The sequence below is a fragment of the Microbacterium sp. genome (assembly GCF_036823965.1).
GTDB lineage: Bacteria > Actinomycetota > Actinomycetes > Actinomycetales > Microbacteriaceae > Microbacterium.
Genome location: NZ_DAITBE010000003.1, coordinates 283,987 through 333,785, shown reverse-complemented (window position 1 = coordinate 333,785; position 49,799 = coordinate 283,987). Strand labels below are relative to the sequence as shown.

54 protein-coding genes are annotated in these 49,799 nt (G+C 68.4%); 34 read left to right on the top strand and 20 right to left on the bottom strand.

Annotated elements, in window-relative coordinates:
- Positions 1–209: 209 nt before the first annotated feature.
- Positions 210–1,451, bottom strand: coding sequence for an MFS transporter (locus tag V7Z82_RS07805; protein WP_334149797.1), 1,242 nt, complete (start codon positions 1,449–1,451; stop codon positions 210–212).
- A gap of 81 nt (positions 1,452–1,532) precedes the next feature.
- On the opposite strand from V7Z82_RS07805, the gene V7Z82_RS07800 reads away from it, so the two are divergent.
- From V7Z82_RS07800 to V7Z82_RS07790, 3 genes are all read left to right on the top strand, one after another.
- The gene (locus V7Z82_RS07800; RefSeq protein ID WP_334149796.1) at positions 1,533–1,838 is read left to right on the top strand and encodes an ArsR/SmtB family transcription factor; all 306 of its coding nucleotides are present in this window, start codon (positions 1,533–1,535) and stop codon (positions 1,836–1,838) included.
- A gap of 77 nt (positions 1,839–1,915) precedes the next feature.
- Positions 1,916–3,004 (top strand): type I restriction endonuclease, encoded by a 1,089-nt coding sequence (locus tag V7Z82_RS07795; RefSeq protein WP_334149795.1) that lies wholly within the window; start codon positions 1,916–1,918, stop codon positions 3,002–3,004.
- Between the two features lie 141 nt (positions 3,005–3,145).
- Entirely contained in the window at positions 3,146–4,711 is a 1,566-nt protein-coding gene (locus V7Z82_RS07790) for a DUF726 domain-containing protein (protein ID WP_334149794.1), read from the top strand.
- 105 nt (positions 4,712–4,816) lie between these two features.
- Here the strand turns inward: V7Z82_RS07790 and V7Z82_RS07785 are convergent, their stop codons facing one another.
- Positions 4,817–5,308 (bottom strand): MarR family winged helix-turn-helix transcriptional regulator, encoded by a 492-nt coding sequence (locus V7Z82_RS07785; protein WP_334149791.1) that lies wholly within the window; start codon positions 5,306–5,308, stop codon positions 4,817–4,819.
- A gap of 89 nt (positions 5,309–5,397) precedes the next feature.
- Between V7Z82_RS07785 and V7Z82_RS07780 the strand changes: the two genes are divergently transcribed.
- Positions 5,398–6,327, top strand: a complete 930-nt coding sequence (locus V7Z82_RS07780) for an NADP-dependent oxidoreductase (protein ID WP_334149790.1) — start codon at positions 5,398–5,400, stop codon at positions 6,325–6,327.
- A gap of 118 nt (positions 6,328–6,445) precedes the next feature.
- Here the strand turns inward: V7Z82_RS07780 and V7Z82_RS07775 are convergent, their stop codons facing one another.
- Together V7Z82_RS07775 and V7Z82_RS07770 are read right to left on the bottom strand one after the other, a co-directional pair.
- Positions 6,446–6,661, bottom strand: coding sequence for a helix-turn-helix domain-containing protein (locus V7Z82_RS07775; RefSeq protein WP_334149788.1), 216 nt, complete (start codon positions 6,659–6,661; stop codon positions 6,446–6,448).
- Positions 6,661–7,149, bottom strand: a complete 489-nt coding sequence (locus V7Z82_RS07770) for a DUF2975 domain-containing protein (RefSeq protein WP_334149786.1) — start codon at positions 7,147–7,149, stop codon at positions 6,661–6,663. The genes V7Z82_RS07775 and V7Z82_RS07770 overlap by 1 nt, the downstream gene beginning before the upstream one ends.
- 125 nt (positions 7,150–7,274) lie before the next feature.
- On the opposite strand from V7Z82_RS07770, the gene V7Z82_RS07765 reads away from it, so the two are divergent.
- A complete protein-coding gene (locus tag V7Z82_RS07765) occupies positions 7,275–7,841 on the top strand; it encodes a TetR/AcrR family transcriptional regulator (RefSeq protein WP_334149784.1) in 567 nt (188 codons plus the stop codon).
- Positions 7,842–7,922: 81 nt separating this feature from the next.
- Positions 7,923–9,338 carry an MFS transporter gene (locus V7Z82_RS07760; RefSeq protein ID WP_334149782.1) on the top strand — a complete coding sequence of 472 codons (1,416 nt, stop codon included), beginning with the start codon at positions 7,923–7,925 and terminating at the stop codon, positions 9,336–9,338.
- Between the two features lie 151 nt (positions 9,339–9,489).
- Here the strand turns inward: V7Z82_RS07760 and V7Z82_RS07755 are convergent, their stop codons facing one another.
- Together V7Z82_RS07755 and V7Z82_RS07750 are read right to left on the bottom strand one after the other, a co-directional pair.
- The gene (locus tag V7Z82_RS07755; protein WP_334149780.1) at positions 9,490–10,248 is read right to left on the bottom strand and encodes an SDR family NAD(P)-dependent oxidoreductase; all 759 of its coding nucleotides are present in this window, start codon (positions 10,246–10,248) and stop codon (positions 9,490–9,492) included.
- 27 nt (positions 10,249–10,275) lie between these two features.
- Complete coding sequence (locus V7Z82_RS07750; protein ID WP_334149891.1) at positions 10,276–10,551, bottom strand: helix-turn-helix domain-containing protein; 276 nt, start codon at positions 10,549–10,551, stop codon at positions 10,276–10,278.
- Between the two features lie 66 nt (positions 10,552–10,617).
- On the opposite strand from V7Z82_RS07750, the gene map reads away from it, so the two are divergent.
- The 3 genes from map to V7Z82_RS07735 all read left to right on the top strand — a co-directional run bounded on the left by map (position 10,618) and on the right by V7Z82_RS07735 (position 14,065).
- Positions 10,618–11,388, top strand: coding sequence for a type I methionyl aminopeptidase (gene map, locus V7Z82_RS07745; protein WP_334149779.1), 771 nt, complete (start codon positions 10,618–10,620; stop codon positions 11,386–11,388).
- Between the two features lie 242 nt (positions 11,389–11,630).
- Complete coding sequence (locus V7Z82_RS07740) at positions 11,631–12,242, top strand: PadR family transcriptional regulator (protein WP_334149777.1); 612 nt, start codon at positions 11,631–11,633, stop codon at positions 12,240–12,242.
- Positions 12,243–12,268: 26 nt separating this feature from the next.
- Entirely contained in the window at positions 12,269–14,065 is a 1,797-nt protein-coding gene (locus V7Z82_RS07735; RefSeq protein ID WP_334149775.1) for an ABC1 kinase family protein, read from the top strand.
- A 69-nt stretch (positions 14,066–14,134) separates the two neighbouring features.
- Here the strand turns inward: V7Z82_RS07735 and V7Z82_RS07730 are convergent, their stop codons facing one another.
- Entirely contained in the window at positions 14,135–15,721 is a 1,587-nt protein-coding gene (locus V7Z82_RS07730) for an SDR family oxidoreductase (RefSeq protein ID WP_334149772.1), read from the bottom strand.
- 137 nt (positions 15,722–15,858) lie between these two features.
- Between V7Z82_RS07730 and V7Z82_RS07725 the strand changes: the two genes are divergently transcribed.
- The 5 genes from V7Z82_RS07725 (at position 15,859) to V7Z82_RS07705 (ending at position 21,245) form a co-directional block, all read left to right on the top strand.
- Positions 15,859–17,091 carry an MFS transporter gene (locus V7Z82_RS07725; RefSeq protein ID WP_334149771.1) on the top strand — a complete coding sequence of 411 codons (1,233 nt, stop codon included), beginning with the start codon at positions 15,859–15,861 and terminating at the stop codon, positions 17,089–17,091.
- Positions 17,092–17,413: 322 nt separating this feature from the next.
- Entirely contained in the window at positions 17,414–18,697 is a 1,284-nt protein-coding gene (locus V7Z82_RS07720) for an ABC transporter substrate-binding protein (protein ID WP_334149769.1), read from the top strand.
- Positions 18,698–18,769: 72 nt separating this feature from the next.
- Complete coding sequence (locus V7Z82_RS07715) at positions 18,770–19,642, top strand: carbohydrate ABC transporter permease (RefSeq protein ID WP_334149766.1); 873 nt, start codon at positions 18,770–18,772, stop codon at positions 19,640–19,642.
- Complete coding sequence (locus V7Z82_RS07710; protein ID WP_334149762.1) at positions 19,639–20,532, top strand: carbohydrate ABC transporter permease; 894 nt, start codon at positions 19,639–19,641, stop codon at positions 20,530–20,532. The genes V7Z82_RS07715 and V7Z82_RS07710 overlap by 4 nt, the downstream gene beginning before the upstream one ends.
- Positions 20,533–20,534: 2 nt before the next feature.
- The gene (locus V7Z82_RS07705) at positions 20,535–21,245 is read left to right on the top strand and encodes an alpha/beta fold hydrolase (RefSeq protein WP_334149761.1); all 711 of its coding nucleotides are present in this window, start codon (positions 20,535–20,537) and stop codon (positions 21,243–21,245) included.
- 142 nt (positions 21,246–21,387) lie between these two features.
- Here V7Z82_RS07705 and V7Z82_RS07700 read toward each other — a convergent pair whose 3' ends face one another.
- From V7Z82_RS07700 to hisD (V7Z82_RS07690), 3 genes are read right to left on the bottom strand one after another with little or no spacing between them, the layout of a single operon-like run.
- Entirely contained in the window at positions 21,388–22,140 is a 753-nt protein-coding gene (locus V7Z82_RS07700) for an HpcH/HpaI aldolase family protein (protein ID WP_334149756.1), read from the bottom strand.
- On the bottom strand, positions 22,140–22,898 hold the full coding sequence (locus V7Z82_RS07695) for an SDR family NAD(P)-dependent oxidoreductase (RefSeq protein ID WP_334149754.1): 759 nt from the start codon (positions 22,896–22,898) through the stop codon (positions 22,140–22,142). Before V7Z82_RS07695 ends, V7Z82_RS07700 begins: the two co-directional genes overlap by 1 nt.
- Positions 22,895–24,223 (bottom strand): histidinol dehydrogenase, encoded by a 1,329-nt coding sequence (gene hisD, locus V7Z82_RS07690; protein WP_334149752.1) that lies wholly within the window; start codon positions 24,221–24,223, stop codon positions 22,895–22,897. The genes V7Z82_RS07695 and hisD (V7Z82_RS07690) overlap by 4 nt, the downstream gene beginning before the upstream one ends.
- 100 nt (positions 24,224–24,323) lie before the next feature.
- Here hisD (V7Z82_RS07690) and V7Z82_RS07685 point away from each other — a divergent pair, with 100 nt between their 5' ends.
- The 4 genes from V7Z82_RS07685 (at position 24,324) to V7Z82_RS07670 (ending at position 28,483) form a co-directional block, all read left to right on the top strand.
- Positions 24,324–25,325: a LacI family DNA-binding transcriptional regulator gene (locus V7Z82_RS07685; protein ID WP_334149750.1), complete on the top strand. Its 1,002-nt coding sequence runs from the start codon at positions 24,324–24,326 to the stop codon at positions 25,323–25,325.
- Between the two features lie 136 nt (positions 25,326–25,461).
- Entirely contained in the window at positions 25,462–26,442 is a 981-nt protein-coding gene (locus V7Z82_RS07680; protein ID WP_334149748.1) for a nuclear transport factor 2 family protein, read from the top strand.
- A 30-nt stretch (positions 26,443–26,472) separates the two neighbouring features.
- Positions 26,473–27,642, top strand: a complete 1,170-nt coding sequence (locus tag V7Z82_RS07675; RefSeq protein ID WP_334149746.1) for a cupin domain-containing protein — start codon at positions 26,473–26,475, stop codon at positions 27,640–27,642.
- On the top strand, positions 27,635–28,483 hold the full coding sequence (locus V7Z82_RS07670) for a nitrilase-related carbon-nitrogen hydrolase (protein WP_334149744.1): 849 nt from the start codon (positions 27,635–27,637) through the stop codon (positions 28,481–28,483). The genes V7Z82_RS07675 and V7Z82_RS07670 overlap by 8 nt, the downstream gene beginning before the upstream one ends.
- A gap of 169 nt (positions 28,484–28,652) precedes the next feature.
- Here V7Z82_RS07670 and V7Z82_RS07665 read toward each other — a convergent pair whose 3' ends face one another.
- A complete protein-coding gene (locus V7Z82_RS07665; RefSeq protein WP_334149742.1) occupies positions 28,653–29,579 on the bottom strand; it encodes a LysR family transcriptional regulator in 927 nt (308 codons plus the stop codon).
- 76 nt (positions 29,580–29,655) lie between these two features.
- On the opposite strand from V7Z82_RS07665, the gene hisD (V7Z82_RS07660) reads away from it, so the two are divergent.
- Positions 29,656–30,972 (top strand): histidinol dehydrogenase, encoded by a 1,317-nt coding sequence (gene hisD / locus V7Z82_RS07660; RefSeq protein WP_334149740.1) that lies wholly within the window; start codon positions 29,656–29,658, stop codon positions 30,970–30,972.
- Positions 30,973–31,155: 183 nt separating this feature from the next.
- On the opposite strand, the gene V7Z82_RS07655 is transcribed toward hisD (V7Z82_RS07660), so the two are convergent.
- A complete protein-coding gene (locus tag V7Z82_RS07655; protein ID WP_334149738.1) occupies positions 31,156–31,908 on the bottom strand; it encodes an SDR family NAD(P)-dependent oxidoreductase in 753 nt (250 codons plus the stop codon).
- Positions 31,909–32,150: 242 nt separating this feature from the next.
- Here V7Z82_RS07655 and V7Z82_RS07650 point away from each other — a divergent pair, with 242 nt between their 5' ends.
- The 9 genes from V7Z82_RS07650 to V7Z82_RS07610 all read left to right on the top strand — a co-directional run bounded on the left by V7Z82_RS07650 (position 32,151) and on the right by V7Z82_RS07610 (position 37,580).
- Positions 32,151–32,681 (top strand): Asp23/Gls24 family envelope stress response protein, encoded by a 531-nt coding sequence (locus V7Z82_RS07650; protein WP_334149736.1) that lies wholly within the window; start codon positions 32,151–32,153, stop codon positions 32,679–32,681.
- Positions 32,678–32,866 (top strand): DUF2273 domain-containing protein, encoded by a 189-nt coding sequence (locus V7Z82_RS07645; protein ID WP_334149734.1) that lies wholly within the window; start codon positions 32,678–32,680, stop codon positions 32,864–32,866. Before V7Z82_RS07650 ends, V7Z82_RS07645 begins: the two co-directional genes overlap by 4 nt.
- The gene (locus V7Z82_RS07640; protein ID WP_334149732.1) at positions 32,866–33,261 is read left to right on the top strand and encodes a hypothetical protein; all 396 of its coding nucleotides are present in this window, start codon (positions 32,866–32,868) and stop codon (positions 33,259–33,261) included. Before V7Z82_RS07645 ends, V7Z82_RS07640 begins: the two co-directional genes overlap by 1 nt.
- Complete coding sequence (locus V7Z82_RS07635) at positions 33,258–33,839, top strand: DUF6286 domain-containing protein (protein WP_334149730.1); 582 nt, start codon at positions 33,258–33,260, stop codon at positions 33,837–33,839. The genes V7Z82_RS07640 and V7Z82_RS07635 overlap by 4 nt, the downstream gene beginning before the upstream one ends.
- Positions 33,836–34,450, top strand: a complete 615-nt coding sequence (locus V7Z82_RS07630; protein WP_334149728.1) for a hypothetical protein — start codon at positions 33,836–33,838, stop codon at positions 34,448–34,450. Before V7Z82_RS07635 ends, V7Z82_RS07630 begins: the two co-directional genes overlap by 4 nt.
- 32 nt (positions 34,451–34,482) lie before the next feature.
- Positions 34,483–34,695 (top strand): hypothetical protein, encoded by a 213-nt coding sequence (locus V7Z82_RS07625; protein WP_334149726.1) that lies wholly within the window; start codon positions 34,483–34,485, stop codon positions 34,693–34,695.
- 97 nt (positions 34,696–34,792) lie between these two features.
- Entirely contained in the window at positions 34,793–34,966 is a 174-nt protein-coding gene (locus V7Z82_RS07620) for a CsbD family protein (protein WP_334149724.1), read from the top strand.
- Between the two features lie 84 nt (positions 34,967–35,050).
- Positions 35,051–35,896, top strand: a complete 846-nt coding sequence (locus tag V7Z82_RS07615) for a PhzF family phenazine biosynthesis protein (protein WP_334149722.1) — start codon at positions 35,051–35,053, stop codon at positions 35,894–35,896.
- A gap of 553 nt (positions 35,897–36,449) precedes the next feature.
- Entirely contained in the window at positions 36,450–37,580 is a 1,131-nt protein-coding gene (locus V7Z82_RS07610; protein ID WP_334149719.1) for a YncE family protein, read from the top strand.
- An 88-nt stretch (positions 37,581–37,668) separates the two neighbouring features.
- Here the strand turns inward: V7Z82_RS07610 and V7Z82_RS07605 are convergent, their stop codons facing one another.
- Positions 37,669–38,343 (bottom strand): hypothetical protein, encoded by a 675-nt coding sequence (locus V7Z82_RS07605; protein WP_334149717.1) that lies wholly within the window; start codon positions 38,341–38,343, stop codon positions 37,669–37,671.
- 345 nt (positions 38,344–38,688) lie between these two features.
- Between V7Z82_RS07605 and V7Z82_RS07600 the strand changes: the two genes are divergently transcribed.
- The 3 genes from V7Z82_RS07600 to V7Z82_RS07590 all read left to right on the top strand — a co-directional run bounded on the left by V7Z82_RS07600 (position 38,689) and on the right by V7Z82_RS07590 (position 41,638).
- Positions 38,689–39,144, top strand: a complete 456-nt coding sequence (locus V7Z82_RS07600) for an ArsR/SmtB family transcription factor (protein WP_334149715.1) — start codon at positions 38,689–38,691, stop codon at positions 39,142–39,144.
- A gap of 2 nt (positions 39,145–39,146) precedes the next feature.
- A complete protein-coding gene (locus tag V7Z82_RS07595) occupies positions 39,147–40,124 on the top strand; it encodes an SRPBCC family protein (protein ID WP_334149713.1) in 978 nt (325 codons plus the stop codon).
- 155 nt (positions 40,125–40,279) lie between these two features.
- Positions 40,280–41,638, top strand: a complete 1,359-nt coding sequence (locus tag V7Z82_RS07590; RefSeq protein WP_334149711.1) for a flavin monoamine oxidase family protein — start codon at positions 40,280–40,282, stop codon at positions 41,636–41,638.
- Here the strand turns inward: V7Z82_RS07590 and V7Z82_RS07585 are convergent.
- From V7Z82_RS07585 to V7Z82_RS07575, 3 genes are all read right to left on the bottom strand, one after another.
- On the bottom strand, positions 41,629–42,360 hold the full coding sequence (locus tag V7Z82_RS07585) for a Pr6Pr family membrane protein (RefSeq protein ID WP_334149709.1): 732 nt from the start codon (positions 42,358–42,360) through the stop codon (positions 41,629–41,631). The genes V7Z82_RS07590 and V7Z82_RS07585 overlap by 10 nt on opposite strands.
- 64 nt (positions 42,361–42,424) lie before the next feature.
- Complete coding sequence (locus tag V7Z82_RS07580) at positions 42,425–42,814, bottom strand: DoxX family protein (protein WP_334149707.1); 390 nt, start codon at positions 42,812–42,814, stop codon at positions 42,425–42,427.
- Positions 42,815–42,937: 123 nt separating this feature from the next.
- A complete protein-coding gene (locus V7Z82_RS07575) occupies positions 42,938–43,684 on the bottom strand; it encodes a ribonuclease H family protein (protein ID WP_334149705.1) in 747 nt (248 codons plus the stop codon).
- A gap of 104 nt (positions 43,685–43,788) precedes the next feature.
- Here V7Z82_RS07575 and V7Z82_RS07570 point away from each other — a divergent pair, with 104 nt between their 5' ends.
- Positions 43,789–44,844 carry a mechanosensitive ion channel family protein gene (locus V7Z82_RS07570; protein WP_334149703.1) on the top strand — a complete coding sequence of 352 codons (1,056 nt, stop codon included), beginning with the start codon at positions 43,789–43,791 and terminating at the stop codon, positions 44,842–44,844.
- A gap of 6 nt (positions 44,845–44,850) precedes the next feature.
- Here the strand turns inward: V7Z82_RS07570 and V7Z82_RS07565 are convergent, their stop codons facing one another.
- The 3 genes from V7Z82_RS07565 to V7Z82_RS07555 all read right to left on the bottom strand — a co-directional run bounded on the left by V7Z82_RS07565 (position 44,851) and on the right by V7Z82_RS07555 (position 46,505).
- The gene (locus tag V7Z82_RS07565) at positions 44,851–45,081 is read right to left on the bottom strand and encodes a hypothetical protein (protein ID WP_334149701.1); all 231 of its coding nucleotides are present in this window, start codon (positions 45,079–45,081) and stop codon (positions 44,851–44,853) included.
- A 67-nt stretch (positions 45,082–45,148) separates the two neighbouring features.
- Positions 45,149–45,463 (bottom strand): protealysin inhibitor emfourin, encoded by a 315-nt coding sequence (locus V7Z82_RS07560; protein WP_334149699.1) that lies wholly within the window; start codon positions 45,461–45,463, stop codon positions 45,149–45,151.
- The gene (locus V7Z82_RS07555) at positions 45,438–46,505 is read right to left on the bottom strand and encodes a M4 family metallopeptidase (RefSeq protein ID WP_334149697.1); all 1,068 of its coding nucleotides are present in this window, start codon (positions 46,503–46,505) and stop codon (positions 45,438–45,440) included. The genes V7Z82_RS07560 and V7Z82_RS07555 overlap by 26 nt, the downstream gene beginning before the upstream one ends.
- A gap of 120 nt (positions 46,506–46,625) precedes the next feature.
- Here V7Z82_RS07555 and V7Z82_RS07550 point away from each other — a divergent pair, with 120 nt between their 5' ends.
- Both V7Z82_RS07550 and V7Z82_RS07545 read left to right on the top strand, forming a co-directional pair.
- Complete coding sequence (locus tag V7Z82_RS07550) at positions 46,626–47,819, top strand: hypothetical protein (protein ID WP_334149694.1); 1,194 nt, start codon at positions 46,626–46,628, stop codon at positions 47,817–47,819.
- A gap of 67 nt (positions 47,820–47,886) precedes the next feature.
- Positions 47,887–49,101, top strand: a complete 1,215-nt coding sequence (locus V7Z82_RS07545) for a hypothetical protein (protein WP_334149692.1) — start codon at positions 47,887–47,889, stop codon at positions 49,099–49,101.
- Positions 49,102–49,296: 195 nt separating this feature from the next.
- Here the strand turns inward: V7Z82_RS07545 and V7Z82_RS07540 are convergent, their stop codons facing one another.
- Positions 49,297–49,740, bottom strand: coding sequence for a hypothetical protein (locus V7Z82_RS07540; protein WP_334149690.1), 444 nt, complete (start codon positions 49,738–49,740; stop codon positions 49,297–49,299).
- Positions 49,741–49,799: the final 59 nt, after the last annotated feature.

The window sequence follows — 49,799 nt, the reverse complement described above, 5'->3', positions numbered from 1 at the left end:
GCAGGGTTCGCAGGGTTCGCAGGGTTCGCAGGGTTCGCAGGGTTCGCAGGGTTCGCAGGGTTCGTAGGGTTCGCAGTGATGAGTTTCGAGCGGAGACGCGAACTGGAGCGATGAATTCTCGCATAGCACCCGCCAAACGTGCTGCGCGGAGGTGCGTCCTCTTTCCAGACTTGATGCGCGAAGGGGGCGCTCGGAGACTAACAGGCCGACTACCGCCCCGCCCGCACCCGCAGCCCGAACGCCACCACCGCCAGCGCGATGACAACCACCCCGTACCCGACACAGACCGCCTCGAGCCCGACGACCCCGACCAGCGCCCCCGCGACAACCGCCGGCACACCGAACGCGAGATACGCCAGCACATACAGAACCGCGAACGTATCCGCCCGCTGCGTCGCCGGGATCCGCGGCGCCAGCGACGCGACCACGCCCGAGAACGCCGTGCCGAAGCCCATGCCGGTGACCGCGGCGGCGACGAGATAGAACGGCAGCGATTCCACGCCGAGCGCGATCAGCGACAGCAGCGTTCCGATCGCGAGGGCCGCGGTGCCGAACAGGACCGAGGTCCGTGCAGCCACACGCCGCAGCAGGAACGCCGTCACTGCGCCGACTCCGGCGAGCAGCACCACGCCGAGCCCCTGCCACACGTGCGCCTCGCCGCCGAGCTCCCCCCGCACGATGTTCGCGCCGAGGGAGAGGAAGAGTCCGCCGGTCGCCCAGCCCGCGATCACGGCGGGAGCCCCGCGCCAGAAGTCCGCCCGAATCGCAGAAGGGATCGACAGGCGGAAGCTCAGCGACGCCCACACGCCTGGCTTGCGCGGCGCGGTCTCGGGGATCACGAAGAACAGCACCGCGAGCACGATATACGCGGAACTCAGCGGCGCAAATACGTCGAGCAGCGCCTCGTCGCTTGCGTCGAGCATCACGCCGGACGCGAGCGCGCCGAGCGCGAGTCCGATGCCGGGGCTCAGCGCGTTCCACAGCGCTGCGACGCCCGGGCGCCCCTCCGGCGCGAAGTCGAGCACTGTCGCCGACAGCGCCGAGATCAGCAGCCCACTCGCGACGCCCTGCAGGATGCGTGCGAGGAACAGCAGCGCGACGGCATCCGCGTGCCAGAAGAGGAGCATGCTGCCGGCGAGCATGAGGAATCCGGCGATCGCGACCGGACGGCGTCCGATGTGGTCCGAGAGCGATCCGGCGGTGAGGAGCGTGAGCAGCAGCGCCACCGCGTAGACCGCGAACACGGCGCTGATCACGATCGCGTCGAACCCGATCTCCTGCGCGAGCACCGGGTAGAACGGCGACGGCGCACTCGCCCCGGCCATCATCAGGATCTGCGCCACGATCGCGAGAACGAAGCCGAAGCGGCGGCGTTGGGTCCCCGAGCGCGTCGAACGCTCCGAACTGGATCCCTGAGCCCGTCGAAGTGCGATCGGCGCGGTACTGGTCATGACGGCTCCTCAATCGTTCGAGAATCATCGAACTATCGGAGCGTACTCGCTATCCGGCAATTGTTCAACTATTCTCGAACTATGCCTGGCGACCTTCCGCACCCGGAGCGCTCCGAGATCCAGCTCACGGACGTGCTCTTCGCGCTCAGCGACCCCGAGCGCCTCGCGATCACGCGCCAGCTCGCCGACGGCCCGCTCGACATGGCCGCCTGCCATGCCACCGACCCGAACCTCCCGAAGTCGACCAAGTCGCACTTCATGAAGGTGCTGCGCGAGGCCGGCGTCATCCGCAATGAGGCCAACGGACGACGACGGATGCTGACGCTCCGCCGCGATGACCTCGACGCGCTGTTCCCCGGGCTGCTGGAGTCAGTGCTGCGGGAGTAGGCGGTCGCAGACGATGAATGTCGCCCGGTTCCGCTATCGTCTGGATGAATGCGTGTTCAGTGATAGATGGAGTGGCCGTGGAGTTTGCAGAGCGTCTTGATTCCCTTGCGACCAAGGTGAAGAACCAAGCGACCGCGATCGGGACCGAAGAGGCGACGAAGAATGCCTTCGTGATGCCGTTCATCTCAACGATCCTCGGCTATGACGTCTTCGATCCGATCGAGGTCGTTCCAGAGTTCACCGCCGACGTGGGGACCAAGAAGGGCGAGAAGATCGACTACGCCATCATGCGTGATGGTGAGGTTCAGATTCTCATCGAGTGCAAGCCGTCGATGGGGTCCCTCAAGATCGAGCATGCGTCGCAGCTCTACCGGTACTTCGCTGTGACGAATGCGCGCATTGCAGTCCTGACGAACGGCGTGGCATGGCACTTCTACACCGATCTTGACGCTCCGAACCGCATGGACGCCAAGCCGTTCCTCGTTCTCGATCTGCTCGACATCGACGAGACGTTGATCTCTGAAATCCAGAAGCTCAGCAAGGAGAGCTTCGACCTCGACTCGATCATCAGTGCGGCCGAAGAGTTGAAGTACATCGGCGCACTCAAGCGTGAGATCTCGAGTCAGTTCCGTGAGCCGACGGATGAATGGATCAAGTTCTTCGCGACGCGTGTCTACGAGGGCTCGTACACACAGAAGGTTCGCCAGCAGTTCACGACGCTCGTGAGCAAGGCAGCCCAGCAGTTCCTAACGGAACGAGTGAACGACCGCCTCAAGACGGCTCTCGGAGTGGGCGGCATTACAGCTACCGCTGATGCACCCCCTGCTGCGACGAGCGCAGAAGTTGTTGCCGCAGATCTCGACCGCGACACAGAAATCGAGACAACTCTGGAAGAGCTCGAGGGCTACCAGATCGTGAAGGCCATCGCGTGTGGAGAGGTGAAGCCGCACCGGGTGACGCACCGTGACGCGAAGAGCTACTTCGCCGTGCTGCTCGACGATAACAACCGTAAGCCGATCGCGCGCCTGCACTTCAACGGTAAGCAGAAGTACCTGGGCCTTCTCGATGAGGAGAAAGTGGAGACACGCTTCCCGATCGACGAGCTAGACGAGATCTACGCGCACGCCGACGGCATCCGTACCGCTGTTCAGCGATACAAGGACTGATCCCAGGTTATGCCCGGCGCCATCCACGCCCATGTCGTTGACGGGACGCGACTCCAGGTTGAGGTGATCTCGGACCAGGGGGCGTCATTGACGCTTGTTGGCGAGCTCACCGATGTATCTCCCACTGTTGCACAAGGAGGGGTGCTTGAAACCAATCCCGCACTCCTAAGCAACATGTGGGCATATGCGAAAACCTGGTATGCCGCCCGCATGACTTCGAACGAGGATGCGCTGGGACTCGCTAACCCAGAAGCGCAGAAAGCGGCTCTCAAGCAGGCCGAGGAGAATCGGCGAACGGCGCAGAAACGAGCGGACGCGTACGCCGGAACAGCGCAATGGATTGCGGATGTGGCAGACGACGTCTCTCTGCTGGACGTCGTGCATGGGTGGTGTTCGTCTTGCTATCTCGTGAACGAACATCGGAAGTCGAACCGGCCGGTGGGGCAAATCCCGGTCTATGTATGTCAGGGGTGCGGATCGCCAACGCTGCCTTGCGTCGCGATCGGATGTGACAATCTTGCGGTGCGCGACCGTGGAGCGATTCGACTGCCGCAGTTCTGCGCTGAGCATCGACATGACATTCCGGGCTTCGAGAAGTCGCAGGGGACGTACGGCGACCTGCATGACTACGAAGAGTTCCTCCAGTACGAAAAGCCCGACCTGGACAAGGCCTCGAAGATCGTTGCTGGGAGCGTGGTCGCGCTCGGGGTAGCGGTGCCACTTGCTCTGCTCGCCGCGCCGGCAATCGGTGGGGCGATCGGCTCGCTTGGCTTGTTCGGCGGGTTCTCTGGAGCTGCGGCCAGCGCACACGGTCTCGCACTACTCGGCGGTGGAAGTCTGGCTGCTGGCGGGCTCGGGATGGCGGGCGGTACCGCGGTGGTGACAGCCGTGGGCGCTGCTGTCGGGGGTGCTCTCGGTGCCTCTGTGTCGAACGCTTACCTCCGCGAAGACAGGTCATTCAGCATCGATCTCCTGCGTCCCGGGAATGGCGGTGTTCCCGTGGTCTTCGCGAGCGGCTTCCTGACTGAAGGGAAGGGGGAGAAGTGGGGCGGTTGGAAGTCGATCATCAACGAGCGGTATCCCGACTCTCCCGTTTACCGTGTCCGGTGGGGCGCGAAGGAGCTCCGCGACTTTGGCATCCTTGGCGCCGGCGCCATGGGCAAGGCTGGCGGAGTTGCTGCGGCGAAGGTGGCGGCCGCTGCCGGGACCAAGGCCGGCGCAAGGTTCCTCGGAAATGTGGTCGGCCCCGCGATGATCGCTACTGATCTCGCAAAGAACCCCTGGCATGTTGCCAAGAGCAGGGCCGACAAAACCGGTGTTGTCGTTGGAGACCTCTTGGCTCGGACTGATGCTGAGTCTTATGTGCTCATCGGGCACAGCCTTGGTGCGCGAGTGATGGTCGTTGCAGCGGAGACGCTCGGGACCAAGCCCGACGGCCCGAGGATTCAGTCTGCACATCTTCTTGGCGCGGCGATCGGTGCAAAGAGTAATTGGGATGCGCTCACTGCCGGCGTGGATAGCGGTGTCTATTGCTATCACTCGGGCACCGACAACGTGTTGAAGTACGTCTATCGGGCTGCCCAAGCTGGCGAGACTGCTGCCGGCCTCGTTGGGTTCACACCGATCGCCACCAAGCTACAGAACATCGATGTCTCGGCTTCAGTGAAGACCCATTTCGACTACCTCGATAACGTCCACCTCTTGTAGCACGTGCGCGCGGCAAGCCGATCGACGCAAGCGGTGTGAGCTCAGCGGCCCGCGCTTCGACAAGCTCAGCGACCCAAAGGCTGCAGCTCAGCGCCCCAACCGCGCCTACCCCTTCCGTCGGCTTCCCGCGGACCGCGGCGGGTTCGCCCGCAGGTGCGCACTCACCTGCGTGAGCACGCGCGCCAGGCCGTCGACGTCATCCGCCCCGAGCGAGTCGAACAGCAGGCTCTTCACGGTCTCGATATGCCCGGGGAAGACCTGCGCCAGCACCCCGCGCCCCTCGGCGGTGATCGCGACGATGGTGCTGCGTTCGTCCTCCGGTGAGGGAGTGCGCGTGACCAGCCCGCGCTGTTCGAGCAGCTGCGCCTGATACGTGAGGCCGCTGCGGCTGTAGACGACGCCGTCGGCGAGGTCGGTCATGCGCTGGCTGCCGTCCGGAGCATCCCCGAGCCGCGCGAGCAGCTGGAACTGCACGTAGCTGAGCTGCCCGGCATCCTTCAGCTGCTTCTCGACCGAGTGCCGCAGCAGGCTGCTCACCTCCGTGAACGCGAAGTAGGCCGAGAGCTCGGTCGGCGACAGGCGAGGGGGTGTGCTCATTCGTCCAGTATACGTGTTGCTTCGAATTCGAAGCAGTGCTACTGTCACCTATTGCTTCGAATTCGAAGCACCTGACGAAGGAGAGAATCATGAAGGCAGTGCAGTTCCACGAAGTGGGCGGACCCGAGGTGCTCCAGTACGACGAAGTCGAGCAGCCGACGCCCGGCGCCGGACAGGTGCGGTTGCGCGTCGCGGCATCCGCGTTCAATGCGGCGGACAACGGCATGCGGGCGGGCTTCCTGCCGATCCCGGTGACGCTGCCGCACGTTCCCGGCTACGACGTCTCCGGCACGGTGGATGCTGTCGGTGAGGGCGTCGACGGATTCGCGGTCGGCGATGCGGTGATCGGCTTCCTGCCCATGGGTGAGGACGGCGGCGCGGCCGAATACGTCGTCGCCCCGGCGGATGCCCTGGTGGCTGCGCCGACCAGTGTCGAGCTCGCGGATGCCGCGGCGCTCCCCTCTGTCGCGCTCACCGCTCGCCAGGCGCTCTTCGACGACGGCGACTTGCAGGCGGGGCAGCGCGTGCTCATCGTCGGAGCCGGCGGCGTCGTGGGGAAGTACGCGATCGCCCTCGCAGCTCGGGCCGGCGCGCACGTCATCGCGACCGCGAGCCCCCGGAGTGCGGATGCAGTGCGCGCAGCCGGAGCGCACGAGATCATCGACCACACCGAGGCATCCGTCCTCGATGCGGTGTCGGAGCCAGTCGACATGCTCCTCAACCTCGCCCCGATCGAGCCGGAGGCGTTCACAGCACTGGTGCGCCTGGTCCGTGACGGGGGAGTCGTGGTGAGCACGACCGCGTGGATGCCGGCACCGGACGACGCCGATCGCGGCGTGCGGTCCGTGGTCGTGTTCGTCCGGAGCGATGCCGCCAAACTGCGCGAGCTCGTCTCGCTCGTCGACAGCGGAGACCTGCACCTCGAGGTCACGCGGCGCATCCCGCTGACCGAACTGCCGGCGCTCCATGCCGAGGCGGCCGCCGGACGCATCGCCGGCAAGGTCGTCGTCGTGCCGTGATGCATGACGACCGGATGCGGGAGGCGAGCAGATCACGACCGTGAGGTTGGCGGTACTTCTCCCACCCGCATCCCGGCAGCTCCGCCCGTCGTCGGCTCGTGGTCGCGACGCGGGCGATCTACGCGGGTGCGTCCGACTCCCACCGGAGCAGATCACCCGGCTGGCACTCGAGCGCCTCGCAGAGCGCATCCAACGTCGTGAACCGCACGGCCTTCGCCCGGCCGTTCTTCAGCACCGCGAGGTTCGTCGGCGTGATGCCGATCCGCTCTGCCAGCTCTCCGACGCTCATCTTGCGACGGGCCATCATCACGTCGATGTCGACGACGACCGCCATCAGATCACCTCGTTGTCGAGCTCGGACCGCAGCGTCCGCGCCTCGGTATCGCGCTCGATCGCCTGGCGCAGCAGCGCCTTCATCACGCCGACCAGCAGCGCCATCCCGCACAGCACCACCCCGGCTCCGCCGATCAGCGCGACGACACCCGGCGCGATCTCTCCGGGAGCGAGTACCGCCGCGAGCACGAAGGTCAGCGCCGCAGCGACCAGGATCGCCCCGATGATCACGTTCGCGAACCGGAACGACGACTCCGCGAAGATCGAACCCCGGCGCACCCGGGTCAGCAGCATCCATACGCACACCGCGAACACCTGCATCGTCGCGACCCCGCCGATCACGATCCCGACGATCAGGATCCGCCCCCACAGCTCGCCCTCGGCGAGATCCAGCCAGAGCAGCGGCGCGATCAACGCCTGCACTGCCACCGACCCCACCAGGGCCAGCGCGATCACGACCCGCAGCACAACGATCGTCACATTCCCCATAGCTGGCACCTTCCATCGAACAACAACAGGAATCTATCGTTTATCGTTCGATTCGGGCAAGCGGGCGTACATCTGTAACCGCGAAGCCATTGCCGCCAACGGAGAGTGAGTGTACAGTCACTCATATGTCCACCACGCGAAGCTCGATCCTCTCCACGGCCGATGCGCGACGACCCCTCGTCGCCTCCGCCGCGCTGGCCGAGTTCGCCCGTGGCGGGTATCACGGCACCACGGTGGCCGACGTCGCCCGCGCGGCCAAGATCTCGCCGGCCTACGTCTTCAAGCTCTACTCGGGCAAGGAGGCCCTGTTCATCGCCGCACTCGAGGCGTGCTTCGACGCGATCATCGCAGCGCTCGAAGAGGGTGCGGTTGCCGCCACCGAACAGACCGCCGACAGCATCCTCGACGCGATGGGCGACGCCTACGCGCACCTCATCTCGGACCGAGCCCTGCTGATGCTGCAGGTGCACGCGCAGTCGGTCGCCGACATTCCCGAGGTCGGCGCGGCCCTCCGGGCGGGACTCGGTCGCGTGACGACCTTCGCCCAGTCCCGCTCCGGCGGCAGCGACGAAGCGGTGCAGCAGTTCATCGCCTACGGCCAGCTCTGCCACCTCATCGTCACCACCCAGCTCGATGGGCGCCCGGAGCGCTGGGCCGCGCTGCTGACCAGGGGGATCAGTCACCCCGATTGAACCGGGGCAGGAAGGCGATCACTTCTTCATGCCCACAAGAGTGAGTGAGTAATCACTCATCCATCATCGAAAGGATCCACCATGACCACGCTCACCCAGGCCGCACCGCGAACCGCACCGCGCAGCACGCGCCGCTGGCTCGCCCTCAGCATCCTCGCCCTCGCCCAGTTCCTGGTCGTGCTCGATGCCTCGATCGTCAACATCGCGCTCCCCGTGCTCGGGCGCCGGCTCGGCATGGACACCCTCGCCCTCGCCTGGGTCATCACCGCGTACGTCCTCGCGTTCGGCGGCCTCCTGCTGCTCGGTGGACGCCTCGCCGACCGCTACGGCCACCGCCGCGTGTTCCTGATCGGCACTGCCGGGTTCGTCGCGGCATCCGCCCTCGCCGGCCTCTCGATCTCGAGTGAGATGCTGCTCGCGGCCCGCGCGCTGCAGGGGGTATCGGCCGCACTGCTCGCCCCGGCCGCACTCGCGCTGCTCACCCAGCTCTTCCCCGACGGCGCCGAGCGCACCAAGGCCCTCGGCGTGTGGGGAGCTGTCGCCGGCATCGGATCTGCAGCGGGCGTCCTGCTCGGCGGAGTGCTCACTGCGACCCTCGGCTGGCAGTCGGTCTTCTTCGTGAACGTGCCGGTCGGCGCGATCGTGCTCATCGCGATCCCGCTGCTCATCACCCGCGACGGCATCCGCGCCCAGGGGCGACTCGATGCCGTCGGCGCCATCACGGTGACCGCAGCCCTCGTCGCGCTGGTCGGAGCGTTCAGCGCGGTCGAGCAGCTCGGCTTCCTGCATCCGCTGCCACTCGTCCTGTTCGTCGCCGCGATCGCTCTCGGGATCGCATTCGTCGTGATCGAGCGCCGCAGCCCCGCACCGCTCATGCCGCTGTCTGTCTTCCGCAACCGCAACCTCGCGCTCGGCAACGTCGTGATGCTGCTCGGCGGTGCGGCGATGGTCGCACTCTTCTTCGCCCTCTCGGTCTTCATGCAGGCCGTGCTCGGCTACGACGCGCTCGCCGCCGGCCTCACACAGCTTCCGCTCGCCGGGGCGCTCGTGCTCGTCGCAGGCGCAGTGCCCTCGGTGATCGCGCGCCTCGGCAGTCGTCCGGTGCTGATCGGCTCACTGCTCGTGCTGGCCGGTGGGCTGATCTGGCTCGCACTCGCCCCGTCGGATGCCGTGTTCCTCATCCACCTGCTCGGGCCGACCCTCCTGATCGGTGTCGGCCTCGGCGGCGCATTCGTCGCGACGACGCAGCTCGCGGTCGAGGGCGTCGACGGCGGCGAGGCCGGACTCGCGGGCGGTCTCATCAACACGAGTCAGCAGATCGGCGGCGCGGTCGGGCTCGCGGTGCTCGGCACGATCGCCGGATTGCGAACGGCTGCGCTCGAGGCCGGCGGCGCGTCGACGGCGGATGCCCTCACCGGCGGCTTCGCCTGGCTCTTCGTCGGCGCCGCAGTGCTCGCCGTCGTCGGGGCGGGCATCGTCGCGATCTGGCGGCGCTGAGGAGCATCCGCTCCGTGCCCTCGCGCGGCCTGTGCGCCTCCGTCGGCCGGACTCTCGGAGTTCGGCAGCCGGAAGCGCACACGGCCGAGCCGGATGCCGAGTCGGATGCCGGATGCCGGATGCCGAGTCGGATGCCGGACGTCGAACCGGCTCAGCGGAAGTACGACGCCCCGTTGAGGTCGAGCACGGTGCCCGATGCCCACACGGCGCCGGGGGAGGTCAGGTATGCGACGGCATCCGCCACCTCCTCGGGAGTGCCGACGCGACCGAACGGGCTCTGGCCCCTCACGCGCTCGCCCGAGTCGCCCGACAGCAGCCCGGACTGCCGCTCGGTCGAGATCACGCCTGGCGCGACCGAGGCCACCGCGATGCCGTGCGGAGCCAGCGCGAGCGCCATCGACTGCCCGAACGCCTGCAGTCCGGCCTTCGTCGCGGCGTACGCGGGATGGTCCGGCTCGCCGCGGAAGGCCCCGCGAGAGCCGACGTTCACGATCGCCCCACCCTCGCCGCGTGCGATCATGTGCTGCGCCACCAGCAGCGTCACGTTCGAGGCGCCGAGCAGATTGACCTGCACCATCTGCGCCCACGCCGCCTGCCACGACTCGAACGACGTCGAGTCCGCGCGATGCGCATTGTCGGCATTCGGCGCCACTGCAGCATTGTTCACGAGGATGTCGAGCGACCCGAGCGCAGCCACCGCCTCATCGACGACGCGCTGCGCCTCCGCCGGCGAACCGATGTCGCCGCCCACCACTGCGTGCCCCGACCCGTCCAGTGACGCGAGCGTCTCCTCAGCGGCAGCACGATCGCTCGCGTAGTGCACCACGACGCGATCACCGCGACGCGCGAGCGTCTGCGCGATCGCTCGACCGATGCCGCGCGAGCTTCCGGTCACCAGGGCGTGGGGCATCCGAGGAACTCCTTCGAGACGAAGCGGTTACGACGCGACCCGCGCGACACCAGGCGCACGCACCGGCTCGATCTCGGCCCACACGCTGTCGAGCGAGATGCCGAGCACATCCGCGATCGCGGCGATCGTCGAGAAGGCAGGAGTCGCCACGCGACCGGACTCGATCTTGCGAAGCGTCTCCGGCGAGACACCGGCATCGAGCGCGACGGCCAGCATCGACCGTTCGCCGCGCGCACGCCGCAGCAATGCACCGAGGCGCTCGCCGCGCTCGAGCTCGGCGGCAGTCAGCGGCATCCGGACCATCATGATGCCCATACTAATCCCGGGATAGTATTACCGGGATAGTTATTGGATGCCACGGAGAGAACCATGATCGAGATCCTCACCCCCGACGAACTGGCCAGAGCGAAGGACGCCGGCGCGCTCGTCGGCACCATCCTGCACACCCTGAAGGAGCGTGCGGTCGTCGGCGTGAACCTGCTCGACATCGACCGTTGGGCGCAGCAGATGATCACGGATGCGGGTGCCGAATCCTGCTACGTCGACTACGCGCCGTCGTTCGGGCGCGGACCCTTCGGTCACTACATCTGCACCGCCGTGAACGACGCCGTGCTGCACGGTCTGCCGCATGACTACACGCTCGCCGACGGCGACCTGCTCACCCTCGACCTCGCCGTCACGCTCCGCGGCATCTCGGCCGACGCGGCGATCAGCTTCATCGTGGGCGAGACGCAGGCGCCGGAGGATCTCGCCCTGATCGAGACGACCGAGCGAGCGCTCGCCGCAGCCATCGCCGCCGTGAAGCCCGGCGCGCGCATCGGCGACCTCTCCCGCGCGATCGGCACGGTGCTGCGCCAGGCCGGCTATCCGATCAACATGGAGTTCGGCGGCCACGGCATCGGCTCGACCATGCACCAGGACCCGCACGTCGCGAACGACGGACGACCCGGCCGCGGCTACATCCTGCGCCCCGGCCTGCTGCTCGCGCTCGAGCCCTGGGTCATGGCCGACACCGACGAACTGGTCACGGATGACGACGGGTGGACGCTCCGCAGCGCGACCGGGTGCCGCACCGCCCACACCGAGCACACGATCGCGGTGACCGAGACGGGCGCGGAGATCCTGACGCTGCCGCGCTGATCCCCGCGGGAGTGTCGCGTCGCTTCGGACTTCTGCCGAACTTCGGAGCCGCCGGGCGGCATCCGTCCGAAGTTCCGCAGAAATCCGAGATGCGGCGTGGGTTGGAGTGTGGGCACGGCCCGCTCCCGGCGCTGGCATGTGGTGGTGGGAGCTGAGGCCGATGATCCGCGGAAACTCCCACCTGACTCTCGGGTTAACGATATATCGTTGAGTATCGTTCACCACAGACCCAGGAGGTCATCATGAACAACGCATTCCCCTTCGGTGGCACCGGCAGCAACGACGGCGCCAACAACCTCGGCAACCTCTTCGGAGGCGCGAACGGTCCCGCCGGCGCGATCTACGACATCGTGGAACAGTTCCGGAAGAGCTTCGACCAGCAGCGCCCGAGCGGCGGCTCCCGCATGGCCCGCGGCGACGTGCGCACCGCAGTGCTCTCGCTGCTCGCCGAGCAGCCCATGCACGGCTACCAGATCATCAACGAGATCGCCGAGCGCAGCGGTGGATCCTGGAAGCCCAGCGCGGGATCGGTCTACCCGACCCTGCAGCTGCTGGCCGACGAGGGCCTCATCGCCGCCGAGGAGCAGAACGGTCGCAAGACCTACTCGCTCACCGAGGCCGGCCGTGCCGTCGCCGCGGAGTCGTCCGAGACGAAGGCCCCGTGGGAGCCGACCGCCGGCAAGGACGGTCACCGCAACGACCCGCGGTTCAGCGCGCTGCCCAAGGCCGGGGTCGACCTCGCCGGCGCAGCCGCACAGGTCGGACGCACCGGATCGCCCGAGCAGGTGCAGAGCGCGATCGACGTGCTCGACGACGCGCGCCGTAAGCTCTACTCGATCCTCGCTCAGGACTGATCGGACTCACGAAGAAGGACCAGCAGATGACGGATGCCGCGGCGCAGGGCGCCCATCGCGCCCGATACCGACGCATCCTGGCGTTCGCCTCGCGCGAGCTCGCCAAGATCTGGTGGTTCGAACTGGTGCTTCCGCGCCTCGGACTCAGTTCGATCGCCGAGCGCACGCGTGGACCGCGCATGCAGAAGTTCGCACGCCGGTTCCACGCGCTCGCGATCGAGCTCGGCGGTCTGATGATCAAGGTCGGCCAGTTCATGTCGTCTCGCCTCGACGTGCTGCCGCCCGAGATCACAGCCGAGCTCGAGGGGCTGCAGGACGAGGTTCCCGCCGTCCCGTACGCTGCGATCCGCGCCGCCGCCGAGGCCGAACTCGGACTCCCGCTCGACCGCGCCTACGCCTGGTTCGACGAGACCCCGGTGGCGGCGGCATCCCTCGGTCAGGCGCATCGCGCCAGGCTCTCGGCGATCGACGCGGCAGACACCGGGCTCGGCAACGTCATCGTGAAGGTGCAGCGACCGGGCATCGACGAGATCGTCGCGGTCGACCTCGCCGCGCTCCGCCGGGTCGCGAAGTGGCTCACGCGCGTGCGGCTGGTGGCCGACCGCGTCGATGCGCCTGGACTCGTCGAGGAGTTCGCCGAGACCAGCCTCGAGGAGATCGACTACCTGCACGAGGCAGCCAGCGCCGAGCGGTTCCGCGAGAACTTCGCCGACGACCCGCGCGTCGACACTCCGGAGATCGTCTGGGAGCGGTCGACCCGACGCGTGCTCACATTGTCGGACGTCACCGCGATCAAGATCAACGACATCGAGGCGCTGCACGCGGCCGGCATCGACCCGGCGGAGGTGGCCGAGGTGTTCGCCGAGGTCATGTTCGACCAGGTGTTCACACACAGCTTCGTGCATGCCGACCCGCACCCGGGGAACATCTTCGTGACGCCGGTATCGGGCCCTTCGTCCTTCGACAGGCTCAGGAACCCAGGCTCGGCGACCCGGGCGGATGCCGGTGCAGGGGGCCGGGCGGATGCCGGCCAGACGGCCCGAACGGCAGGGAACCAGACCCGGAACTTCCGCCTGACATTCATCGACTTCGGCATGATGGCCGAGGTGCCGGACAGCCTGCGAGACGGCCTGCGCACCCTGCTGATCGCGGTCGCAGGACGCGACAGTCGTGGACTCGTCGCCGCGGCGCAGGAGATCGGCGTGCTGCTGCCGTCCGCCGACACCGCCGAGCTCGAACGCGCGCTCACCGCCCTGTTCGCGCGCTTCGGCGGCATGGGCTTCGCCGAGCTCAGCAAGGTCGACCCGCGGGAGTTCCGCGACTTCGCGGACGAGTTCGGCGACATGGTCCGCTCGCTCCCGCTGCAGCTGCCCGAGAACATGCTGCTGCTCATCCGCGCGGTCTCGCTGACCTCGGGCATGTGCAGCGGGCTCGACCCGTCGTTCAACGTGTGGGATGCCGCCGAGCCCTACGCCGGCCGTCTGCTCCGCGCCGAGACCGGCAACGTCGTGCAGGCCTTCGCGTCCCGCGCCATGGACACCGCCGGTGTCACGATGCGTCTCCCGCAGCGCATCGACAACGTCATCACCCGCATCGACGACGGCTCCGTCTCGTTCGACACTTCACGCCTCGAGCGTCGGCTCGACCGCCTGGAGGGGCTCGCCCGCCGCATCGGCTCCGGCGTGCTGTTCGCCGCGATGCTCGTCGGCGGCGCACTGCTCGTGCCGACGATCCCGCCGCTCGGCGTCACCCTCATCTGCGTCTCGGCGCTGCCGCTGCTGCACGCCGTGTTCGCCGGCGTCGGCCGCCGCGGGCCCCGCTGAACGGGGCCCTTCGACAGGCTCAGGGACCCAGGGGCAGGGCCCTTCGACAGGCTCGGGGACCCGGCGGACTCAGGGCGCCACCGTCTCTGCATCCACCGGCTCCTCCTTCGGCTTCACCTTCTGCACGCCCTCAGCCGTCGCCGTGATCTTCGCCGCCATGCCCGCGAAGATGAAGCCGTGGAACGGCAGCACGGCCAGCCAGTACAGGCGCCCGCTGAGTCCGCTCGGGAAGAACACCGCCCGCTGCTCGTAGCGCGCACCTGATCCGTCCGGGATCGCGCGCAGCTCGAGCCATGCAGCGCCCGGCACCTTCATCTCGGCGCGCAGCCGCAGCAGGTTCCCCTCGTCGGACGTCTCGACGGCCTCGACCCGCCAGAAGTCGATCGCATCGCCGACCCGAGCGGCGCTGCGGCTGCGGCGACCGCGCTGCAGCCCGACGCCGCCCACGAGGCGGTCCATCCACCCGCGAATGGTCCACAGCCAGCGCGACGAGTACCAGCCGTTGTCGCCGCCGATGCCCAGCAGCACGCTCCACAGCTTGTCGACGGATGCCGTCGTCTTCAGCGCCCGCTTGTCGGTGAACACGGTGCGGCCGGCCCAATCAGGGTCGCTCGGCAGCGGGTCGCTCGGCGCACCAGAGACCTCGGCGTCCTGCCAGCTCGTCTCGATCGTGTCGGCGTCGAGGCGCCCGAGTGCGAGCGCGACGGCTCGGCGGTACGGGGTGAGCCCGTCCTCCGGCTGTGGGATCAGCTCGTCGACCGAGTGATCCTTCACGACGCACTCGTTCTGCAGCGAGGCGACGAGTGGGCGCGCGATCGATCGCGGCACCGGCGTCACCAAGTTCACCCAATGCGAGGCGAGGCCAGGCGTCAGCACGGGCAGCGCGGCGATCGCCCGCTGCGGCAGCCCGGCCTCGAGGGCGTAGCCGTTCATCATCTGGCCGTAGCGCAGCACGTCTGGGCCGCCGATGTCGACCGCGCGATTCACGTCGGCGTCGACCCGGGCAGCGCCCAGCAGGTAGTGCAGCACGTCGCGCACGGCGATGGGCTGGATGCGGTTGCGCACCCACTTCGGCGCCGGCATGTACGGCAGCACGTCGGTGAGGTGGCGGATCATCTCGAACGACGCCGAGCCCGAGCCGATCACGACGCCTGCCTGCAGCACGAGCGTCGGCACCCCGGATTCGAGGAACGTCTCGCCGACCTGCACGCGCGAGCGCAGATGCGGCGACAGCTTCGCGTCATCAGGGTGCAGCCCGCCCAGGTAGACGAGGCGGTGCACGCCGGCTGACTTCGCGGCCTCGGCCACGGTGTTCGCGGCACGCTCGTCGCTCTCCTCGAAGCCCTTGCCCGCCGACATCGAGTGGATCAGGTAGTACACGACATCGACGTCATCCATGGCCTCGGCCACGGCCTCCGCCTCATCCGCCGATCCCTCGACGATCTCGCACTCCGACCCCCAGGGGAAGGAAGCCGCGCGCGCCGCATCGCGCGCCAGCACGCGCACGCGATACCCGGCGTTGAGCAGCCGAGGGGTGAGGCGGCCGCCGATGTAGCCGGTGGCACCGAGCACGAGCGCGCGCGGGGCGCTGCCGTCGTCGCGCGGGATGGCGCGCAGTGCTTCTTCGCGGCCGGTGGGCTGGGTGAGGTCGGTCATGGGTCGAGCGTAGGCCGGGGCACCATCGGGGGATACGGGGTTGCGTTCGGGGGTGTGCGCGGGTAGCACATCGGCGCGGCTCGCCCGTCTGCGCCGCGTGGTCGCGAGCATGCCCGATGCCCCGTACGATCGTTGCTATGACTACCGCCGAATCGATTCGACGATCCACGCCCGACCGGGCGACGCGTCGCGCGCGCATCGCCGTCTCGGCACTGTTCCTGACGAACGGCGCCCTGTTCGCGAACATCCTGCCGCGGTACCCCGAGATCAAGTCGGCGCTCGGCCTCGACAACGTCGGCTACGGTCTCGCGATCGCCGCCTTCCCCGCCGGAGCGATCGCCGCCGGACTCCTCGCCGCGGTGCTGATCCGTCGATTCGGCTCCGGACGCATGGCCGTGTTCGGTACCGTGTTCACCGCGCTCGGTCTGCTGGCAGCGGCGCTCGCTCCGTCGGGAGTGCTGTTCGCCGTCGCGCTGCTCGTCGGCGGAGCATCCGATGCCATCACCGATGTCGCGCAGAACGCCCACGGGCTGCGGGTGCAGCGCCGGTACGGGCGTTCGATCATCAACGGCTTCCACGCGATCTGGTCGATCGGCGCCGTGCTCGGCGGTGGCATGGCGGCTGCCGCGATCGCGCTGCAGCTGCCGCTCGGCGTGCACCTCGGCATCTCGACCGCGGTGTTCGCGGTCGTCGCCCTGATCGCGCTGCGGTTCTGCCTGCCCGGCCGCGACGATGACGACGCGGAGGCGGATGCCGAAGCCACCGCCGAGCCCGCAGAACTGAAGAGCGCGCTGCGCCGCGCAGTGAGTCCTCGTCTCGTGATGATCCTGATCGCGCTGACGCTCATCGCGATGGCCGGCGCCGTCGCCGAGGATGCCGGCAACTCGTGGGCCACGCTCTACCTCGGCGAGTCGCTCGGCGCCGCTGCCGCGATCGCCCCGCTCGGCTTCATCGCCCTGGTCGGCGCGCAGTTCATCGGGCGGATGCTCGGCGACGGCATGACCGATCGCTTCGGGCAGCGCGCGGTCGCCCGCGTCGGCGGCCTGATCGCCGCCGTCGGCATGACGCTCGCGCTCATCTTCCCGAGCGTGCCGGGCACGATCGCCGGATTCGCGGCGGTCGGCTTCGGCATCGCGACGCTGATCCCGGCAGCGATGCATGCGGCGGACGAGCTGCCTGGACTGCGCCCCGGCGTCGGCCTCACGATCGTGTCGTGGCTGCTGCGGCTCGGCTTCCTGCTGTCGCCGCCGTTCGTCGGCTTCATCGCCGAGACCGCGAGCCTCCGTGCAGGACTCATCGTCGCCCCCGCCGCGGCCCTCGTCGCGGTGCTGCTCGCCGGCGTGCTCGAGGGGCGCCGCCCGAAGGCGTAGCCGTCGGCATCCTGCACCGCATCCGCTACCGGCATCCGCTCGGCATCCGCCCGGCATCCAGAACCGTCCTCCTGCACCGTCGCCCACGCGTGCGATATGCAGGAAGATGTTCATGATGCAGGGCGGATGCCGCGATTCCTCCCTGCATCCCGCACATCTTCCTGCACGACGAACCGGGCGCGTCACCAGCAGGCGACAGGCCGGATGCCGCCGCTCACTCCGTATACGTATTCAGAACGAATAGATTCCTCAAACATAGGCTTCCCTAAGTCGACTGCATACGTATACCATCAGCGTCATGGGACACATGAAGCATCGGGCTATGCCGGTACTCGCACTCGCAGCAGTGGGCATGATCGCCCTCACCAGCTGCGGGGCCGGGACCCGCACCGACAACGAGAACGCGACAACGGTGTCGTGCGACTACACCGCTCCTGAGGGCAAGACCACGGTCAACGTCCTCGCCTACAATTCCTCCGCCATCGACCCCTTCACAGACACCATGGTCAAGAGCTGCTCGACCGATGATGTGACGCTGAAGCACGACCCGATCGACTTCGGCGGGCAGGTGACCAAGACCACGGCCACACTGTCCGGCGACACCGGCACCTACGACATCATCGAGACCTACGGATTCGTCATCCCCGGTTTCGGCGAAGAGGAGAAGCTCGTTCCGCTGAACGACCTCTGGGACAAGTACGCCGACGACTACGGCCTCGGCGAGATCAGCCAGTCCATGGTCGAGGGCATGTCCTACGACGGCGACATCTACGCGATCCCGATGCAGGCGCAGATGTTCGTGATGGCCTACCGCACCGACATCTTCGACGACCTCGGCCTCGAGGTCCCCACCACCTTCGACGAGATGATCACCGCGGCAGACGCCATCAAGGGCGCAGGGCTCATGGACTACCCGATCGCGCTGCCGTGGCTCGCCACCGCCGACGTCACGACCGGGTTCGAGGGAGCGATGAACTCCGTCGGCGCCGACTTCGTCACCGCAGACGGCAAGGTCACGCTCGACGGACCCGAGGCCAAGCAGGCCGTCGAGGCGATGCTCTCGCTCAAGCCCTACATGGACCCGCAGGTCACCACCTTCGACCAGCCCAAGGTGCAGCAGCAGATGTTCAACGGCACGGCCGCCATGTCGATCATGTTCTCCGGCCGCATGTTCGACCTGACGCTTCCCGCCAACTCCAAGCTGTCCGACTCGTTCGGATTCGCCGGCGCACCGAAGATCTCGGACGACGCCCAGTACTCCTACAACCGCCTGTCGATCGACGGCTGGTCCATCCCCTTCAACACCAAGCTCGACCATGACATGCTCTTCCAGATGATGGCCTCCGCCGTCAGCGAGGATGCCTCGACGGCATCCGTCCCCGCCGCCTACCCGGCTCGCGAGGGAATGGTGACGGAGAAGAACTCTCCCTACGGCGCAGCGGCGAACGACTCGATCGCCAGCGCAATGCCGCCCATCGTGTCTCCGGTCATCGCCGACATCACGAACGAGATCCGGCCGATCCTGGTCTCGATCCTCAACGGCCAGGTGTCCGTCGACGACGGACTCGCCCAGATGCAGGCAGCCGGCGAGAAGGTCGCCGGCTGACCGAGGACCGACCGTCCATGACTGTGGCCTGAGCGCGAGTTCAGGCCACAGTCCGTCCAAGGGAGGACGCATATGAAGGCACGCGAATTCTGGCTGCTCTTCGCGCCGAGCCTGCTGGTGATGGGTGCACTCCTCGTGCTCCCGCTGGTGCGCACGGTGCAGTGGAGCTTCGAGCAGGTCCGCTACGGCACACCCGGCACCTTCATCGGGCTGGAGAATTTCACCGACGCGTTGACGGATCCGCGATTCCACAAGGCGGTGCTCTTCACCGTCGCCGTCACGATCGTCACCACGGCGATCCTGCTGGTGTTCGGCTACATCATCGCCACCGGCATCAACCGCATCACCACATCACGACCGCTCGTCCTCGGCATCATGCTCGTCTCGTACGTGCTGCCGAACCTCGTCGGGGCGGTCGCCTTCTCGTGGCTCTTCGACGACAACTTCGGCGGCGTCGTGAACCGCCTGATCGGCTTCTTCGGCGGATCGCAGGTGCTCTGGTTCACCGACCAGGTGCCGAACGCGATCCTCGTGATCGCCAACACCGTCTGGCACATGCTCCCGTTCGCGATGCTCATCATCCTGGCCGGACTCCAGGGCGTGCCGAACGAGCTGAAGGAAGCCGCGAAGATCGACGGCGCCAACGGCATCCAGACGCACCTGAACGTGATCATCCCGACGATCCGTGGCGTGCTCGGCTTCGTGACGCTGATCACGATCATGGACGTGCTGCGCATGTTCGACAACCTGATCCCGTTGTCGCCGCAGGCGCAGAACATCGGGAACGAGTCGATCATGCTCTACGTCTACTCCGTCGCATTCGCCGACGGCGCCGAGAACCTCGGCCTCGGCAGTGCGATCAACGTGCTCACCATCATCCTGATCCTCATCATGCTGATCCCGTTCATCCGGGGCATCTTCAAGGAAGCGAAGGCCGAACGATGAGTCTCACCTCCGCAGAACTCTCGACGAGGGCCATCGTCACCAAGGGCGCACCGAAGCGCCGCCGCCGCGGTCCCAACCGTCCGCCGGTGATCACGGGTCTCCTGCTCGCCATCCTCTGCGTCGTCGTGCTGAGCCCCTTCATCTGGATGACCCTCTCGGTGACCAAGCCCACCGACGTCGCGTTCTCCAACCCTCCGGTGCTCTGGGACTACCAGCCCACACTGCAGGCGTTCGTCGACCTCTGGCAGACCACGTACTTCGCCGACTACCTGGTGAACACCGTGGTCGTCGCCGTCGTGTCGACCGTGATCGCGCTGGCCATCGGCATTCCCGCGGCCTACGCGCTGTCGCGGTTCCCGAGCTACGTCTCCGCGCTGCTGCTCGTGCTCGCACTGATCTTCCGTGCGCTGCCGCGTTTCGCGGTGGTGCTGCCGATGTACGACATCAGTCGGGCGCTCGGCATCTACGACACGACGTTCGCTCTGGCGATCGCCCTGGTCGCGATCAATCAGCCGTTCACGATCTGGCTGCTGCGCAACTTCTTCGCCGACATCCCCAAGGAGCTCGACGAGGCCGCCATGATCGACGGATGCACCAGGATCGGGATGCTGCGACGCGTTATGATCCCGCTGATGGGCCCCGGTATCCTCACCGCCGGCATCTTCGTCTTCCTGTTCGCGTTCCAGGAGTACCTCACGGCACTCGTGCTCACCGACACCTCGTCGAAGACGGTGCCGGTGTTCATCGCCACCCAGCTCGGGCAGACCCTGCCGATGCTGCAACAGGCGGGGGCCGCGTCGATGCTGCTGACGATCCCGGTGTTCGTGATCGCGTTCATCGCCCAGAAGTATCTCGTCGCGGGCCTCAGCGACGGTGCAGTGAAGGGCTGACGATGCCACCGCTGGTGCTGCTCGCCGGCATGAACTGCACGCACGACCTGTGGGCGGATGCCGGGCTCGGTCCCGTCATCCGCCCCACCCTCGACCTGCCGGACATCGACGAGCAGGTCGATGCGCTGCGCGCCGAACTGCCGGATCGCTTCGTGCTCGTCGGGCATTCGCTCGGCGCGATCGTGGCGATGGCGCTTGCGGTTGCGGCTCCCGAGCGGCTGGCCGGACTCTGCCTGGTGTCGACGAACGCGAAGGTGCCGACCGAGGCGCAGCGCGAGGGCTGGCGCGGCTGGATCGACGAGCTCGATCGAGGGACGGATGCTCGCACGCTGCAGTCCCGCATCCTGCCGTCGCTGCTCGGGGCGACCGTCGTACGCGAGCGACCCGATCTGGTCGAGCGGACGCTCGCGATGGGTGATGCCACCGGCGGCCTGCGCCTGCGGGCGCAGCTGCACCTGCAGCTCAGCCGACGCGACCTGCTCGCGGTGCTGCCCGCCGTGCCGACGCCGACCCTGGTCGTGTCGGGGCTCGACGACGTGATCTGTCCTCCGCACTTCCACACCGAGATCGTGCAGCAGCTGCCCGATGCCAGGCTCGTGACGCTCGACGCCGGGCACCTGTTGCCGATCGAGCGCCCGCAGGCCTTCGGCGCGCTGCTGCGGTCGTGGCAGACGCAGCTCGCGGATGCCGCCGCCGGCGCTGCACGGCGCTGAGCCTGCCTTCAGCACGCGCGTTCTGAAGGAGATCTCCCGGAATGACGGACGGATGCTGCGGATGCATCCTGCATCGCGGGAGATCTCCTTCGTTGCGTGCGCCGATGCGTGATCGGATGCACGCCGGCGGCGCCGCGGCGACTCAACGAGCGGGGTGCGCCAGATCCGTCAGGTGCGCGAGCAGCGACGAGGCCAGGTTGTAGACGACGAGGTCGGCGCCGGCGGCGAAGGATGCGTCGGCTGCCGCCCGAGTGCCGACGATGTCCATGCGCAGCGACCCCGCCGCCGCCAGAGCGGTGTGCACCGCGGCGATCGCGTCGGGCACAGCGCTGTCGTCCGGGCCTGAGCTCGCGGCGAGATCCGCCGGACCGACCATGATGCCGTCGAGCCGAGGCGTCGCGACGATCTCCCCGACGTTCGCCACACCCAGCGGCGACTCGATCATGCCGAGCACCAGCGTGTGCTCGAGCCACCAGTCGCGGTGCACTGCCGGATCGACCTGGCCGAACCCGCCGGCGCGACTGTACGTCGCGAAGCCGCGGCTGCCGACCGGCGGGTACAGCGAGGCGTCGACGAGTTCCGCAGCATCCGCCGCCGTGTCGAGATGCGGAGCGAGGATGCCCTCCGCGCCCTGGTCGAGCACCCGAAGGATCTGCGCGCGGTCGCCCTCGCCGACGCGCACGATCACGGGCACCCCGTGCACCGCGGCGACCGCCAGGTGCTGACGCAGTGCGACGACGTCGGCCGGCCCGTGCTCGCAGTCGATCAGCACGAAGTCGAACCCGGCGACGGCGAGCATCTCGACGAGCTCCTCCGACGGCATCCGCAGCAGTGCGCCGATCAGCTTCTCGCCCTCGTTCGCGCGCTCGCGCAGCGAGGCTCGACCGCGCGGCATCACGCCACCATCCCGGCCGAGAGGTCGACGTCGGCGCCGCACATGCCGGGCATCCCGAGCATCGCGACGACGGCGCTGCCGACCTCGGCCTCGGTGACCATGCGTCCGAGCGCCGCGCGCGAGACGAAGGCCTGCTCCGCGTCGCCGATGCTCGACCCGGAGCGCTCGGCCTCGAGCCGGAAGTTCCGCTCCATCCTGGGGCCGGCGACCGGACCAGGCGAGAGCGAGTTCACTCGAACCCCCGACGGTCCGACCTCGAACGCGAGCGTCGAGGTGAGGCCGATCACGGCCATCTTCGACGCGCAGTACGGCGTGCGATGCGCGAGCGGCCGCTTGCCCGAGACCGAGGCGACGTTGATCACATCGCCGTCGCCCCGCGCGATCATGCCGGGCAGCAGCGCCTTGCAGAGCAGGAAGGTGCCGCGCACGTTCACGTCGAACACCTCGTCCCAGTCGTCCACGTCGATGTCGGTGAGTGCCGCGACCGGGCCGGGAATGCCGGCGTTGTTCACGAGGATCGACACCTCCGTGTCACCGAGCGCTTCGCGGAGGGCGTCGACGGATGCCGCATCCGACACGTCGCACGAGAGTCCGCGCGCCCTCGACCCGAGCTCCGCCGCGACCGCGGCGAGCTTGCGCTCATCGCGGCCGACCAGGATGACGTCAGCGCCGGCGGCGTGCAGCGACCGGGCGATGGCCGCCCCGAGTCCGCTGCCGCCGCCGGTGATCACGGCACTGCGACCCGTGAGGTCGGTCATCGCGACTCCGCGCCGACCGCGTGGCTCTCCTCGATCCAGGCGAACTCCGTGCCGGCGTGACGCCAGGCGCGCGCATCGCCGGAGCGAGCGTGCCCCTCGAACAGCTCGACGCGAGCCGCACGGCCGCAGACGGCGCCGAGCTCGGCGGACGACTGGGTGTTCTGCACCTCCTGGTACGTCACGGTGCGCAGGTACTTGCCGACCCAGAGTCCTCCCGTGTAACGGGCGGCGCCGAGCGTCGGCAGCACGTGGTTGGTCCCGATGACCTTGTCGCCGTAGGAGACGCAGGTGTTCTCGCCGAGGAACAGCGCACCGTAGTCGTGCATCTTCGTGAGCGCCTCACGCGGGTTCTCGGTGAAGATCTGCACATGCTCGAAGGCGAAACCGTCCGCGATCCGGTATGCCTCGTCGAGGTCGTCGGCCACGATCACCTGGCCCCAGTCGCGCCATGCCGGTCCGGCGTAGTCGCGCGTCGGCATCCCGGGGAGGATCTTCTCGATCCAGTCCATGACCTCCTCCGCGAGCTGCTGCGAGGTGGTCACGAGCACCGCGGGCGAGTCGGGGCCGTGCTCGGCCTGCGAGAGCAGATCGACCGCCGTGAAGAAGGGGTCGGCGTGCTCGTCCGCGACGATCAGGATCTCGGTCGGTCCCGCGAACAGGTCGATGCCCACCTCGCCGAACAGCTGACGCTTCGCCTCGGCGACATAGGCGTTGCCTGGACCGGCGATCATGTTGACCGGCTCGATCGAGTCGGTGCCGACGGCCATCGCCGCGACGGCCTGCACGCCGCCGAGGAGGTAGATCTCGTCGGCGCCGGCCATCTTCATGGCGGCGATCGTGGCGGCGGGGATCTCGCCGCGGATCGGCGGGGTGCACGCGACGACGCGGGGGACGCCCGCGACCTTGGCGGTGATGATCGTCATGTGCGCGGATGCCGTGAGCGGGTACTTGCCGCCGGGGATGTACGCGCCGGCTGCCTGCACCGGGACGTGCTTCTGACCGAGGAAGACGCCGGGGAGCGTCTCGACCTCGATGTCGACGAGGGAGTCGCGCTGCGCCTGGGCGAAGCGGCGCACCTGCGACTGCACGAACTCGATGTCGGTGATGACCTGCTCGGGGAGGGTGCCGATGATCTCGGTGATCTCGTCCTCGGTGAGCCGGTACGAGTCGCGGCTCCAGTTGTCGAACTGCTCGGCGTACCGCCGGACGGCGGCGTCGCCGTTCTCGCGGATGTCGCCGATGATCGTCCGAACTCGCTCGGCGACATCCTGCTGAGCGGTGTCCGCGAACGTCTTCGTCGGCGCGGTCTTCAGATGCAGGGGCATGGCCCGTCCTTTCATTGCATACGTATGTGCTGATTATGACCGCGTATGCATTCCGTCGTCAAGGGCAGTAGAATCCCTGGAATCGAGGGGGAGGCGTCAGATGGTCGTCACGAGTCGTGATGTGGCGCGGTTGGCCGGGGTCTCCCAGCCGACGGTGTCGCGTGCCCTGAGAGACGACTCGCGCGTCTCCGAGGCCACCAAGCTCCGGGTCCGCGAAGCCGCCCAGCTGCTGGGCTACGTGCCGAGCGAGGCGGGTCGTGCGCTGTCATCCGGCCGCACCAGGCGCATCGGACTGCTGCTGACCGACCTCGACAACCAGTTCTACTCGCACATCATCGCGCCGGTGCACCGTGAGCTCGAGGCGCTCGGCTATCAGCTGATGCTGCACACGGAGTCGGCGGACAACGGCACGATCGTCGAGCGCCTGCTCGCGAACGGCCTCGACGGCGTCATCCTCGCGACCACGACGGTCGACTCGGTCGCGCCGCTGCGCTTGAAGGACCGCGGGCTGCCGTTCGTGTACTTCAACCGCACCGGTGCGCTGGTGGATGCGGATGCCACGGTCGTCGACCCCGCTCCGGGGTATGCGGAGGCCGTTCGCCGAGCCGTCGAGCTGGGCCACCGCCATATCGGTGCCGTGCTCGGCCCGAGCAACACCAGTACCGCGCAGAGCCGGGAGACCGCGCTGCGTGCCGCCCTGGTCGCGAACGGACTGACGCTGAGCGAGAGCGACACCCGTCGGGTGCCGTACGGTGCAGCCGAGGGTGAGGCCGCGGCATCCGAGCTGCTGACGGTCGACGATCGCCCGACCCTGCTGTTCTGCGGCAATGACGTCGTGGCGTACGGCGCTCTGAACGCCGCGCACCGCGCCGGGCTCCGCGTGCCGGAGGATCTGTCGATCATCGGCTTCGACGATCTGCCGGAGGCCGCCTGGCCCATCATCGATCTCGCGACCGTCGGCTACGACATCGCCGGGATGGCGCGGGCCGCAGCCGACCTCATCGTGCGGCGCATCGAGAACCCGGACGCCGAGCGCGAGAGCACCCGCTTCGAATCCGCGTTCGTGCCGCGGCGCACCCTGACGGCCGCTCCCACCGGCTGAGCGCTCACCTCGGGGAATGATCACCGTGTGCGCTGAGCTGACTCTTGCGTCGTGTTGTGCATACGCATACACTGGCGACAACGAAGCCTGCGATCACCGATGAACCGCAGACTCTGATCTCGAAGGAGTGAAACGCGTGTCTCTCGACCCGGTCGCCTATCTGCCGTACAAGGACCCCGACGACTTCATCCGTGAAGTCACCGACCTCATCTGGGTCGACCGGTCGATCCACTACATCCGTGAGAACTACGAGCCGGACTCGATCGTGCACGGCGGTCTCGGCACCTCCTCGAACCGCGACGAGGTCATCGAGGGATCGCTCATGCGGATCTCGGCGACCCCCGACCGCACCGGCCAGGCCGAGGACGTGATCTGGGAGCAGCGCGGCGACGACGCGTTCCTCAGCTCGCACCTCGTGCTCTCCGGCCACCTGCAGACCTCGGAGTTCAGCCGCACGATCGCCAACTGCCTCTACCGCCGCGGCCGCATGGTCGAGGAGTGGGTCGTCCGCGACACGCTCGCCGGCCCCCTCGCCCGTGGTGAAGATCTCGACGAGGTCGCGAAGGCGCAGACCTTCCGCGGCTTCTCCGGCTCCTGGAACGAGCCGGCCCCGGCCGATCCGATCGCGAAGGGCGACTCGGGCGTGCGTCCCGACGAGTACCGCTCCGAGGTCGAGACCGTGATCGACCTGATCGCGACCGTCTGGAACGACCGCGACCTGCAGAAGGTCGAGAAGTTCTTCGAGCGCGACCTCGTGCTCCTGACGGTCGGCAACCGCCTCGTCATCCGTCCGGAGGGGTACCGTCGGGCGCTGCTGCGCTTCCTCGAGTCGTTCCCCGGCGGACAGTTCGAGATCCGCGACATCCAGACCAACTACGACGTGCGGTACGCGGGCCTCCGCGTCGCCGTCGTGTGGAAGTTCGTCGGCGACTACAACGGCGTCCCGAACTACGGACCCCTCACCGGCAAGCCGGTCGACGTGCTCGGCATCTCGCAGTTCACGTTCCACAACGGCGCCCTCGTCAAGGAGGTCCGCCTGTGGGACGACATCGCCCTTCGGGCTCAGATCCAAGGCCAGCGAGGCGACGAGCCCGTCGCATTCGCCAACATCTACTGATCACCCGCTGATCGACAAGGAGAAGAAGCAATGAGTAACGCCATCGTCGACCAGGCCGACGTCATCGTCGACGCGAACGAGGTTGAGCGCCGGACCATCCGCCGCACCGACTGGGTGCCCTGCAACTCGGCATTCATCGACTGCCGGACGCCCGGGTCCGACCGCAAGGAGAACTACGCCTTCATCGGCGCAGGGGTCTCGCAGAACGCGAACCAGTACGTGAACCTCGAGGAGAACCACGGGTTCAACACGGGCGCGGCCGGCATGCCGAACGGCATCTCGAACAACCTGCACCTGCACTTCACTGCCGAGGTCTTCATCAACCTCGGCGGCGAGTTCCGCCTCCGCTGGGGCGTGGACGGCAAGCAGGGCGAGTACATCAGCCATGACGGCGACATCGTCACCATCCCGACCTGGATCTTCCGCGGGTTCACGAACGAGGGGCCGGATGAGGGCATCCTCTACACGGTGCTCGGTCGAGACGACAACGGCGGCATCATCTGGGGACCGTCGGTCCTGCGCGAGGCGGAGTCGTACGGCCTGCACCTCACCGCCGACAACCAGCTGATCGACACCGTCGCCGGTGACGTGCTGCCCGACGACGTCGCGCTGATCACGCCGATGAAGCAGCACTACATCGACGAGCTCACCACGTACACCGTCGAGGACATGCGTTCGCGCGTGATCCAGCCCGGTGACCGCAGGTACTCCGCCGCCGCACTGCTGTGCGCTGCGGTCGAGGGCGGACGCGTCGAGCTCGCCACCGCGATCGGCTACGGCATGTCGGAGAACCGCCGTCAGGTGCCGAACGTGCACGAGCCCCACTCCTTCAACCTCGCGTGGGTGAAGGCCGAACCCGGCCAGGGTGTGCTGCGTCACCGCCATGACAAGACGCAGGCGCTGCTGTTCAAGACCGGTCGCTGGGAGGTCACGCTGAACGATGACTCGACCACGACAGTGAACCTCGGCCCCGGCGACGCCTTCTCGGTGCCGGAGGGAGCATGGCGCTCGTACACCTGCGTCGAGGGCGACGAGAGCGGCACCGGCACGGTGCTCGTGATCAACGGCGGCGACGACCGCGTCTACCTCGAGTGGGCACCGGAGGTCGTCGAGGCGGCAGCCGCGGCCGACTGGACGATCGACCCCAACGGATACCTCGCACCGCTCGGAGTGATGGTCACCGCCACTGAAGATGACTGAGAACGAAGGGGCGCGAGGGGCCGACGGCTCCTCGCGCTCCGGCGTCTCCGGCATCAGGGCCATCGCCCTCTCGCCGGAGATCGTGCTCGGCGACGTCGACGGCAACCTCGCCCGCATCCGCGACGCCGTCTCGGCTGCCGCGCGCCGACAGGCGCAGCTGATCGTGCTGCCCGAGCTCGCCACGAGCGGGTACGTGTTCGCCGATCGCGACGAGGCACTGCATGCTTCGATCGCCGCCGACGATACCCGCTGGGCCGCCGTGCAGGAGGTCATCCCCGAGGATGCAGTGGTCGTGGTCGGCTATGCCGAACGGGCGGGAGAGCGTCTGTTCAATACCGCCGCCGTGCTCACCCGCATCGCGCGCCTGGCCGACTACCGGAAGTCGCACCTATGGGGCGCGGAGACGCTCATGTTCGATCGAGGCCCTGAAGCCGGCCTCGTGGTCGACACCTCCTTCGGGCGCCTCGGCGTGGCCCTCTGCTACGACAACGAGTTCCCCGAAGTGCCCCGCAGGCTCGCGCTCGCCGGGGCCGACGTGCTGGCGCTGCCGGTCAACTGGCCGCTCGTGCCGCGTCCAGAGGGCGAGCATGCGCCGGAGTTGATCCAGGCCATGGCCGCGGCTCGCTCCTCGCGGCTGCCGGTCGTGATCGCCGACCGCTGGGGATCCGAGCGCGGCGTCGACTGGACCGACGGCACCGCGATCATCGATGAGCAGGGATGGATCGTCGCGTTCCGGGCCGTGATGGGCGCCACCGCGGTGCTGTCGCTCGCGGCCGTGCGCGAGAAGTCGCTGCCGCCGCACAACCACCTCTTCGACGACCGTCGGGCCGAGCTGTACTGAGCTCGTCGGCCGGACGCGCTGTCGGGAGGCTCGCTGTCAGGAGGTGCGCGGTCCGGAGGCGCGCTGCCGGGAGGAGAACCCGGCCTCGGGCTGAGCGTCCGGCCCCCTGGCTCCTCCCGCGGGTGTGAAGTCCGCCCAACGCGGGGGATCAGGCCCGAGCCCGGGCGGCTCAGTCGAGCGGCGTGCGGCCCTGATGCTCGGGGAGGCGTTCGCGCAGCATCCGCTCCGCGAGCTCGGCGAGTCGCCGGGTCGCCGGCGACAGCAGCATCCCCTCGCGCTGCACGAGCGCGATCGTGTCGTGCATCGGCTCGGCGAACGGGAAGGTGCGGATGCCGGCGGGAAACCCCTCGGACTCCGCGATCGACCGAGAGACGATCGTGGCGGCCGTGCCGGCGGCGACCAGATCGAGTGCGGTCTCGACGTGCTCGACCTCGACCGCCGGCTCGATCGACAGTCCGCGCAGGCGCGCTCGTTCGAGCAGCTGGCGGCGGGTGGGGTCGTCCCAGCCGGCGAATGCGTCGTAGAGCACGAGCTTCGCCCCGGCGACCTCGTCGATCGTGACCGCGCCATCCTTCGACCCTCGCGTCGCCGAGGCGTAGAGCACCTCGTCGCGGAACAGCGGGCGCACCTCGAGGCCGTCCTCGTCGACCGGCAGCACCAGCAGCCCCGCCTCCAGCTCCCCGTTCGCGATCGAGCGGGCGACATGCGCCGAGTTGATGCCGACGAGCCGCAGCCGCACGTTCGGATGCCGGTGGTGGAACGTCTCGGCGAGATCGGCGAGCGCGTAGTAGGCCGCGTTGCGCAGCACGCCGAAGGTGCAGGTGCCGCGGTCGAGCGAGGTTAGCGCCTGGATCGTGTCGATCCCGTTCTGCACCGCGCTGACGGCCTGCGTCGCGTGGGGGCGCAGTTCGACGGCTGCCTCCGTCGGCACGAGGCGGCGGCTGCCGCGGGTGAACAGGGTGACGCCGAGTTCGCGTTCGAGGCGCGCGACCAGTTCGGAGACCGAGGCCTGCGTCATGTCGAGATGCGCGGCCGCAGCGGTGAACGAGCCGTGCTCGAGGGCCGCCAGGAACGCGGTCAGCTGGGTGATGGTCACAGCCAATGGTAAACCCGATGTTATGTCACGTATCATCAGGCTTGTCGGATGGATGCAGCCGATCTAGCCTTCCTGCATGCGTTACTCCTCAGCAGTGCTCGCCCGCCTCGACGGCGCGTTCCACCACCTCAAGACCCCGCTCATCGACGCACCGGCCGCACAGCGCGATCCGGCCGTGATCGAGACCGTCACCACGATGCTCGCCGACATCCGCGAGCGTGGCCTGGACGCCGTGCTCGACTACGCCCGAACGCTCGACAACTACCAGGGCGCCGACATCGAGCTCACCGCCGAGCAGATCGCCAGCAGTGGCGACCGGCTCGCTCCCGACCTCCGCGCAGCGATCGAGCTCGGTGCCGAACGGACGCAGGCCTTCGCCCGCGCGTCGCGCGAGCACCTCACCGACTTCGAGACCGAGTTCGTGCCCGGCATCGTCACCGGCGCGAGGTACATCCCGGTCGCCCGCGTCGGCGCGTACCTGCCCGCCGGACGCTTCCCGCTCACCGCGAGCGCGTTCATGACGGTCGGCGTCGCGAAGGCCGCCGGCGTGCCGACCGTGATCGCGTGCACTCCTCCGCAGCCGGACGGCGGCGCGAACGACGCCGTGGTCTACGCCGCGCACCTGTCGGGTGTCGACCGGGTGTTCGTGATCGGTGGCGTGCAGGCGCTCGCAGCGATGGCCTACGGGCTGCTCGGCGAACTGCCGGTCGACATGCTCGTCGGCGCGGGCAACGCGTTCGTCGCCGAGGCCAAGAGGCAGCTGTTCGGCACGGTCGCGATCGACCTGCTGGCGGGTCCCAGTGAGGTCGCCGTGATCTCGGACGAGACCGCCGACCCCGAGCTCGTCGCCGCCGACCTGCTCGGGCAGGCCGAGCACGGCCCGAACTCTCCTGCGGCGCTGGTCACGACGTCGGAGGAGCACGGTCGTGCCGTGATCGCCGCGATCGATCGGCAGCTCGAGACCCTCGCGACCGCGGAGATCGCCGGGGCGGCGTGGCGGGACTACGGCGTCGTCACGGTCGCGAAGGACCGCGAGACCGCCGCCGCGCTCATGGACGACCTCGCGCCAGAGCACCTCGAGCTGCTCACCGCGGATGACGACTGGTACCACTCGACGCTGCGCAACTACGGCTCGATCTTCCTCGGACCGTGGAGCACGGTCGCGTACTCCGACAAGGGCATGGCCGGCACGAACCACGTGCTGCCGACCGCCGGCGGCGCGAAGCACAGCGCCGGGCTGTCGGTCTCGCGGTTCCTGAAGCCGCTGACGTATCAGCGCATCACGCGCGAGGCGACGCCAGAGCTCGCGAACGCCGTGCAGGTGATCTCGGACTCAGAGGGCATGGCCGCGCACAGCGCCACCGCGACCCTGCGCCTCGCCGCCTTCGAGTAGCCCCGCGGCATCCGGCATCCGGCATCCGGCATCCGGCATCCGGCATCCGGCACGCGGCATCCGGCATCCTGTGCCGAGGGGCCCCTCTGCGTGCGAACGGCCCCTTTGAGTACGTACTCAAAGGGGCCGTTCGCACAGAAGGGGGCCGCTCGTCGCGGGGCGGACGGCCGCGGATGCTGCGACTCAGGGAGCCGTGTAGCCGCCGTCGACGAGGTGGTAGCTGCCGGTGATGAAGCTGGCGGCGTCGCTCGCGAGGAACGCGATCAGGTTCGCGACCTCGTCGGCCTGGCCGAGGCGTCCGATCGGGTGCTTGCTGACGAGGAACTCGCGCGCTGCGGCATCCATCGTGGCGAGCAGTGGGGTGTCGATGAAGCCGGGGCCCACCGAGTTCACGCGCACGCCCTGCGCCGAGTACTCGAGCGCTGCGGACTTCGTCATGCCGACCACCGCGTGCTTCGCGGCGACGTATGCGGGCGAGTTCGCGAAGCCCACGCTGCCGAGGATCGACGCGATGTTGACGACCGAGCCGCCGCCGTTCGCGAGGATCGAGGGGATCTGCGCCTTCATGTTGCGGAACACCGCGTTGAGGTTGATCGAGATGACCTTGTCCCACGCGTCGTCCGGGTATTCGGCGGTGGGGGCGGATGCTCCGCCGATGCCGGCGTTGTTCACGCCGATGCGCAGGGGTGCGAGGGTGTTCGCGAGTTCGACGGAGGTTGCGATCCACGCCACGTCGGTCGCGTCGCCGACGGATGCCTCGGCGACGCCGCCTGCTGCGCGGATCTCGTCGACGACGGCCTGCGCATGCTCGGCGTTCAGGTCGTTCACGACGACGGATGCGCCGTTCTGCGCGAGCAGAAGCGCGGTCGAGCGGCCGATTCCGCTGCCTGCTCCCGTCACGATCGCTGAGCGGTTCGAGACGTCGTACTGAGCCACGAGTGACTCCACTTCCGGGCGGTCGCGGTGCCGGGAGATCTTCTCGGACGGTCCGTCCTTCCTTCCACCCTACGCCCGGAATGGGGAGATGGATTCACGTGGATGGATCATCCGGAACGCATCCCCAGAACTTTTTTGTGACGAATCACGCGGTCGGCCCGTCTTACCTGTGAGCGACGTCATCGCTCCCGGTCGAGGCCCAACGGGGCCAGGGCCGGTCATCAGAAGTGATAGGACTCGTCATGGCAACGCAGGACCAGAACACCGCCCCCGCAACTCCCGCCGAGAAGGGGCTGCCCGACACCGCCGCAGCCACGAAGCAGGCGGCGCCCGCCCCGCGCGTGGACCGCTCCGCCTCGTTCTCGTCGACGCGGATCCCCACTGACGTCGACGCCGCCGGAACGACGACGATCGCCGAAGGCGTGGTGGCAAAGGTCGCCGGTATCGCCGCTCGTGAGGTCGCCGGTGTCTACGCACTCGGTGGCGGTGGAGCACGCGCCTTCGGCGCCATCCGCGACGTGATCAACGCCACGGACCTCGCTCAGGGCGTCAAGGTCGAGGTCGGCGAGACCCAGGCCGCCGCTGACCTGACGATCGTGGTCGAGTACCCGGCCCCGATCCAGGACGTCGCCAACAACGTCCGCGCTGCCGTCGCCGGTGCGATCACCCGCCTCGTCGGACTCGAGGTCGTCGAGGTCAACGTCGAGGTCAACGACGTGCACGTGCCCGGCCAGGACAACAACCAGGACGGCGAGGAGTCGCGAGTCTCATGACCCCCACCACCACTGGCGCCCTGATCGGCGCACTCCTCGCCCTCGCGGCCCTGCTGTTCGGTTTCTGGGGATTCGTCCTCATGGCGCTCTTCGCAGGGATCGGTGCGATCGTCGGTCGCATCGTGTCCGGGAAGCTCGACGTCCGCGGACTCGCTGACGTCATCACCGGGCGGCGTACCTCCTGATGCGCACCGACCAGAGCGTGCTCGTCGGTGGCGGCCCGTCTGCGGCCGCCACCGGCGGGGAATCCGTCCCGGGCCGCGTCGACGTGAAGGAACGCGTCTATCGCACGGTCGTGGAGCAGGCATCCGCGACTCTGATCGGCGTCTCCAGAAGCGACGTGAAGGTCGACGTCATCGAACGCGGCGCAGGGCTCGCCCTGCGGATCTCCACACCGCTGCCCGTCCCGGATCTCAGCGACACCGCCGAGATCTCCCGTACCGTCCCGGTGCTCGAGCAGGCGAGTGCGCTGCAGGAACAGTTGCAGCAGCGTCTCACCGGCCTCCTCGGTCGAGACGTGACCCGCGTCGCCATCACCATCACCGGCGCCATCATCCCTGAACGGAGACGAGTGCGATGAGCACCCCTGCACTGCGTCGCGTCATCCGACGCGAGACCCATTCACCGCGCACCGTCGCGATGTTCGTCGCGGTCGTCCTCCTCATCCTCGCCCTCGCCTACATCGGTCTGGAGATCGTGCTGAGCCTCGCCGCTCAGCCCGCGCTCCTGCTCGGTCCGGCGGCGGCAGCGGGATGGCTGGTCGGTCTGCCGACCCAGCCGGCGGGCCTCGTCATCGCCGGCAGCATCGTGCTGGCCGTGATCGGGCTGATCTTCATCTGGCTGGCCGTCACCCCTGGCCGACTGTCGAAGCACGCACTCGAGGCCGGCGACCGTGCGGTCGTCGTCGACAACGGTGTGATCGCGAGCGCCCTCGCCCAGCACATCGCCGATGAGACCGGCATTCCCAGGGATGACATCACCGTCGGCGTCGGACACCGCAGCGTCGACGTCACGATGCGCCCCGGTGCCGGCATCCCGCTCGACCAGGCGACCGTGCAGTCGGTCGTCGAGCAGGAGCTGCAGACGTACCGCCTCACCAGGAGCATCCGCACCCGCGTTCGGATCGAACGCGCGATGGAGAAGGACGACGACCTATGAACGCCACGAACCGCGCACTGAACCGTGTGCTGCTGCTCATCATCGGGCTGCTGTTCCTCGGGCTCGGCGCCGTCGGCATCCTCATCATGAGCTGGCCGACCGCAGCCGACGTCTGGTCGGCAGCCGGCAAGGACTCCGAGTCGTGGCTCGACCAGGCGATCGGCGCGAGCGCGATCGCCGGCGGGTCCGCATCGTGGATCGGCATCGGGGCGGTGGCGGCGATCGTCGTGGTCATCATCCTCCTGATCCTCGCCCTCACCAGCGTCTCCGGCCGTCGCTCGCGCACGGCCCTGCGCTCCTCCGGATCGCAGAACACGCTCGGGCGGGTCACGGTCACCGAGTCGTTCGTGTCGGATGCCGTGAAGAACTCGTTGGACGGACGTGACGAGATCCTCTCGACCCACGTCACCGCCAATGACGTCCGCAACGAGCCGGTGCTGCATGTCTCGGTCACGCCGCGGCAGAACACCGACCCGCGCGAGCTCGTCGATCACCTCGACCGACTGCTGACCAACCTCGCCACCCTCACGGGACGCGACACCGCCGCATACGTCTCGATTCACACCGGACTTCGAGCGCGGCTCGCGCACGACCAGCGTCGCCTCTCCTGAGCCGACCTGGACCTCGACCAGCAAGGAGCATCATGCGGAACAAGATCATCGTCATCGGAATCATCGCATTCGTCGCATTCGCCGTGGGTGCTCGCGCGTCGAGAGTCCAGGTCAACCAGGGCGAGTCCGTCCGTCACCAGCTGGTGCGGATGTGGAATGACCCGAAGCAGCGCAAGCGCCGACGCAAGGCAGCGGAGAAGGCGGCCAAGCGAGTACGCCGCGGGATCGAGAAGGCCCGCCGCTGAGCGGACCACAAGACGTATCGTCGGCCGGGGCCGGCCCGACGATGCGACGGCGGAGCGGTTCCGCCGTCAGGGATTCACCATCACGAAGGGAACCATCATGGGACTGGACGACAAGAACAAGAACGCAGCGCAGGACATCGCGGGCAAGGCGAAGGAAGCCATCGGCAACGTCACCGACAACGACAAGCTCGTCGCCGAGGGCAAGGCCGACCAGGCGAAGTCCGACGTCAAGCAGGCCGGCGAGAACGTCAAGGACGCGTTCAAGAACTGACTGCACGGGATGCAGGGGCGGGGTCGAATTCGACCTCGCCCCTTTGCGTGCCCGGACGGAGATGATCCCCGGTATGCTCCGGGCATGCAGCGTGGATTCCGGCAGGTCGATGTGTTCGGTGAGACCCCCGGGACGGGGAACCCCGTCGCCGTCGTGCTCGATGCGGAAGGGCTCGATGACGACGAACTGCGCCGGTTCTCGGTGTGGACGAACCTCTCCGAGTGCACCTTCGTGCTGCCACCGACGGATCCGGGGGCGGACTACCGTGTGCGCATCTTCAATCTGAGCACCGAGCTCCCGTTCGCAGGGCACCCCACGCTCGGAACCACGCGGGCCTGGCTGGATGCCGGCGGTGTTCCGTCCGCCCCCGGCACGGTGGTGCAGCAGTGCCCCGCCGGCCTGATCCCCGTGCGCGTCGACGGGGATCGGCTCGCCTTCGCCTCCCCGCCCCGAACCCGGTCAGGGCCGGTGGCGCCGGAGCTCGTCAGGGAGCTGGTCGAACTCCTCGGGATCGGTCCGGAGCAGGTCGTCGACGCCGAGTGGCTCGACAACGGTCCGGGCTGGGTCGGCCTCATGCTCGACAGCGCGGAGACGGTCCTCACCCTCCGTCCCGATGTGTCAGCGCATCCGGGGCGCTGGTACATCGGCGTGATCGGACCCCATCCGCAGGGGGCCGAGGCTGCGTTCGAGCTGCGCGCCTTCTTCACCGACGGCTCCGAGCCGCTGCGCGAGGATCCGGTGACCGGAAGCCTGAACGCGGCTGCGGCGGAGTGGTTGCTCGCGAGCGGCCGCGCCGACGCGCCGTACCTCGCCGCGCAGGGCACTGCCATCGGACGTCGGGGACGGATCCGGATCAGTCGTGAGGCCGAGCAGGTGTGGGTCGGCGGCCGTGCAGATGTGATCATCTCGGGATTCGTCGAGCTCTGTTGACTTTGGCCTTGCCGAGAGTGTGAACACTGCTTTGTTAGCGTTTCGCTGCTGGCACTACGACTGGGCGTGACTGAGGCACCTCGTTCGCCTCTCGTCCTCGTCGGCGGCGCGATGGAGCGCGCGGATCGGTCCAAGGTTCGCCATCACGGACTCGCCCTCGATCGCCCTCACGATCGAGGAGCCGGGTGCACGGGCCTTTCTCTCCCTCCTCCGGGAAGAGGCATCGCCTCGGGCCCGTGCAGGACAGGGGTGGATCATCGGGTGATCCACCCCTGTCCGTTCGTCGGCGGGCCGCTGACAGTGAGGCGTGCCCGCGCGCCGGCGCCCTCGCGCCCTCGTCAAGATCACTCGGTCGGCGGCGTCGCACGCTCATGTGTCTACTCTTCAGCGCCAGAGGTGTGAACGCGCGCCTCCTACGATCAATCCCGTATTGCAGCGCTCTGCCGTGGGTGGTCGAGCGTCGTGTTCTGAGTCGTATGCCGAATGGCGTGCCGCTCTGCAGATCATGCGCCGCTGGTGCGGGGGAGGAACGTCCGATGGGGAGCTCGGTGTGATGAGGCGCGGTTCGGTATCGCCGAGGCGTCGGCTCCGCACTGCGACGGGTCGTCTCCGGCGCATTGCGGCGACGATCGTCGCCGGAGCGCTCATCGGCAGTGCGCTCGTCGCGCTGCCTGCCACTGTCGGACCCGCCCCTGAGCCGGCGTCGGCGACGTTCGACTTCAGTTGTCGAAGCGCGGAGGGGTACGCGTACTTCGTCAACACGAACAGCCAGTCGGTCTCGATCGTCTACACCGGCACTGACTCCAACATCCGCAACATTCCGCTGGGCGGAGGCGCACCCTACGGCATCACCGCGACCCCGGACGGGTCGCAGATCTACGTCGCCGGCGGGCCGACCGGAGTCTCGGTCATCAACGCCGACACGTTCGCCGTGACGAACATCAGCCACTCCAGCTTCTCCACTCCGGTGGGCGCGTGGGCGTCACCCGACGGCACCAGGATCTTCATCTCCAACTACACGTCCAATACCGTGTCGGTGATCAGCACTGCGACGAACACCGTGACGAGCGTGATCAACCTCGGTGGCACGACGGCCATTTCCCCTGGATACATGGACGCGAGCGGCAACCTCCTCTTCGTGGGTCGGCTCACCTCGCAGGCGAGCCCCGGCGTGGTGTCGGTCATCGACATGACGACGGGGGCACTCGTCCGCACGATCGCGCAGGCGAACGGCGGACTGGATTCGGCGCACTCGATCGCGGTGAACGGCACCTATATCGCCACCGCAGCGCAGACCGGCGTCGTGGAGATCCGCAATCAGTCGGCGCCCTCTGCCCTCGCGCGGACGATCACGATGCCGTCGGGCGGGGGCTCGATCCACGGCATCTCCTTCGTGAACGGCACGAACTATCTCGTCGTCGGCACCGGCAGCAACGCCGTCCATGTCTACGACGCGACGACCGGAGCGCTGCTGCGGACGTTCACGCCGGGGAACCTCTCCGTCCGGACCGTGGTGGTCTCCCCCATCGTCAACGGGGACGGGACGAGAGACATCTTCCTTTCCACCACGAACGGCTCTGCCTCGAATGGCGGCCTCGACCGTGCCATCGGCGGGTATCGCGGTCAGCAACGACGTCGGCGGTGGACAGGTAGCGGAGGCGGCGCGTTGCCTCAATCTCTGTAGCAAGGGAAGAACGGCTTCAGCTCCGGAATAGCGTGACGTCCTCGCTTCAGCAGTCCTGAAGGTGGCCGAGAGTTGAGCGGACTACCTGCTACGAGAAGAGCTGACGAAGCGCGTCGAGGTCTCCAGAATCGACCACCTTCTGGACCGCGTCGATGGTCTCCTGATTGGTGAACATGACCTTCAACGTGTCGTTCCAGATCGCCCGCACCCTGTCCACGTCACCGGCATCAACGGCAGCTCCGGCAGACTCGATCGCCTGCTGATAGGGAATCTGCTGGAAGCCAGCAGGCGCGTCATACGGACTGTAGTACGGCACCGAGGGGCTGTTGGGGTCGGGGGTGAGCCAGAGCACCTGGCCCGGCTGGATCACGCGCACGTGATTCATCTCGCCGAGGGTCGGCCACGCGCAGAGCCGTTCAGCGATCACAGCCTCGACATCCCCGGGCTCAACGGTATAGGCCAAGGGGGTGCCGTCCTCATCAACTGTCACCTCACCTTTCGCGAACTCACGGGCCCCGAGATCTCGGAGAGTCCCCTGTCGCTCCCAATACAAACCACCCCCGTCGCCATAGACCTGAGACGCGCCGGAGCACGTTTCCGGCTCGGTCGACTCCGGCGTCGGCGTAGCGTCGGTGTCAGCCGTGAGAGCGGAATCGTTCGACGTCTGAACTGCCGCTGGTGCTGTGGCGGTGCACCCGGCCAGCGCGGCAGCCGCTAGAGCGAGCGCGGCGAGAGTTGTGCCGAGTTTGGCCTTCTGCGACATGACGCTCCTGGATCCAGGTGACTACTAGCCCACTGGGTGGCAGCTGGCTTAGTCACCCAGGAGTGAGAGAAGGCTCTCAGCCCCCAACATCCGCGGCAGCGAAACCGCCGAACTACACCGCGATGGTCTACAGCGATGGGTCAACCGGAGCCCCATCGCTCCTGCATCCTCTGCTGCTATCGGTCCTCCTCAGGCCGTCATGGTTGTAGGTCGTCAGCGCTCCGTGATACACGGTGTCATCTCAACCGGCCCATATGTCACGCAAAGCATGTTTGTGTCACCTCGACGCGTTCCCAACAATTCGAGGGTTGACATGGAATCGGATCAGTTCTAACGTACAACCAAATGGTTGCACAAAGAGAACTGAGCGAAGCGGAGGTCGACCGTGTGTTCCACGCACTGGCGACGTCGACCCGGCGCGACATCCTGCGCCGGACGATCGAGCGGGAGCAGTCCGTCTCGACCCTCGCCTCCGAATACGAGATGTCGTTCGCAGCGGTGCAGAAGCACGTGGCCGTGCTCGAAGCCGCGGACCTCATCGTCAAGCGCGCCGAGGGACGCGAGCGGCTCGTCCGCGCGAACCCCGAGATGATCGCCCGCGCCAGGGCGCTCCTCGCCCGATACGAAGAGCTGTGGCGGTCGCGCATCGCCCGGCTCGACGACCTGCTCGCCGGCCCTTCGACAAGCTCAGGGACCCACTCGGGCTCAGGGACCCACTCGGGCTCAGGGACCCAAGCGGAGTCAGGGACCCGGCCGACGAACGACGACACCACCGATCCACGCACTGAACAAGGAGACTGACCATGCCTGTCACCGACGTCATCACCGACACCGACAACCTCACCATGACGGTCATCGCCGACCTGGCCGCACCCGTCGAGCGCGTGTGGAACGCCTACACCGATCCGCAGCAGCTCGAGCGCTTCTGGGGTCCTCCCGGATGGCCGGCCACATTCACGAAGTGGGATCACACGGTGGGCGGCCGGGCCGACTACACCATGAACGGACCCCGCGGGGAGAAGGCATCGGGCACATGGGAGTTCCTCGAGATCGACGGCCCGCGCACGTTCACCGTGCTCGACGCGTTCGCCGATGAGGACGGAAACCCGAACCCTGATCTGCCCTCGATGCGGATGACATTCACGTTCGCACCGTCCGAAACCGGCACGCGCATGGTCAACACGAGCTACTTCGCGTCGCTCGAGGCGCTCGAGCAGGTCGTCGCCATGGGCGCCGTCGAAGGCACGAAGCTCGCTATGAGCCAGCTCGACGCCGTGCTGCAGGACCTGCGGGACTACGCGCAGGGCAAGGGCACGAACGTCGAACTCCTCGATGACATGCATGTCCGGATCACGCGCCTCGTCGAGGGTCCGCGCGAGCTGGTCTGGCGCGCCCACAACGAGCCGGAGCTCATGCAGCAGTGGCTGCTCGGCCCCGACGGCTGGGAGATGACGGAATGCATCGTCGCCGCCGAGGTCGGTCAGTCATACCGGAACTCCTGGGCGCCGGTCGGTGACACCGAGGGTCAGCCGTTCGGCTTCGAGGGTGAGGCGCTGCTGATCGACGCCCCGCGACGGTCGGTCACGACCGAGCGGATGATCGGCATGCCGATCGAGACGCTGAACGACCTGAACCTGTACGAGGAGGACGGTGCGACCCTGATCACGCTGTTCATCGAGTACCCCGACAAGGAGACGCGCGACATGATCCTCGCCACCGGCATGGCCGACGGCATGGAGACCTCGTACGCCCGCCTCGAGCGCGAGCTGCTCACGGTCTGAACATCGGACTCGCTGCAGGTCGTTCACACCTCAGCCAGAATCGGCCGGCCCCATCGGAACCGGCCGATTCTGCGCGCGGAGGCAGCGTTCTTGCTGGATCGTGCACACCGGGCTGTCGGGCACCGGACCCCGGGGCGGGATACAGTGGCGGGACGATGAGGATCACTCGCCGCACTCTGCTTCTGGGCGCCGGCGCCGGGGCTGTCTCGGTGCTGCTCGCGTCGTGCACCCCTGAACCGACGCCTGGGCCTTCGCCGACGCCCACCCCGACGCGAACGCCGAACCCCGAGGGTGGCGTCCCCGTACCTGCCGGGACCGTGCGCAGCACCTGGAGCAGCGATCCCTTCGCCAGGGGAGCCGCGAGCTTCACTCCGGTCGGTGTGATCGCCGGCACCCGCGCTGCGCTCGCGACCCCGGTCGACGATCGCCTCTTCTTCGCAGGCGAGGCCACGGACGAGGACGAGCCCGGCACGATGCGCGGCGCGATCCGCTCGGGCGAGCGCGTCGTCGACGAGATCCGCGACCTGGCTGACCGCGGCGAGCGGATCGCCGTGGTCGGAGCCGGCCTCGCCGGAGCGACCGCCGCCGCCCAGCTCGTCTCCGCGGGTATGGAGGTCACCGTCTTCGAGGGCCGCGACCGCGTGGGCGGACGCGTGCACTCGGTCTCCGACGACTCCTGGCCGATGCCCGTGCAGCTCGGCGCCTGGCTGTTCGGCGACGCGGATGCCGACCTGCTCGACCGCCTGAGTGGCACTGACGTCGGCATCGTCGACCTCGCCGGTGCGCAGTGGCTCTCGCCCGAGGGTGAGATCGACCCCGTCAGCGAGGAGCCGCTGCAGGCTGCGATCACCGCAGCGCAGGCTGCACCGGAGGACGCCACGCTCGCCGACGCCCTGACGGCTGCCGGCGGGGACCCTGCCGACCCGGCGACCGCCGCCCTGCTCTCGTTCCTCGCCACGCATGCGGGTGCGGATGCGGATCAGCTCTCCAGCTGGTTCCCGCCGGCACTCGCCTTCGGCGAGCAGAAGGGAGCCCGTGACGCGCTCGCACCGTTCGTCGAGCAGGCCCTCGACGGCGTCAAGGTCGGCCTGTCCTCGCCCGTCGCCGGACTCGCCTACGACGACACCGGCGTCAGCGTGCGGCTCGGAACCGGTGAGGCACTGTCGTTCGACCGCGTCGTGCTGACCGTGCCGCTCGGTGTGCTGCAGCAGCGCGGCATCGACTTCGACCCGCCGCTGCCGTTCGCGAACCGGGGCGCCATCACCGCGCTCGGGATGGGCGCGATCGAGACGATCTGGCTGCGGTTCGACGAGCCCTTCGGCGAATCGGATGCTGCACTCTGGCACACGGTTGGGGGCGACGCGCTGATCCGCACGTGGGTGAATCTGCGCCCTGCCACCGGTGAGAATGTGCTCGTGGGCATCGTCGGCGGTGCCGCGGCTGAGGAGTTCGCCGAGCTCGACGACGCGGATGCGGTCGAGGCCGCGCTCGCGTCGCTGACGCCCTACGCCTGAGTCGCGCCGACGCGGGATCGCTCGTGGCCGCTCGCCGGTGCGGCATCCGTCTTCCGCGCATGCTGCTCCTGCCGCAGCCACTTCGGCTCCGGCATCCGACTGATCCCGACCAGCGCTGTCGCGACCACCGCGAAGGTCGCTAGCGCGATGCCGGACGAGGTCAGGAACTCCGCCGGTCCGCTCACCTGCCGAGGGTCGAGGAAGTAGTAGGGGTACCAACCGATCAGCGGGCCTCGGACCATCGTGAACGCGCCCCAGAGCAGGGGATAGGCGAGAGTCGCCGGGATCACGCGCCACGGCACGCGGCGATGCCCCGGTGCGAGCGCCCAGGCGATCACGGTGCACGCCGGCAGCCAGAAGTGCAGCACCTGATCCGACCACGGCACGTCGATGCGGATGCCGCGAAGCCCCGCCTGCCATACGAGCAACGCGAACACGAGTCCGGCGGTGATCGTCCAGGTCAGCACCATCGCGAGCGCGACCGTGAGCCAGCGCGGATCGCGGTCGCGCCGCAGCGCGATGACACCTGCGGCGATCAGCAGCCCGACGAAGAGGATGTTCGACTGGTTCGTCAGATACGCGAAGAAGTTCTGGCTCGCGATCGTGTTCGACGCGAGTCCCCAGGCCAGACGGTGGATCAGGGCGACGAGGCACAGTGCGGCCGCGCTGAGGCGGAGCAGACCGAAGACGGTACGCGCCTTCACCGTCGCATCGCCGTCCATTCCATCAGCCGAGTCTACGGACGCATGCTCGGCGTCGGCGTCAGCTTCGGGGGCGCGGTCGGCCTCAGCGGCGTGCGCTCCGTGTCGACCACAGTGCGAGCGCGACGAGCACGGGCTGGAAGAACAGCCGCACGAAGCGCTTCATCTCGGTGTCGAGTCCGAAGCCGTCGCGATGGTGCATCCACTGGGCGAGGTTGCCGGGGAACACCGCCACGAAGAACAGTGCGGCGATCGTGCCGACCGTGCGTCGCCGGCGCTTCGCGAACAGGAGAGCGGAGCCGAGGCCGATCTCGACGGCGCCGGACGCGAGCACGGTCACATCGGGATCGAGCGGCACCGACTCCGGCACCTGCGCCTGGAACTCGCGGCGGGCGAATGTGAGGTGCGAGACACCGGCGAACACCAGGGCTGAGCCCAGGAAGACGCGGCCGATCGTGCGTGCGGCAGAAGACATGGTGCGAGTGTACGCGCGGTGGGCATGCCCGTTGGCAGGAGAACTCGCCGGATGCAGGACCGTTCGTCGGCGATTCGTCCTGCAGGTCGCCATCGGTCCTGCAGGTCGCGCGGGGGCTCGGGTTCAGATCAGGCGGCGGAGCGCCTCTTCGAGCGAGACGCCCTGCGCCTCGGCGAGGTCGCGCAGGCGAGCGAGTTCATCGCCGGAGAGGGCGAGCCGCAGTTCGACGCGCTCCTCGGATGCCGGGGAGTCGAGACCGTCGAGCAGATCGGAGGGGTCGGCCCAGAGTTGCGCGGATTGCGCTGCGGCGCGCTGCGGGGCGGGTGCGGCCGGTGCGGATGCTGGCGCAGGGGCGGATGCTTCGGCCGGCGCCGACGAAGGGGCGGGTGCGGCGGCATCCGTCCCTCCCAGGGTGAATCCGGGTCCGCGTCGCGGCTCCTGCTTGTTCTTGTATGCGGTTGCGGCGGCGTTGGCGCGCTCATCGGCGGCCTCGTTCAGGTCGTCGCCCGCGTGCCCCTTGACCCAGGAGAACTCGACGGTGCGCCCGCGCATGGCCTCGTCGATGCCCTCGAGGAGGTCGCGGTTCAGCACGGGGCCACCGTCGGACTTGCGCCAGCCGCGGCGCTTCCACCCCGGCATCCACTTCGTCACCGAGTCGATCACGTAGCGGCTGTCGCACCAGATGTGCAGCTTGTCGTCCGACACCGCCGTGGCCTTGAGCAGCTCGAGCACGGCCTGCAGCTCGCCCTGGTTGTTCGTGCCGTGCGGCGATCCGCCGGCAGCCCAGTTGTCGTCGTCGATGTACCAGGCCCAGCCGTTGGGGCCGGGGTTGCCCAGTGCGGAGCCGTCTGCGGCGGCGGTGATCGTCATCCCTCAACCGTAGCCGCGGCAAGGCGCCGCACCCGACCCGGGCGCCCCGTCAACCGGGCGCCCGGGCATTCGCGTCGTTCACCCGCCGCACCTATGGTGGACGGATGTCTTCCGGATTCGAATGGGACTCCTGGCTCGGCACGGTGGCGGCGATCGCCATCTCGATCGTCAGTGCGGCTGCGGCGCTCGTGCTGCTTGCGCTGATCTCCGCGCTCGTCAGTCGCCGTCTGGCGTGGGTGCGCGACTTCGCCCGACGAGATCGCAACGCGATGATCGCGACGACCGTCGTCGTCGCGCTCTGGATCGCCTGCTCGGTCACCGAGCCCGCCGCGCAGACCTGGTGGCCGGCGGCCTCTCGACTCTTCCTGATCGCGACGATCATCACCGGATCCTGGCTGCTCGCGGCATCCGTCTCGTTCGGGTTCGAGCGCCTGATCGCCCGCGAGGAGACCGTGCTCGTCGGTCCGGAGGCACGCCGCCGTCGCACCCAGCTGCTCGTGATCCACCGGCTCGTGCTGGTGACGATCGGGGTGCTGGCCCTCGGTACCGTGCTGTTCACGTTCCCCGAGATGCGGGCCGTCGGCACGAGCCTGCTCGCCTCGGCCGGCATCGTGAGCATCATCGCCGGTCTCGCGGCGCAGTCGATCCTCGGCAACCTCATCGCGGGCGTGCAGGTCGCGTTCACAGATGCGATCCGCGTCGGCGACGTGGTCGTGGTCGAGGGCGAGTGGGGCAGGATCGGCGAGATCAACCTGTCGTACGTGGTGGTCTACATCTGGGACGAGCGGCGTCTGGTCGTGCCGTGCAGCTACTTCACGACCACGCCGATCGAGACCTGGACCCGTCGCTCCGACAAGATCCTCGGCACGGTCTTCATGGACTTGGACTGGCGGGTGCCGATGGACGCACTGCGCGCGGAGTTCCGGCGGATCGTCGAGGCGTCATCGGCGTGGGACGGACGCTCGTCGAGCGCGCTCGTGACCGATGCGCAGGGCGGCTTCGTCACCGTGCGATTCGTGATGTCGTCGAAGGACTCCGACGATCAGTGGGCGTTGCGGTGCGAGGTGCGCGAGAAGATCATGGCCTGGCTGCAGCGTGAGCATCCTGAGGCGCTGCCGCGCACGCGCGTCGACCTCGGATCCGGTACGACGGCGGAGTGAACCGCGTCAGTCCTCGGGATCCTCGGGCTCGCGGTCCTCAGCTGCGACAGCGGCGGGGGCCGGCGGGGCGACCGGGAAGACGATCGAGCTGATCGCGTCACCCGAGCCGAGTCCCAGCGCGAGCGGGTCGACCACCGGCGCCGTGCTGAGCACCTCCGCCTCGGAGCGCTCGAGCGGTTCGGAGGGCAGCGTCCACTGATTCTCTTCTTCTTCGGGGCGATGCTGGAACAATCCCATGGGCTCCATTGTGACCCCGTGCCCGCGGGGTCAGGCACGATTCACACGGAATTGATCGGATGCCGGGTCAGGTCGCCGGTCTCGACGCGTCGCGCACGGCCTGCACCAGTGCGAGCCACGGTCCATCGAGCGCCGAGTCCGGCAGCTCGCGTTCGCGGCGCTCGGAGGGAGTGCGAACACGGATGCTCCACACGAAGCGGTCGGCGCCGGTCGCTGCATCCGTGTCGTCGTCCCACGGGCAGCTCTCGATGAGCGTGATCCACTGATCGGCGGCCGCGGGCTCGGCCTCGACCCGCCAGCGACGACGGATGCCGGCGATGCCGCCGGTGCGCACCACCGCGATGATGACGTCTGCGTCAGTCGGTGGAGGGGACTCGCTCATCGTCATAGACTCCCACGGTCGTCCACGCGCGTCGAGCGGCTGTTCCCGTGGCGGTGTCGATCGCGGATGCGGCGGCGACCGTCGCGTCGGCGAACTCGGTGAACGTGGCGGTGCTCGAGAGTCCGCCGGTCAGCGCGCGGTACCAGACGGTTCCCGCGCCCTCCCAGGCGTTGCCGCCGAGGTCGATCGCGAACAGTGCGAACGCCCGGTTCGGGATGCCGGAGTTGATGTGCACGCCGCCGTTGTCTTCCGTCGTGCGGACGAAGTCGCTCATGTGGGCCGGCTGCGGATCCTTGCCGAGTTCGTCGTCGTCATAGGCAGTGCCCGGCTCGATCATCGAGCGGAGCGCCGCACCCTGCACGGCATCCGTGAAGATCTCGGCGCCGATCAGCCACGTGGCCTGGGCAGCGGTCTGGCCCAGCAGGTACTGCTCGGTGAGTGCACCGAACACGTCGGCGATCGACTCGTTCAGTGCACCGGGCTGCCCCTGGTACTCGAGGTTCGCGGTGTGCTGCACGACGCCGTGCGCGAGCTCGTGACCGATCACGGTCGTCGACGCCGTGAAGTGCTGGAAGACCTCGCCGTCGCCGTCGCCGAACACCATGCGCTCGCCGTCCCAGAAGGCGTTGTCGTAGTCGACGCCGTAGTGCACGGTCGCATCGAGCGGGGCGCCGGCATCGTCGAGCGAGTTGCGGCCGAACGCCGTGAGCAGCAGTTCGAACGTCGCGCCGAGGCCGTCGAACGCCTGGTTCACTGCCTCGTCGGCGACCGGGGCGTCGTCTTCGCCGCGCACCACGACACCCGGCAGCGTCTGCGTGTTCGCCGCGTCGCTGATCGTGCGGTTCGGGGCATCGGAGAGCTGCGCCACGAGGTCGCCGTTCTCATCGATCGAGAGGTCGAGGCGCGCCCGGAACGGCGGACGACCTGCGGTCAGGGTCTGTCGCGCGGCCGCCGCTGCCTTCGGGAACCGACCCGACTCGGCGAGACGCGCGAGCAGATACGAGGGGACGACTCCGCGGTGTTCTCCGAATGCGCTGCTCATGATGAGACCCTACGCCGGGGTGCCGACGTTCGGAGACGGCCGCGGCCGGGTGCACCTCCGCTGCGGCGCGAGCATCATCGAGTTGATTCTGAGAATCATTATCAATAAGGTGTGAAACCTATGAGATCTTCTCGACTCCGCCTCCTTCCGCTCCATGCCGGGCTGCTCGTCGCCGTGCTCGGGATCACCTCCTGCGCATCGGAGACTCGACCCGCCCCCGCAGCAGATGCGACGGCCGACGCCCACGACGTCGGTGCCGGCGACGCCGCCGAGGTCTCGGCTCCAGCGCTCGCACTGGTGATCGCGGATGCCGACGGCGCCCTCACCCTGCTCGACCTCGAGACCGAGGAGCGCACGGCGTTGGCCGAGCAGAGCACCGGCATCGAGCGCATCGACAGTGACGGCCGCCTGGTCTTCGTCGCCCACGATTCGACCGTCGACGTGATCGACACCGCGCGATGGACCGTGCCGCACGGCGATCACACGCACTCCTTCCGGGGCGACGCCGACCGGATCGGCTCGATCGACGGCCTCGGGGGCCAGGCCCACGCCGGCGAGCAGTCCGCGACCGTGCAGTTCGACGGCGAGGTCGTGGTCCTCCCGCACGAAGACCTCTCGCTCGAGCACGCCGCCCGCCTCGACATCACGGCGGATGGACCGGTGCTCGCCTTCGCCGGGCATCTGCTCGTGCCGAGCGCCGGCACGATCGAGGTGCGCGACGGCTCGGGCGATCCCATCACCGGATCCGGTGTGCCGTGCGCCGACGCCTCGGATGTCGACATCACTCGCGTCGGCGCGGTCTTCACGTGCGCCGACGGAGCCGTGCTGTTCACCCGCGAGGTCGGCGGCGTCGTCAGGGGCGAGCGCATCCCCGCCCCTGCCGGTGCAGCGGCAGCCGCCGAGCTCGCCGGTCGGACCGGCCGCCCGGACCTCGCCGGAGTCGCCGGGGACCGGGGAGCCTGGCTGCTCGACGTGCGCCAGCGCACCTGGACGCTCCTTCCCTCCGAGATGCCGCTGCTCCGCGCGGTCGCGGTCGGAGACGACGAGAGTCGAACGATCGCGGTGGATGCCGAGGGCCGCGCCCTGATCATCGGCGAGGACGCCGCGGTGCTCGGCCGCACCGAGCCGCTCGTCGCAGCATCCATCGCCGACCCGGCATCCGTCGACCGCCTGCAGCTGATCGTCGACGCGCGGCATGCGTATCTGAGCGACCCCGCCGCCGGAGCCGTGTACGAGCTCGACCACACCGACGACCTCCGGCTCGCCCGCACCTTCACCGACCTCGACCCCTGGTTCGTGCAGCAGGTCGGCTGACCCAGACCTCGACGGAGCATCCGTCGCGCGCATCCGCGCACCCTCACCCATGAAGAGAGAGAACCCGATGAAGACACCTGCACGCAGCCGCCTCGCGGTCGGCGCGATCGGCGCATTCGCCGTCGTCGCGCTCGCCGGATGCGCGACCGCCACGCCCCCGGCATCCGACAGTTCCGACGCTCCAGCGGATCACGCAGCGCACGAGGGAGACACCCGCGTCGCGATCAGCTACGAGGGCGGGGTGCTCGTGCTCGACGGCGAGACCCTCGACGAGATCGACCAGGTCGAGCTCGACGGCTTCCTGCGTGTGAACGGCGCAGGCGACCACGACGGGCACGTGTTCGTCACCGCGGCCGACGGCTTCCATCTGCTCGACACCGGACTCGCGAGCGACACGGTCGAGTTCACCGGCGAGGTGTTCGAGGCCACGGCCGCCGGCCACGTCACTCCGCACGAGGGGCGCACCGCGCTGTTCGACGACGGCACCGGCGACGTGCGTGTGTTCGACACGGATGCGGTCGGCACCGGTGCGCTGCCCGAGTACGACACGATCACCTCGGAGGCCGCGCACCACGGCGTCGCGATCGAGCTGTCGGACGGCACCACGCTCTCGACGATCGGCACCTCGGATGCCCGTACCGGGGTCCGGCTGCTCGATGCGTCCGGCGCCGAGATCACCCGCAACGAGGAGTGCCCGAGCGTGCACGGCGAAGGCGCCCTGAAGGGCGAGGTCGTGATGTTCGGCTGCGAGGACGGCGTGCTGCTGTTCGCAGACGGGGCGTTCACGAAGCTCGACGCCCCCGATGCCTACGGCCGCTCGGGCAACGCCTACGTGACCGAGACGAGCCCGATCGCGGTCGCCGACTACAACGCCGACCCCGACTCCGAGGGGTACCTGCTCTCGCAGCTCGCCCTGATCGACACCGACGCGCAGACGCTGTCGGTCGTCGACCTGCCAGAGGGCGTCGAGTACACGTGGCGCGGCGTCGGCCGTGACGCGCACGACGACATCATCGTGCTGGGTTCAGACGGCACGCTGAACGTGCTCGACGAGACCGGCGCCGTGCAGGAGTCGTGGAACGTGATCGAGCCGTGGGAGAGCCCGAGCGAGTGGCAGCAGCCGCACCCCGGCCTGCGGGTCGTCGGCGATCTCGCCTACGTGACCGAGCCCGCGAGCAACCGCATCCTCGCGGTCGACCTGCACTCCGGCGAGGTGGTCGCTGACACGACCCTCGACGTCGTGCCGAACGAGTTCGTGGTGGTCGGCGCCGCCGGGCACTGAGCTCGGGGAGGGCGGGTCGGGAGCATCCGGCCCGCCCTCCATCGCGTCCGGGCGTCACGACGCACGGACTGCGTCACGATCAGCGGACGTTCGGCCCGAATGCGTCCGCGAAACGTGAACGGGGCCGCAGATCGTGACGGTGCCGGCCGGCGGGCGGGGCGGTGGCCGGGCAGAAGAAGGGCGGCGGATGCCGGTTCAGTCGGGCTGGATGCTCAGCACCGTGGTCCGGATGCCGTCGGACTCGTACTGCACCGGCATCCCCGGATGCGCGATCGAGAACCAGAACACCCCGTCGTCGGTGTCGTACCGTCGGCAGGTCAGCTCGCCGAGCGGTGACGACAGCGACACCGTCGACACGCTCGTCGTCGCTGCGTCGAACGCGGCGTGACCCTGCAGCTCCGCCCAGGTCACCCGGTTCGACACGACCTCCTTCGGATCGGCGGCGGCCCAGCGGTCGAGCGTCGCGCCTTCGGCATCCGTCTCCTTGAAATGGTTGACGTGCTCGCCGAGCGGGCCGTCCGGCCCCTCGAGGAGCAGCCTGATCGTCGTGCCGCGCCCGGTGGCGTCGCGGATCTCGTCGGCGGTGAACGGCGTCGGCAGGAGTCCTGGGCCGAGCAGGTGCGGGTCGGGAATGGTCATGAGGACAGTCTGCGCGTCGTTGCTCCGGTGCGGGGGCTCGGTCCCGAGCGCGCGACGAC

Coding starts and splice junctions, on each gene's coding strand:
- V7Z82_RS07805 (WP_334149797.1), bottom strand. CDS start 1,451: ATGACCAGTACCGCGCCGATCGCACTTCGACGGGCTCAGGGATCCAGT.
- V7Z82_RS07800 (WP_334149796.1), top strand. CDS start 1,533: ATGCCTGGCGACCTTCCGCACCCGGAGCGCTCCGAGATCCAGCTCACG.
- V7Z82_RS07785 (WP_334149791.1), bottom strand. CDS start 5,308: ATGAGCACACCCCCTCGCCTGTCGCCGACCGAGCTCTCGGCCTACTTC.
- V7Z82_RS07780 (WP_334149790.1), top strand. CDS start 5,398: ATGAAGGCAGTGCAGTTCCACGAAGTGGGCGGACCCGAGGTGCTCCAG.
- V7Z82_RS07775 (WP_334149788.1), bottom strand. CDS start 6,661: ATGGCGGTCGTCGTCGACATCGACGTGATGATGGCCCGTCGCAAGATG.
- V7Z82_RS07770 (WP_334149786.1), bottom strand. CDS start 7,149: ATGGGGAATGTGACGATCGTTGTGCTGCGGGTCGTGATCGCGCTGGCC.
- V7Z82_RS07765 (WP_334149784.1), top strand. CDS start 7,275: ATGTCCACCACGCGAAGCTCGATCCTCTCCACGGCCGATGCGCGACGA.
- V7Z82_RS07760 (WP_334149782.1), top strand. CDS start 7,923: ATGACCACGCTCACCCAGGCCGCACCGCGAACCGCACCGCGCAGCACG.
- V7Z82_RS07755 (WP_334149780.1), bottom strand. CDS start 10,248: ATGCCCCACGCCCTGGTGACCGGAAGCTCGCGCGGCATCGGTCGAGCG.
- V7Z82_RS07750 (WP_334149891.1), bottom strand. CDS start 10,551: ATGGTCCGGATGCCGCTGACTGCCGCCGAGCTCGAGCGCGGCGAGCGC.
- map (WP_334149779.1), top strand. CDS start 10,618: ATGATCGAGATCCTCACCCCCGACGAACTGGCCAGAGCGAAGGACGCC.
- V7Z82_RS07740 (WP_334149777.1), top strand. CDS start 11,631: ATGAACAACGCATTCCCCTTCGGTGGCACCGGCAGCAACGACGGCGCC.
- V7Z82_RS07735 (WP_334149775.1), top strand. CDS start 12,269: ATGACGGATGCCGCGGCGCAGGGCGCCCATCGCGCCCGATACCGACGC.
- V7Z82_RS07730 (WP_334149772.1), bottom strand. CDS start 15,721: ATGACCGACCTCACCCAGCCCACCGGCCGCGAAGAAGCACTGCGCGCC.
- V7Z82_RS07725 (WP_334149771.1), top strand. CDS start 15,859: ATGACTACCGCCGAATCGATTCGACGATCCACGCCCGACCGGGCGACG.
- V7Z82_RS07720 (WP_334149769.1), top strand. CDS start 17,414: ATGCCGGTACTCGCACTCGCAGCAGTGGGCATGATCGCCCTCACCAGC.
- V7Z82_RS07715 (WP_334149766.1), top strand. CDS start 18,770: ATGAAGGCACGCGAATTCTGGCTGCTCTTCGCGCCGAGCCTGCTGGTG.
- V7Z82_RS07710 (WP_334149762.1), top strand. CDS start 19,639: ATGAGTCTCACCTCCGCAGAACTCTCGACGAGGGCCATCGTCACCAAG.
- V7Z82_RS07705 (WP_334149761.1), top strand. CDS start 20,535: ATGCCACCGCTGGTGCTGCTCGCCGGCATGAACTGCACGCACGACCTG.
- V7Z82_RS07700 (WP_334149756.1), bottom strand. CDS start 22,140: ATGCCGCGCGGTCGAGCCTCGCTGCGCGAGCGCGCGAACGAGGGCGAG.
- V7Z82_RS07695 (WP_334149754.1), bottom strand. CDS start 22,898: ATGACCGACCTCACGGGTCGCAGTGCCGTGATCACCGGCGGCGGCAGC.
- hisD (WP_334149752.1), bottom strand. CDS start 24,223: ATGCCCCTGCATCTGAAGACCGCGCCGACGAAGACGTTCGCGGACACC.
- V7Z82_RS07685 (WP_334149750.1), top strand. CDS start 24,324: ATGGTCGTCACGAGTCGTGATGTGGCGCGGTTGGCCGGGGTCTCCCAG.
- V7Z82_RS07675 (WP_334149746.1), top strand. CDS start 26,473: ATGAGTAACGCCATCGTCGACCAGGCCGACGTCATCGTCGACGCGAAC.
- V7Z82_RS07670 (WP_334149744.1), top strand. CDS start 27,635: ATGACTGAGAACGAAGGGGCGCGAGGGGCCGACGGCTCCTCGCGCTCC.
- hisD (WP_334149740.1), top strand. CDS start 29,656: ATGCGTTACTCCTCAGCAGTGCTCGCCCGCCTCGACGGCGCGTTCCAC.
- V7Z82_RS07650 (WP_334149736.1), top strand. CDS start 32,151: ATGGCAACGCAGGACCAGAACACCGCCCCCGCAACTCCCGCCGAGAAG.
- V7Z82_RS07645 (WP_334149734.1), top strand. CDS start 32,678: ATGACCCCCACCACCACTGGCGCCCTGATCGGCGCACTCCTCGCCCTC.
- V7Z82_RS07640 (WP_334149732.1), top strand. CDS start 32,866: ATGCGCACCGACCAGAGCGTGCTCGTCGGTGGCGGCCCGTCTGCGGCC.
- V7Z82_RS07635 (WP_334149730.1), top strand. CDS start 33,258: ATGAGCACCCCTGCACTGCGTCGCGTCATCCGACGCGAGACCCATTCA.
- V7Z82_RS07630 (WP_334149728.1), top strand. CDS start 33,836: ATGAACGCCACGAACCGCGCACTGAACCGTGTGCTGCTGCTCATCATC.
- V7Z82_RS07625 (WP_334149726.1), top strand. CDS start 34,483: ATGCGGAACAAGATCATCGTCATCGGAATCATCGCATTCGTCGCATTC.
- V7Z82_RS07620 (WP_334149724.1), top strand. CDS start 34,793: ATGGGACTGGACGACAAGAACAAGAACGCAGCGCAGGACATCGCGGGC.
- V7Z82_RS07615 (WP_334149722.1), top strand. CDS start 35,051: ATGCAGCGTGGATTCCGGCAGGTCGATGTGTTCGGTGAGACCCCCGGG.
- V7Z82_RS07610 (WP_334149719.1), top strand. CDS start 36,450: ATGAGGCGCGGTTCGGTATCGCCGAGGCGTCGGCTCCGCACTGCGACG.
- V7Z82_RS07605 (WP_334149717.1), bottom strand. CDS start 38,343: ATGTCGCAGAAGGCCAAACTCGGCACAACTCTCGCCGCGCTCGCTCTA.
- V7Z82_RS07600 (WP_334149715.1), top strand. CDS start 38,689: ATGGTTGCACAAAGAGAACTGAGCGAAGCGGAGGTCGACCGTGTGTTC.
- V7Z82_RS07595 (WP_334149713.1), top strand. CDS start 39,147: ATGCCTGTCACCGACGTCATCACCGACACCGACAACCTCACCATGACG.
- V7Z82_RS07590 (WP_334149711.1), top strand. CDS start 40,280: ATGAGGATCACTCGCCGCACTCTGCTTCTGGGCGCCGGCGCCGGGGCT.
- V7Z82_RS07585 (WP_334149709.1), bottom strand. CDS start 42,360: ATGGACGGCGATGCGACGGTGAAGGCGCGTACCGTCTTCGGTCTGCTC.
- V7Z82_RS07580 (WP_334149707.1), bottom strand. CDS start 42,814: ATGTCTTCTGCCGCACGCACGATCGGCCGCGTCTTCCTGGGCTCAGCC.
- V7Z82_RS07575 (WP_334149705.1), bottom strand. CDS start 43,684: ATGACGATCACCGCCGCCGCAGACGGCTCCGCACTGGGCAACCCCGGC.
- V7Z82_RS07570 (WP_334149703.1), top strand. CDS start 43,789: ATGTCTTCCGGATTCGAATGGGACTCCTGGCTCGGCACGGTGGCGGCG.
- V7Z82_RS07565 (WP_334149701.1), bottom strand. CDS start 45,081: ATGGGATTGTTCCAGCATCGCCCCGAAGAAGAAGAGAATCAGTGGACG.
- V7Z82_RS07560 (WP_334149699.1), bottom strand. CDS start 45,463: ATGAGCGAGTCCCCTCCACCGACTGACGCAGACGTCATCATCGCGGTG.
- V7Z82_RS07555 (WP_334149697.1), bottom strand. CDS start 46,505: ATGAGCAGCGCATTCGGAGAACACCGCGGAGTCGTCCCCTCGTATCTG.
- V7Z82_RS07550 (WP_334149694.1), top strand. CDS start 46,626: ATGAGATCTTCTCGACTCCGCCTCCTTCCGCTCCATGCCGGGCTGCTC.
- V7Z82_RS07545 (WP_334149692.1), top strand. CDS start 47,887: ATGAAGACACCTGCACGCAGCCGCCTCGCGGTCGGCGCGATCGGCGCA.
- V7Z82_RS07540 (WP_334149690.1), bottom strand. CDS start 49,740: ATGACCATTCCCGACCCGCACCTGCTCGGCCCAGGACTCCTGCCGACG.